This is a genomic window from Clostridium sardiniense, assembly GCF_019753795.1.
GTDB lineage: Bacteria > Bacillota > Clostridia > Clostridiales > Clostridiaceae > Clostridium > Clostridium sardiniense.
The window spans coordinates 1-57671 of the sequence record NZ_JAIKTU010000013.1; the positions used below are offsets into that span (position 1 = coordinate 1).

The 57671-nt window shown below is 28.9% G+C and carries 45 protein-coding genes and 2 riboswitches (1 of these 47 running past the window's edge); of the genes, 8 read left to right on the plus strand and 37 right to left on the minus strand.

Translation table 11 applies throughout. From position 1 onward, the window contains the following. Nucleotides 1–508: 508 nt before the first annotated feature. The 17 genes from K5V21_RS14810 to yqeC all read right to left on the minus strand — a co-directional run bounded on the left by K5V21_RS14810 (nt 509) and on the right by yqeC (nt 20526). Nucleotides 509–1225, minus strand: a complete 717-nt coding sequence (locus tag K5V21_RS14810) for an EAL domain-containing protein (RefSeq protein WP_221861945.1) — start codon at nt 1223–1225, stop codon at nt 509–511. Next, the gene (locus tag K5V21_RS14815) at nt 1222–1578 is read right to left on the minus strand and encodes a hypothetical protein (protein WP_221861946.1); all 357 of its coding nucleotides are present in this window, start codon (nt 1576–1578) and stop codon (nt 1222–1224) included. Before K5V21_RS14815 ends, K5V21_RS14810 begins: the two co-directional genes overlap by 4 nt. 67 nt (nt 1579–1645) lie before the next feature. Next, nucleotides 1646–2773, minus strand: a complete 1128-nt coding sequence (locus K5V21_RS14820) for a sigma-70 family RNA polymerase sigma factor (RefSeq protein WP_221861947.1) — start codon at nt 2771–2773, stop codon at nt 1646–1648. 439 nt (nt 2774–3212) lie between these two features. Beyond that, the gene (locus K5V21_RS14825) at nt 3213–3587 is read right to left on the minus strand and encodes a RidA family protein (protein ID WP_221861948.1); all 375 of its coding nucleotides are present in this window, start codon (nt 3585–3587) and stop codon (nt 3213–3215) included. Nucleotides 3588–3602: 15 nt separating this feature from the next. Further along, complete coding sequence (gene xdh, locus K5V21_RS14830; protein ID WP_221861949.1) at nt 3603–6164, minus strand: selenium-dependent xanthine dehydrogenase; 2562 nt, start codon at nt 6162–6164, stop codon at nt 3603–3605. Between the two features lie 3 nt (nt 6165–6167). Continuing rightward, nucleotides 6168–7565 (minus strand): dihydropyrimidinase, encoded by a 1398-nt coding sequence (hydA, locus tag K5V21_RS14835; RefSeq protein WP_221861950.1) that lies wholly within the window; start codon nt 7563–7565, stop codon nt 6168–6170. 19 nt (nt 7566–7584) lie between these two features. Next, on the minus strand, nt 7585–8673 hold the full coding sequence (locus K5V21_RS14840) for a 4Fe-4S binding protein (protein WP_221861951.1): 1089 nt from the start codon (nt 8671–8673) through the stop codon (nt 7585–7587). Nucleotides 8674–8718: 45 nt separating this feature from the next. Continuing rightward, entirely contained in the window at nt 8719–10131 is a 1413-nt protein-coding gene (locus K5V21_RS14845; RefSeq protein ID WP_204593968.1) for a nucleobase:cation symporter-2 family protein, read from the minus strand. A gap of 20 nt (nt 10132–10151) precedes the next feature. Beyond that, complete coding sequence (gene ssnA, locus K5V21_RS14850) at nt 10152–11480, minus strand: putative aminohydrolase SsnA (RefSeq protein ID WP_204593969.1); 1329 nt, start codon at nt 11478–11480, stop codon at nt 10152–10154. An 11-nt stretch (nt 11481–11491) separates the two neighbouring features. After that, nucleotides 11492–13081, minus strand: a complete 1590-nt coding sequence (locus tag K5V21_RS14855; protein ID WP_204593970.1) for an N-acyl-D-amino-acid deacylase family protein — start codon at nt 13079–13081, stop codon at nt 11492–11494. Nucleotides 13082–13096: 15 nt separating this feature from the next. Then, the gene (locus K5V21_RS14860) at nt 13097–14284 is read right to left on the minus strand and encodes a YgeY family selenium metabolism-linked hydrolase (RefSeq protein ID WP_204593971.1); all 1188 of its coding nucleotides are present in this window, start codon (nt 14282–14284) and stop codon (nt 13097–13099) included. A gap of 34 nt (nt 14285–14318) precedes the next feature. After that, on the minus strand, nt 14319–15521 hold the full coding sequence (dpaL, locus tag K5V21_RS14865; protein ID WP_204593972.1) for a diaminopropionate ammonia-lyase: 1203 nt from the start codon (nt 15519–15521) through the stop codon (nt 14319–14321). 295 nt (nt 15522–15816) lie between these two features. After that, nucleotides 15817–17574: a sigma-54-dependent Fis family transcriptional regulator gene (locus K5V21_RS14870; protein ID WP_243425009.1), complete on the minus strand. Its 1758-nt coding sequence runs from the start codon at nt 17572–17574 to the stop codon at nt 15817–15819. A gap of 27 nt (nt 17575–17601) precedes the next feature. Next, complete coding sequence (locus K5V21_RS14875; RefSeq protein ID WP_221861952.1) at nt 17602–18408, minus strand: XdhC family protein; 807 nt, start codon at nt 18406–18408, stop codon at nt 17602–17604. Then, on the minus strand, nt 18408–19211 hold the full coding sequence (gene yqeB / locus K5V21_RS14880) for a selenium-dependent molybdenum cofactor biosynthesis protein YqeB (protein WP_204593974.1): 804 nt from the start codon (nt 19209–19211) through the stop codon (nt 18408–18410). The genes K5V21_RS14875 and yqeB overlap by 1 nt, the downstream gene beginning before the upstream one ends. Continuing rightward, complete coding sequence (locus tag K5V21_RS14885) at nt 19199–19795, minus strand: nucleotidyltransferase family protein (RefSeq protein WP_307495322.1); 597 nt, start codon at nt 19793–19795, stop codon at nt 19199–19201. The genes yqeB and K5V21_RS14885 overlap by 13 nt, the downstream gene beginning before the upstream one ends. Continuing rightward, on the minus strand, nt 19792–20526 hold the full coding sequence (yqeC, locus tag K5V21_RS14890; protein WP_221861954.1) for a selenium cofactor biosynthesis protein YqeC: 735 nt from the start codon (nt 20524–20526) through the stop codon (nt 19792–19794). Before yqeC ends, K5V21_RS14885 begins: the two co-directional genes overlap by 4 nt. Nucleotides 20527–21354: 828 nt before the next feature. Here yqeC and K5V21_RS14895 point away from each other — a divergent pair. Beyond that, the gene (locus K5V21_RS14895) at nt 21355–22569 is read left to right on the plus strand and encodes an NAD(P)/FAD-dependent oxidoreductase (RefSeq protein WP_221861955.1); all 1215 of its coding nucleotides are present in this window, start codon (nt 21355–21357) and stop codon (nt 22567–22569) included. A gap of 102 nt (nt 22570–22671) precedes the next feature. Here K5V21_RS14895 and K5V21_RS14900 read toward each other — a convergent pair whose 3' ends face one another. The 3 genes from K5V21_RS14900 to asnB all read right to left on the minus strand — a co-directional run bounded on the left by K5V21_RS14900 (nt 22672) and on the right by asnB (nt 28526). Beyond that, nucleotides 22672–23235, minus strand: coding sequence for an undecaprenyl-diphosphatase (locus K5V21_RS14900; RefSeq protein ID WP_204593978.1), 564 nt, complete (start codon nt 23233–23235; stop codon nt 22672–22674). 97 nt (nt 23236–23332) lie between these two features. Next, on the minus strand, nt 23333–26044 hold the full coding sequence (gene mgtA, locus K5V21_RS14905) for a magnesium-translocating P-type ATPase (protein ID WP_221861956.1): 2712 nt from the start codon (nt 26042–26044) through the stop codon (nt 23333–23335). Nucleotides 26045–26377: 333 nt separating this feature from the next. Then, nucleotides 26378–26537, minus strand: a riboswitch (M-box (ykoK) riboswitch). Nucleotides 26538–26660: 123 nt separating this feature from the next. Further along, nucleotides 26661–28526 (minus strand): asparagine synthase (glutamine-hydrolyzing), encoded by a 1866-nt coding sequence (gene asnB, locus K5V21_RS14910; RefSeq protein WP_221861957.1) that lies wholly within the window; start codon nt 28524–28526, stop codon nt 26661–26663. Between the two features lie 307 nt (nt 28527–28833). Here asnB and K5V21_RS14915 point away from each other — a divergent pair, with 307 nt between their 5' ends. The 5 genes from K5V21_RS14915 to pgtP all read left to right on the plus strand — a co-directional run bounded on the left by K5V21_RS14915 (nt 28834) and on the right by pgtP (nt 34192). Then, nucleotides 28834–29520, plus strand: a complete 687-nt coding sequence (locus K5V21_RS14915) for a response regulator transcription factor (RefSeq protein WP_204593981.1) — start codon at nt 28834–28836, stop codon at nt 29518–29520. Next, a complete protein-coding gene (locus tag K5V21_RS14920) occupies nt 29495–30886 on the plus strand; it encodes a sensor histidine kinase (RefSeq protein ID WP_204593982.1) in 1392 nt (463 codons plus the stop codon). Before K5V21_RS14915 ends, K5V21_RS14920 begins: the two co-directional genes overlap by 26 nt. A 26-nt stretch (nt 30887–30912) precedes the next feature. Continuing rightward, nucleotides 30913–31701: a DUF3919 family protein gene (locus tag K5V21_RS14925; RefSeq protein ID WP_221861958.1), complete on the plus strand. Its 789-nt coding sequence runs from the start codon at nt 30913–30915 to the stop codon at nt 31699–31701. Then, nucleotides 31682–32713 (plus strand): ABC transporter substrate-binding protein, encoded by a 1032-nt coding sequence (locus K5V21_RS14930; RefSeq protein WP_221861959.1) that lies wholly within the window; start codon nt 31682–31684, stop codon nt 32711–32713. The genes K5V21_RS14925 and K5V21_RS14930 overlap by 20 nt, the downstream gene beginning before the upstream one ends. Before the next feature lie 153 nt (nt 32714–32866). Next, the gene (pgtP, locus tag K5V21_RS14935; protein ID WP_221861960.1) at nt 32867–34192 is read left to right on the plus strand and encodes an MFS transporter; all 1326 of its coding nucleotides are present in this window, start codon (nt 32867–32869) and stop codon (nt 34190–34192) included. A gap of 79 nt (nt 34193–34271) precedes the next feature. On the opposite strand, the gene K5V21_RS14940 is transcribed toward pgtP, so the two are convergent. The 12 genes from K5V21_RS14940 to K5V21_RS14995 form a co-directional block, all read right to left on the minus strand. Beyond that, a complete protein-coding gene (locus K5V21_RS14940) occupies nt 34272–34598 on the minus strand; it encodes a CGGC domain-containing protein (RefSeq protein WP_221861961.1) in 327 nt (108 codons plus the stop codon). 16 nt (nt 34599–34614) lie between these two features. Beyond that, complete coding sequence (locus K5V21_RS14945) at nt 34615–35373, minus strand: ABC transporter ATP-binding protein (protein WP_221861962.1); 759 nt, start codon at nt 35371–35373, stop codon at nt 34615–34617. Nucleotides 35374–35378: 5 nt separating this feature from the next. Then, complete coding sequence (locus K5V21_RS14950) at nt 35379–36434, minus strand: FecCD family ABC transporter permease (protein ID WP_307495309.1); 1056 nt, start codon at nt 36432–36434, stop codon at nt 35379–35381. 21 nt (nt 36435–36455) lie between these two features. Next, entirely contained in the window at nt 36456–37496 is a 1041-nt protein-coding gene (locus K5V21_RS14955; protein WP_221861964.1) for an ABC transporter substrate-binding protein, read from the minus strand. Between the two features lie 138 nt (nt 37497–37634). Next, a riboswitch (cobalamin riboswitch) is annotated at nt 37635–37837 on the minus strand. A gap of 155 nt (nt 37838–37992) precedes the next feature. Then, nucleotides 37993–38451 (minus strand): DUF1097 domain-containing protein, encoded by a 459-nt coding sequence (locus K5V21_RS14960; protein ID WP_221861965.1) that lies wholly within the window; start codon nt 38449–38451, stop codon nt 37993–37995. 170 nt (nt 38452–38621) lie between these two features. After that, nucleotides 38622–39317 (minus strand): pirin family protein, encoded by a 696-nt coding sequence (locus tag K5V21_RS14965; RefSeq protein ID WP_221861966.1) that lies wholly within the window; start codon nt 39315–39317, stop codon nt 38622–38624. Between the two features lie 60 nt (nt 39318–39377). Next, entirely contained in the window at nt 39378–39821 is a 444-nt protein-coding gene (locus tag K5V21_RS14970; RefSeq protein ID WP_221861967.1) for a MarR family winged helix-turn-helix transcriptional regulator, read from the minus strand. Between the two features lie 102 nt (nt 39822–39923). Further along, nucleotides 39924–40712, minus strand: a complete 789-nt coding sequence (hdhA, locus tag K5V21_RS14975) for a 7alpha-hydroxysteroid dehydrogenase (protein ID WP_221861968.1) — start codon at nt 40710–40712, stop codon at nt 39924–39926. A 222-nt stretch (nt 40713–40934) separates the two neighbouring features. After that, nucleotides 40935–41279: a cupin domain-containing protein gene (locus K5V21_RS14980; RefSeq protein ID WP_221861969.1), complete on the minus strand. Its 345-nt coding sequence runs from the start codon at nt 41277–41279 to the stop codon at nt 40935–40937. A 195-nt stretch (nt 41280–41474) separates the two neighbouring features. After that, complete coding sequence (locus tag K5V21_RS14985; RefSeq protein ID WP_221861971.1) at nt 41475–42341, minus strand: NAD(P)-dependent oxidoreductase; 867 nt, start codon at nt 42339–42341, stop codon at nt 41475–41477. A 144-nt stretch (nt 42342–42485) separates the two neighbouring features. Continuing rightward, nucleotides 42486–42605, minus strand: a complete 120-nt coding sequence (locus tag K5V21_RS14990; protein WP_204593997.1) for a MetS family NSS transporter small subunit — start codon at nt 42603–42605, stop codon at nt 42486–42488. 37 nt (nt 42606–42642) lie between these two features. Next, the gene (locus K5V21_RS14995; protein WP_221861972.1) at nt 42643–44142 is read right to left on the minus strand and encodes a sodium-dependent transporter; all 1500 of its coding nucleotides are present in this window, start codon (nt 44140–44142) and stop codon (nt 42643–42645) included. Between the two features lie 351 nt (nt 44143–44493). On the opposite strand from K5V21_RS14995, the gene K5V21_RS15000 reads away from it, so the two are divergent. Next, entirely contained in the window at nt 44494–45165 is a 672-nt protein-coding gene (locus tag K5V21_RS15000; protein ID WP_221861973.1) for a ferric reductase-like transmembrane domain-containing protein, read from the plus strand. Between the two features lie 71 nt (nt 45166–45236). On the opposite strand, the gene K5V21_RS15005 is transcribed toward K5V21_RS15000, so the two are convergent. From K5V21_RS15005 to htpG, 4 genes are all read right to left on the minus strand, one after another. Continuing rightward, nucleotides 45237–46661, minus strand: a complete 1425-nt coding sequence (locus K5V21_RS15005; RefSeq protein ID WP_221861974.1) for an MFS transporter — start codon at nt 46659–46661, stop codon at nt 45237–45239. A 182-nt stretch (nt 46662–46843) separates the two neighbouring features. Further along, nucleotides 46844–47392: a ferritin family protein gene (locus tag K5V21_RS15010; RefSeq protein ID WP_221861975.1), complete on the minus strand. Its 549-nt coding sequence runs from the start codon at nt 47390–47392 to the stop codon at nt 46844–46846. Between the two features lie 127 nt (nt 47393–47519). Next, nucleotides 47520–50822 carry a collagenase gene (locus K5V21_RS15015; protein ID WP_221861976.1) on the minus strand — a complete coding sequence of 1101 codons (3303 nt, stop codon included), beginning with the start codon at nt 50820–50822 and terminating at the stop codon, nt 47520–47522. 328 nt (nt 50823–51150) lie between these two features. Continuing rightward, on the minus strand, nt 51151–53031 hold the full coding sequence (gene htpG / locus K5V21_RS15020) for a molecular chaperone HtpG (protein ID WP_221861977.1): 1881 nt from the start codon (nt 53029–53031) through the stop codon (nt 51151–51153). Nucleotides 53032–53275: 244 nt separating this feature from the next. On the opposite strand from htpG, the gene K5V21_RS15025 reads away from it, so the two are divergent. Then, nucleotides 53276–54364: a hypothetical protein gene (locus tag K5V21_RS15025; protein WP_221861978.1), complete on the plus strand. Its 1089-nt coding sequence runs from the start codon at nt 53276–53278 to the stop codon at nt 54362–54364. A 70-nt stretch (nt 54365–54434) separates the two neighbouring features. On the opposite strand, the gene K5V21_RS15030 is transcribed toward K5V21_RS15025, so the two are convergent. Next, nucleotides 54435–57671: the 3' portion of a beta-N-acetylglucosaminidase domain-containing protein gene (locus K5V21_RS15030; RefSeq protein ID WP_221861979.1), read on the minus strand. 303 nt of this gene lie beyond the right edge of the window; the window shows 3237 of its 3540 coding nt (coding positions 304–3540); its start codon lies beyond the right edge, outside the window — the gene reads right to left on this strand; the stop codon is at nt 54435–54437.

The window sequence follows — 57671 nt, forward strand, 5'->3', positions numbered from 1 at the left end:
ATAGATAAGTCCTCAATTGATTAAGTTTCATAAAACATTTATTCTTTAAAACTTAATCAATTTAATTATTTGTAAATTAAATTTGAACAGTTTACTTTTTATTAACATGTTAACATATTCCAGATTGTTAGTTAAATGAAATTTATTGAATTTTGAAAAAACATAAGTATTTAAAAAAATCATGTATTTTTTTGACGATTCGCAAAAAATACATTCCAAATAATAAATTTTATTTAATCGATTAATTTAATCTTATAATATTTTATTAAAAATTTTTTTCTTTATCTAAATTTAATATAAAATTCAAATAATTAATTAAGTGTGTACTTTCTATAAAAGTAAATTTTTATACATTAAATGTACTTTTATTATAAATATTTTATCTATGTACATTAAATTAGACTCTTTTAAATAAAAAAAGGTTCAAAATTTTTTATTTTTTGAACCTTTTTCATTTAAATTATTTTATGTTTATGTACAATTACTATTCACTAACATTTTATTTTAATTATATTATGTTTAATTCACCAATTTTTTTTGGTTTATAAAAATAAAATCCTTGTCCTAAATCGCAATCTAAATTTTTCAAAATTCTATATGTGCTTTCATTCTCAATCCCTTCAGCAACAACCATTTTGTTTGATAAATGTGAACTCTCAATTATTCTTTTAATTGTATCTTTATATTTGTTTATTTCTCTAATCAAAGATTTATCTATTTTTACATAATCAACATCATATTCATATATTAATTCATATTTGTTAAATCCAGCTCCTATATCATCTAATGATACTAAAAAACCCCTATCTTGCAAAAATTTTATTCTTTTTTTTAATAATTGCTTATTTTTTATTTTATATTTTTCTGTTATCTCAAATTCTAATCTATTTAAGTAGTTACTTTTATATTTATAAAATAAATCTTCAATCCACTTTTCAAAAAACTCATCTTCAATCTCTATGCAAGATATATTAATTGAAAAGTTTAATTTTTTATCATTCTCTAAATTTTCTATTATAGAAATAGTTTTATTTATTACTCTATTTGTAATAATTCTCATATCATTTACTTCTCTTGCTAACATAATAATTTTCTCTGTATTTAAAATATTATTATCTTTATCAAAAAATCTTGATAAAGCTTCTAAACTTTCAACTTTATTAGTTTTTAAATGTACTTTTGGCTGATATACTATTTCCATATTTTTTATTCTACTTGGATTCATATAATTTCTCCTATTACTTGAAATACTCTTGCAATATCAAGCAAATTCAAAATATTAATCACAGAATTTATATTATCCTTATATAAGGTAAATTCATTTTTTTCAATTTCAGGCTTTTCATTCGTTAAATTTTCATAATTATCATAAATTAAAAGGTTGAAATCATTAATTAATGCTACCATTTCTATTAATCCAATTAAAAATTCTTCTTTCTTTTCTATAGAATCAATATAATTTCCCTCATAAAATACATTTAAAAATTCAGTATATGTCTTCGTCTTAAAAATCACATTATCATAGCGTACTAAATACACCACATTATCTTTAATAAATCTTTCTTTTTCTAAAACCATAGTCATCTCCTTCTAAATATAAATTTCTATTCATTATTTAGACTACTATATTTAGAAAAAAGTTCATTTATCTCTCAACATTTATAATTCTATATTTTATAGATGTATTTCCCTTGCTATCTTTAGCAATATACTTTATTGTATATTTACCTTGCTTATTTACATCAACCTTTCCAATAACTTTAGAACTTACACTAGCATCTATATCATCTCTAGCATAAACTCCATCAAATTCATTAAATTGCTCTCCAACTTTTATTGTTTTATCATCTGCCCCTAAAATTTCTGGAGGATAATCTTTTTTTATATTAACAATTCTCTCTTTAACAGTTGTATTTCCGTCACTATCTGTTACTGAATACCTAAGTTTTTCATTTATTGTTTTATTTGCTGAATTATCATACATTATATTAATCCTCTTTCCAATATTAATTAAATTTAAACTAATAATGCTTATAAAAAGTATATAAAATATATTAGTAATATTTAATGTTTTACTAAAAATATTTATATTATTTCTCCTAAAGTTAAATCCTCTATTATTTATATTACTTATATTTTTTAGTACTTCATTTATTGGTACTTTATTAAATTCTATTTCTTTTAAAGCAACGAAAATACCTGGGAATGAAATATTATAAGTTTTAACTGAGTCTTTTTCTAAATAATTCTTAATATCAATTCTAGCACTATTTAACCGGCTCTTTACAGTTCCCTCTGAACACTTTAATAAATCAGAAATTTCTTTTATTTTAAGAGAGTTATAATAAAATAATATAATTACTATTCTTTTTTTAGGAGATAATTTATTTATTATCTTTAAAATTTGTACTTTTTCATCCGAATTAACTACTAAATTTTCTGGATTATCCAAAGAGTCTTCCTCTAAATAAGTCTCATAAATTTCTAAGTCATCACCTACTAATAATAATTTTTTATTTTTTCTTATTATATTACTACATTTAGAAATCGCTATCTTATTAATCCAAAAATCGAATTTTGACTTATCTTTTAACTTTGCTATAGATTTATAGATTTGAATAAATACTTCTTGAGTGGCATCTAAAGAATCAGTTTCATTTCTCAATATACTTAAACACAAAAAATAAATTTTATTATAATATTTATTATATATATAATTAAATGAATCACTATCTCCTTTCATAAACTTGTCTATATAGATACTCTTATCCATAATATATCCCCTCTAATCCCCTTCTAATTAATCCAATTTTTTACTATTGAATTTCTTTAACTTTTTAAAGTTTTATCATTTTCTTAAATTGTCCTTATATTCATAAATTTATCAAATTATATTGTTATATACAATAAAAAAGCTAAAAAGTTTATCTTCATCTAAAAAAATGACAAGATTTTCATCTTATCATTTCCACTTTAATTGTATTAAATTTAATAATTACTATATTTTCTTACTCATATTATTTTGTAGATAAATAATATGAAATTAATTTTGAATCTGAAAATCCTAACTCTAAATAATGATTTATATTTTTCTTATATGTTAATTTATAATATTTATTCTTATCTTTTAAAGTATCTTGAGGATTCCCATACGCTCTTGAAAGTAGGAAGCTTATAAAACTCCCTACTTCATATAAATTTATTATTTAATCTTATAATTTAGCTATTACTTCAATTTCAATTGGTGCATCCATTGGAAGTTTAGCAACTTGTACACAGCTTCTTGCTGGTGGATTTTCATTAAAGTATGTTCCATATACTTCATTAACTGCTGCAAAATCATTTAAATCTTTTACAAAAACAGTTGTCTTAAATACTTTATCAAGTGATGCTCCAGCAGCTTCTAATATAGCTTTGCAATTCTCTAGGCTTTGCTTAGTTGCAGCTTTTATTTCAGTTTCTAAAACTTTAGTTTCTGGATTTAATGGTAATTGACCTGAAGTATATACTAAATCTCCTACTATTAATCCTTGTGAGTATGGTCCTATTGCAGCTGGTGCATGTTCTGTATTGATTATTTTTTTCATTTTAATTCCTTCTTTCTATTTCTTTGCTTTTTTATAAAATGTATTTTTAAGTGGCAGTTCAGTTCTAAACTCACCATCTAATTTGTAATACGCTCCTTGTGCAGCGGGTGCTGTTGGAATACAAGTTATTTCTCCAACACCTTTTGCTCCAAAGGATAGCTCCTGAGTATTTTTTTCTATTATTATAGGTTGTATTTCTGGAACTTGAGTTGCTCTTAGAAGTCCAAGTGTACCAAACTTAACCTTTGGTACTGAATTCTCTATAGGATAATCTTCTGTTAACCCATATCCAATACCCATAGCAACTCCACCTTCAATTTGACCTTCTACATTTTTAGGATTTATTGCTCTTCCTACATCATGTGCTGCAACTACTTTGGTAACTTTTCCTTGATCATCTAAAATTACTACTTGTGTAGCAAACCCATATGCAACGTGACTTATTGGATGTTCTTTAGGACTACCCATTTTATCTGTAACACCTAAGTATTCACCATAAAATTCTTGTCCCTCTAATTCCTCTAATGAATGCTCTCTTAAAGCATCTCTAAGTTTCATAGCTGCAACCTTTGTTGCTTCTCCAGTAAATACAGTTTGTCTTGAAGCTGTTGTAGTACCTGAATTTGGAGTTATTTTAGTATCTGGTGATTCGTATACTATTTGTGATGCTGGGATTCCTAGAACTTGTCCAACAATCTGAACAACAACCGTTCCAAGTCCTTGTCCAATACATGCCGCTGATGTTCTTATATGAACTTTTCCATCAATAACTTTAACTTTACATCTACCTGTATCTGGTATACCAACACCAACTCCAGCATTTTTGAATGCACAAGCTATTCCAGCTCTCTTTTCATTAGCATAATAAACACCTCTTACAGCTTCTAAAGTCTCAATTAATGCTGTTCCTTCATCTGCTATTTGTCCATTTGGAAGCACTTCACCTGGTTTTATTGCATTCCTTCTTCTTATTTCAAAAGAATCTATTCCAACCATTTCAGCAAGCTTATTTAGATTACACTCTGTTGCAAAGGCTGATTGTGTAACACCAAACCCTCTAAATGCACCACCTGGTGTGTTATTTGTGTAAAGTGCTTTACCATCTATATCCATATTCTGATAATTATAAGGACCTGCTGCATGAGTACATGCTCTTTGAAGAACCGGTCCTCCAAGAGATGCATAAGCTCCTGTGTCTGCAAGTATTACAGCTTTCATTGCAGTTAACATTCCATTTTCATCACAGGCTGTTGTAAATTCCATATCCATTGCATGTCTTTTAGTATCAACTATAATACTTTCTTGTCTTGGAAGTACCATCTTAACTGGCCTTTTAATAAGATAAGCCAGTAATGCTGTGTGGTGTTGACAGCTCATATCTTCCTTACCACCAAAGCCTCCCCCAACATACTTAGAAATTATTCTAACCTTATTATCATCAAGACCTAAAAGTGATTCTATCTCACGAAGATCATCATATACGCTTTGAGTTCCTGTATAAACTACTATTCCATCACCTTCTGGAACTGCAACTGCACATTCTGGCTCTAAAAATGCATGTTCTGTAAATGGAACCTTGTAGTTGTATGTAACAACATACTTTGAATTTTTTATAGCTTCATCTGCATTTCCTCTTACTAAATGTTCATGAGTTAACAAGTTTCCCTTCTCATGTATCTTTGGCGCATCTTCTGCTAGTGCTTCCTGTGGTGAAGTTACAGGTTTTAATTCCTCATATTCAACCTTTATATGCTTTAAAGCTTCTCTTGCTATTTCTTCTGTTTCTGCTGCAACTAAGGCTAATGCATCTCCAAGATATCTTGTTTCTTCACCAACCTTTATTAATGCAGGGGTATCCTTTTGTATGTGACCTAAATATCTCTCCCCTGGAATATCTTCCGCAGTAACAATCTTAACTACACCTTCAATTTTTTCTGCTTCACTAATATCCATGCTCTTTACTAAAGCTCTTGGATATTTACTTCTAAGTGCGACACCATGTAACATTCCATCTATTCTTATATCATCAGTATATTCAGCTACTCCTAATGTCTTATCTCTAGCATCTACTCTCCCCATTCTTTCTCCAACAAGTCCTTTACAAATAACTTTTGGAACTTCTTTATTTTCTCTAAGGATTTCAGCTGCCATCATAATAGCTTTTTCTATCTTTATATATCCAGTACATCTGCATATATTACCAATTAAAGCTTTCTTAACTTCCTCACTTGTTGGATTTAATGTTCTATTGAAAAGTGCTTTTGCACTAATAACCATACCTGGTATACAGAATCCACATTGAACTGCTCCAGCTTCAGTAAATGCATATGCAAATACATCTCGCTCTCTTTCTGTAAAACCTTCTATAGTTGTTATTTCTTTTCCATTGACCTTTTCAGTTGTAAGTATACATGCTTTTATAGCTTTACCATCAACAATAACCATACATGTTCCACATGCACCTTCAGAGCATCCATTTTTAACTGATGTTATATTGCAATCATCTCTTAAGTATTTAAGAAGCTTTTTATTTTCATCTACAACTTTATTTTCACCGTTAAGAATAAATTCAAACATACCTTATCTCCTCTCATAACTCCATTTATTTCTTGAGATATATTGGCCAGTTGGCTCTTTTCCTATGAATTCTCCATCCTTAACCAACTCTTTTCCTCTTAAAAACACCCTTTTTATTTTTCCATTACTTTCAAACCCTTCATAAGGAGTATAATCAACCTCTTGTATACTATTTTCAAAACTAATAGTATCTTTATATCCATCTTCTATTATTAATAAATCAGCATCACTGCCTACCTTAATCTCACCCTTTTTAGGATATAACCCAAATATTTTTGCTGGATTAGTAGATGTTAGCTTAACCATTTCATTTAAAGATATTATTTTATCTTTTACTCCATAGCTAAAAATCAATTCCATTCTATGCTGAACACTTGGTATTCCATTAGGTATCTTGGAGAAATCTATCTTTGCATTTTCTCTCTTATCTTTATAATTAAATGAGCAATGATCTGTTGCAATTGTATCTATTTCACCTAATTTAATTCCTTCCCATAAAGCATTATTATCTTCTCTACTTCTAAGAGGTGGTGACATAACGTATTTAGATCCCTCTAACCCGTCATCTCCTTTAAGCTCATAAAAATCTTTATTTAACAAAAGATAATGAGGGCATGTTTCAACAAAAATCTTAACTCCTTCTCGTCTAGCTTTTATTACAGCATCCAATGACATTTTAGAACTTAGATGTACTATAAACACCGGGTAATTAATTTTTCTAGCTATTTTTATTAAAGTATTCACTGCTTCATATTCAACCTCGGAGGATCTTGAGGCTTCATGATACTTTACAGCAGATTTACCTTTACTTATTAAATCATTTATATTTTTTATAATTTCATCTCCATTTTCGCAATGGAATGAAATAAGTGCTCCAAGTTCTTTTGACTTTTTTAGTGCTTGTTCAATCTCTTCTTCATTTACTTGAAGAGTATCTTTATATGCCATATACATCTTAAAGGATGTTATACCTTGCTTTACCATTTCCTCCATTTCAGATTCAACTTCTTTATTCCATTCACACAATGTCATATGGAATCCGTAATCTGAATAACATTTTCCTTTTGTCTTCTCTTTATAAGTTTCTAATGCATCACTTAATTTTTCACCTCTATGACAGTTTACAAAATCTATAATAGTTGTAGTACCGCCAGCAATCGCTGACTTGGTACCACTTTTAAAATCATCAGATGTTTTTATATTTGGTAGTTCTAGATCAAAATGAGTATGGGCATCAATCCCACCTGGAAGTATGTAGCTTCCTTTTAAATCTATTATTTCATCTCCATCTTTTTCTACAGATAATCCTATAGATTCAATTTTTTCTCCGTCAATTCTTAAATCACTTCTTACTGTCTTTTCGCTGGTTACTATATAACATCCCTTTAGTACTGTTCCCATAACTCATCCTCCTCTTTTACTATTTATATTGAATTGATAATGCATGTTTTGGGCATCTTGTTACACATAATCCACATCCAAAGCATTTATACTTATCTATTACAAGTTCTTCTCCAACTTCAATTGCATCATATACACAACTTACTTTGCATTGTCCACATTTTATACAAGCATCTTGATCAACTTGTGGAGCAATCGCTTCTGTTCTAAATGTTCTATCTTCCATTTTCTTATGAGCTAGTCCAATTATTTCATTAACATCCTTATATCCGTGGCTATCTAAGAATTCATCTAACTCTTTAGCAATCTTTCCATATACTTTAGGTCCTTTTAAAATAGCTTCAGTACAAACTTCAACTGCTGTAGCTCCTGCCATTAACATTTCAGCTGCATCTCTTCCGCAAGTTACTCCACCAACACCTATTATTGGAATATTAACAGCTTGTGCTGCATCATATATATTTCTTATAGCAACTGGTCTTACTGGTGATCCTGATAACCATCCGTATCCAGTTTTACTTCCCATTATTGGATATCCTGATTCAACATCTATTGCCATACATGGTCCAAGAGAATTAATCATTACAAGACCATCTGCTCCTGCTTCTTCTAAAGCTTTTGCTATCTTTTGAATATCTGTATGTGGGCTCATTTTCATAAATACTGGACAATCTAATGCAGCTTTTGCAGCTTTCATAGCTTCAACTATTGGTGTTACATCAGTTCCAACATAGTGAGTTGATAATTCAACGGCATCAGCATAAGGCTTAACAAGTGGAGCAACAATTTTTATTTGATCTGCTGTATATCCCATACTTACTATCATAGGAACTCCAGCTGACTTAGCTTTTTTATACTCTTCTTCTATCCATTGTTCTTTTGGTAGCTCTGACCAAAGCTCTGTATTTAAAAATCCTGAATTTGTTTTTCCCATACATGGTCTTGGTACTGGAGCTGGATCTACTGAAATAGTTTTTGTAACTAATCCACCTGCTCCTCCTTTTACTGCTTCAATACAAAGATCTCCATCTTTTGCTCCTGGGCCTGCTGCTGTAAATATTGGATTATTAAATTTCATTCCTAAAATGTTAACGTTTAATTTTGACATAACACACACTCTCCTCTAAGTTAAAATTATAATTCATCTTTAATTTTATTTATTTCCTTGCATAACTAATTTCTCTTGATCGACTTCTTCTTCAATTTCTTTTATATCTTCTTCTAAAGTTTCTGGCATTGGTTCTTTACTGCCTAAAACATTGAAGAATATATTAAGTATTACAGCTGATAAACTTCCTGTTGTAATACCACTATCAAATATTGTTTCTACCCATGATGGGAAGTTATGATAAAATCCTGGATTTGCAAGTGGTATCATTGCAAGTCCAACACTTACGGCCACTATTACACAGTTCTTGTTACCATCAAATTGAACTTTTCCTAAAGTTCTTATTCCTCCAACTAAAACCATTCCAAACATTGCAAATCCAACTCCACCAAGTACTTGCTTTGGAATTGCTCCTATAATTGCAGCAAACTTAGGTACAAAACTTAATGCTAAAAGTATTATTCCTGCATATACAGCAACAAATCTTGATTTAATACCTGTTAAGCCTACTAAACCTGTATTTTGAGCAAATGGAGTAATTGGGAATGTATTAAAGAATCCTGCAAATAATGTTGATATTCCATCGGCTGTTAAGCCTTTTCTTATGTTATCTTCAGTAACTTCTTTATCAGTCATTTCATGAATAGCAATCATATTTCCAACTGATTCAGTCATTAAAACTAGCATTATTAATACCATTGAAAGTACCGCTGATGGATCAAAAGTTGGCATTCCAAATTCTAAAGGAACATTTATACTAAACCACCCGGCACTACTTACTGCACTAAAATCAGCCATTCCAAATACCATTGCAATTATTGTTCCTATAACTATTGCAAATAAAATCGCAGCACTATTCCATATACCTTTTAAGTATTTAAACAATAGTAATGTTATTACTAATACAGCCATTGAAAGAGCTAAGTCTTTTGGTTCTACTGCTTGTACCTTGCTATTAGTTATCCATTTTATACCTACTGGCATTATGGATATACCAATTACTAATACAACAGTACCTGTAACAACTTTTGGGAAAAACTTTATTAGTTTACCAAATATCGGAGCAATTATTAAACAAAATAACCCTGCTGCAATAACAGCTCCAAATACATTTGTCATTGCTAAATCTTTGCCACCAGATGTACCTGCAATTATTGCAAGTATTCCTGAAACAGCAGCAAAGCTTGTACCTTCTATTATTGGTATCTTAGCTCCTGCAAGTTTTTTTATTCCCATTGTTTGAATTAGTGTTCCTATACCAGCCATAAAAAGACCAGCACTTATAAGAAATACTATTTCTGTATGATTAAGACCTGCCGCTTCCCCTACCATAAGTGGAACTGCAACAGCTCCTGCACACATTGCCATAACATGTTGAAGTGAAAATATCCAAGCTTTTGAAAATGGTATTTTTTCATCCACTGGAGCTACATTTTCGTTTTCATTCTCCTCTCTCATAACACACACAAATCCTTTCGCTAGATTCTATTCCATAACTTGCTACAAACCATCCTAGATTCAGCTAAAATCTCATCTTCATTTACATTAAGAGGCTTACCGTCTTTAACTAAAACATTTCCATTAACTATAGTCGTATCCACAGATTTACCCATCATTCCAAATAGAATGTGTGAATTATAATTGATTCCATTCATCGGTGTTAATGGATTATAATCTACTACTATCACATCTCCTACTGCACCTTTTTCAATTATTCCAAAAGTTCCATCAAAGTGTTTCTCTGCAATTTTTCTATTATTTTTAAATAGCATCATTGGAGTTTCACCCCAAGCTACTGATGGATCTTTTAAATGATGTTTATGAATTATATTTGCAACTTTCATTGATTCAAACATATCTGATGTATAACCATCTGTTCCAAGTCCAACAGTTATACCTTTTTCTATAAGTTTAATAGCTGGTGATACTCCAACTGCATTACCCATATTAGATTCTGGGTTATGAACAACTGTTGTACCAGTTTTTAGAATTATATCTTGTTCATTATCATCTGCATGAATACAATGAACTGCGATTGTCTTTTCCCCTAATATATTGAATTTATTTAATCTTTCTACTACTCTCATCTGATGTTCTTTTATGCATTTTTCTTCATCTGCTAATCCTTCTGCAACATGAATATGATATCCACAGTCTAATCCATCTGTTGCTTTTGCACACTTTTCTAATGATCTATCTGAAAGTGTAAAACTAGCATGCATTCCAAACATTCCAGATTTCATATTGCTATTGCTTTCCTTGCAATGCTTTATGTAATCTACATTTTCTTTTATACCCTCTATTAAAGCTCTTTCTCCATCTCTATCAGATACTTCATAACAAAGTGAAGTTCTTATTCCAAGCTCTTCTGCTACCTTTCCTATAGTAAACAGACTTCCTTCAATTGCATTAGGACTTGCGTGGTGATCAAAAAATGTTGTAACACCGTACTTTAAGCTGTCCATTAATGTGCTATATGCACTGTATTTTATATCCTCAAGAGATAAATTCTTATCAAGTCTCCACCATAAATTATTTAATATATCTAAGAAATCCTTTGATGTAGGTCCATCTAAATTCATTCCTCTTGCAAAAGCACTATAAATATGACCATGTGTATTTATAAGTCCTGGCATTATAACCTTATCCTTTGCATCTATATACTCACTCTTTTTATACTTTTCTAATATGTCTTTAGTATTACCATAGTCTACTATCTTTCCATCCTCTATAGCCACAGCTCCATTTTCTATAAATGGAATTTCTTTGTTTTGAGTTACTAACCTTCCATTACCTACTACTAACACACAAATTCCCCCTATTTTTTTCTTAATACCTTACCTGCTTTTATCTTTTTATACTCCCCATTATCTATTACTACTTGACCATTTATGATTACATAATTTATTCCCTCTGGGAATTTAATTGGATCTTCAAAAGTTCCAATATCCTTAACTTCATCCTTATTAAACAAAACTATATCTGCGAAGCATCCTTCCTTAAGAAGTCCTCTATCTTTTATGCCAAATGCGCTAGCTGCTTTACTTGTCATTTTCATAACTCCTTCTTCAAGAGTTAACACACCAAGATCTCTTACAAATCTTCCAAGTATTCTTGGGAATGATCCATAAGCTCTAGGATGGGGTCTTCCAGCTAAAAGTCCATCAGTACATACATTTTGTTCTGCAAGTTTCATAAATTTGATTATATGTTCTTCCATTCCATAATAATCAACCATTCCTACTGCATTTTCTTCTTCAAGTAAAAGATCAAATGTTGCATTGTAAGGATCTTTGCCTCTAAGCTTTCCAAGTTCTATTAAGTTTTTACCTATTGCATCTTCATTTTTCTTATTTCTAACTGAAGTTACATATATGGCATCAAGTCCAGCAAAGTCAACAAAGTTGTCCCAGCCTTCAATCCCATGTTCCATATCATAAATCATCTTCTCTCGCATCTCTTCTGATGCAAGTCTTTCCATAAGCTTATCTGTTCCTCCATCATGAGCCCATGGTGGTAATATAACACCAAGCATTGTGCTTCCTGCTGCATATGGATATTGGTCAAAAGTAACTCTTATACCTTTTTTCTTAGCTTCATTAAATAATTCAATTACTTCATCAATATACTTCCAGTTCTTCTTACCACATACTTTAAAGTGTGAGAAGTGAACTCTTACCCCTGACTTTTCTCCTATCTCAATTATTTCCTTCATTGAAGATATAATAGTATCTGCTTCACTTCTTTGATGTACTACAAATACTCCATCAAACTCTGCAACAACTTTACACATTTCTATAAGTTCTTCAGTGTGAGAATAAGCACAAGGCATATATATAAGACCTGTTGATAATCCATATGCTCCAGCTTCCATCTCTCTTCTTGTGATTTCACACATCTTCTTTATATCTTCTTTAGTTGCGGGAACATTTCCGAGTCCAAGAACTTCCATTCTTACATTTCCATGAGGTACTAAGTATGCTTCATTTAAACCTACCCCATTGTTTTCCATCATTTTTAAATAGTTATCAGTTATCTCATATTCCCAGTCAATCTCATCTGACTCACCATCTAATCCTGCTATATTTTTTCTCCAAGGTGAGATATATTTTTTTGGCAATGGTGCCATTGATATTCCATCTTGTCCTAATAATTCTGTAGTAATTCCTTGTCTAATCTTTATTTCATTAAATGGATTTTCTAATATCTTAAGGTCACTGTGTGAGTGAGTGTCAATAAAGCCTGGGGCTATAACTAAGCCCCTAGCATCTATTGTTCTATCTATATTATCTTCACAAATTTCATGTCCTATTTTTTTAATCCTCTCATCACAGATCAAGATATCTCCAATGTATCCTTTATTGCCACTTCCATCAGCTATAAAACCATTTTTTATTAATATCTTCATCCTAAAAACCACCTTTTATTTGTTATAAACAGATTCTAATATTCCATAATATCCTTCTGCTCCAGTGAATAATTGATCTAATTCTATATATTCATCAATTGTATGAGCTAAATTTTCTTTTGATGGTCCAAAACCAATTGTTCTTATTCCTGCTTCTCCGGCATAATGTGAACCATTTGTGCAGAATGAGTATTGAGTTATTTCTGGATTTATACCAGCACGTTTTAATCCATTAAATGCAGCTTGTACAAATTCATCATCTTCACTATATAGCCAAGCTGGGAAGAATCTTTCACCTTCAATTACCTCTCCTGTATAACAAGTTTCTCTACCTATTGCATATGAAACCTTAGCATTAAGCTCTTTATCTTCTTTCATAAGATCATCTACTATCTTTTTAATTGGAGCTAAAACGCCTTCTTTAGTTTCACCAACTAAAAGTCTTCTATCAAAAGTAGCTCTGCAGTAATCTGGGACTACAGATGCACCAGGATATGGTGATGATTTTATATCAGTTAATACAAGAATTCCTTTTCCAAGTACATCATGTACAGGAGTTTCTATATCTTGAATCTTTTCAATAATCTTTGACATCTTATATACTGCATTTATTCCCTTTTCTGGATTAGCTGAATGAGCTGGTTTTCCGAAAGTTTCAATAACTATTTCTGCTCTTCCTCTTTGTCCAATCTTTAAATTTAATTCTGAAGATTCACCAATAACCACATAATCTGGCTTAACAGCTTCACTTATCTTTCTAGCTGATACTCCTTCAAATATTTCTTCATGAACTACACCTGCAACAAATATATCTCCTGCAAAATCCTTTTTAAAATCTTCTGCAAAGTAAGCTGCTGCTGCTATCATAGCTGATGTTTGTCCCTTCATGTCTGAAGCTCCTCTACCATATATCTTTCCATCAACTATTTCTGCTCCAAATGGTGCATGAGTCCACTTTGAATCATCTGGTACTGGAACAGTATCAATATGTCCATCAAAAAGTATTGTTTTTCCTGGTTTACTACCTTTTATATGTCCAATTACATTTCCATAACTATCTACAAAACATTCATCGTATCCTAATGCTTTAAATTCCTTCTTTATTGCTTCTACTACTTTACCTTCTTCACCTGAAACTGATTGATTTCTGATTAATTCTTGGCATAATTTAGTTAAAGTTTCTTTTCTTTGATTATTAAGCATTTCTTTATTCCTCCTATAAACCATTTATTATCTATTAGCATTCACTATTCCAAACTATTTCTCTATACTTTTCTGGGTCAGTATCTCCTTCAGTACTAAATAAAAGTACCCTTGAGTTTTCATCAAGTTCTAGTGCTTCTTTTAAATCTTTATAATCTTTATTTGTCATAATTTCATATAGAAGACCTGTTGTAACAGCTCCTGATTCTCCTGATGTTACTTTAGTATCTCCTTTTAATGGGTTTCCAAGTATTCTCATACCTTTAGCTGATACCCAATCTGGACATGATACAAATGCAGTTGAATGATTCTTTAAAACTTCCCATCCAATTGTATTTGGTTCTCCACAAGCAAGCCCTGCCATTATTGTTTGCATATCTCCTCCAACAAATCTTGCTTCTCCATCATTTGCAATAGCTGATTTATAGAAACAATCTGCTAAATTTGATTCAACTATAACAGTCTTTGGACACTCATCACCAAATTCTGATGCAAAAAATCCTTGAACTGCACCTGCAAGTGATCCAACGCCAGCTTGTACAAATATATGTGTTGGTTTAAGCACTTTGATAGCATTTAATTGATCTAATGCTTCTAATGCCATAGTTCCGTATCCTTGCATTATCCATGCTGGAATCTTTTCATATCCTTCCCATGCAGTATCTTGTACCATTAATCCATTATGATCATCTGCATATTTTGCAGCTAATCTAACTGCATCATCATAGTTCATATCAGTAATACTAGCTTCTGCACCTTCTGCCTTTATGTTTTCTAATCTTTGAAGTGATGATCCCTTTGGCATATATACAACTGATTTTTGTTTTAATCTATTAGCAGTCCATGCTACTCCTCTTCCATGATTACCATCTGTTGCTGTAACAAATGTAATATCTCCAAGTTTTTCTCTAACATCATCTGAAGTTAATCTTTCATAAGGTAAATCTTTTATATCTTCTCCTAATTTATCTGCTAAGTATCTTCCCATAGCAAATGATCCACCAAGTACCTTAAATGCATTTAATCCAAATCTATAAGATTCATCTTTTAAATATATTCCTTTAAGTCCTATCTTTTTAGCTAAATTATCTAATTCAACTAATGGTGTTTTATCATATTCTGAAAAACTTTCATGAAAGTTTTTTGCTTTTGATACTTCATCTCTACTTAAAAATTCTATACACCCTTCTTTATCTGTCTTTGGTAATGTATTTAGTTTCCATAATATTTTTTCCATAACGTTTCCTCCCTATAAGCTTTTATTTATTAATACTTATTTAAAGCAATATCTATGCCAATTTCATGTAGTTATTTTTCCATTAATTCTTACTATTTTATTTAAATACTCAACCTTCTGTATATGTTTACAGATAGTTGTATAGCAACTTTAACTTAACATAATCATTATTTATCAAAATGATAAAAGGATTATCATTTTGATAATCCTTTTGATTTATAAAGCCTGATAGTTATTTTATTAACAAAATAAGCAAGTCTAATTATCATTTTGATAACTCTCCTTGCTTATATGTTTATTGCTCACCAATTTTTCTATATAATGTAGCAATACCTATTCCTAATTTTTTTGCAGCCTTCTTCTTTCCAGCCGTGTCTCTCCCATAAATATCTAATGCTTTATTTATATAATAACTTTCTATATCTTTAAGCTTTTCTATATCCTTAGAGTCAGAAATTATGTTATTCACATCACTTTCTTTTCTATAATCTAATATAGTCTGAGGAAGCATATCTAAAGTAACAATACCATCATCTCCACTTAAATTTACCATGAATTCAACAACATTCTCTAATTCTCTAACATTCCCTTTCCATTGATATAGCTTTAACCTTTCTATTACATCATCCTTTACAGTATGAACATACTTATTAAATATCTTATTATATTTTTTTATAAGCCCATACATAATAAGTTCAATATCTCCATCTCTTTTTCTAAGTGGAGGTACCTCTATTGGTATAACATTTAATCTATAATATAGATCTTCTCTAAACTTACCTTCTTCAACTAATTTCTTTAAATCCTTATTAGTAGCTGCAACTACTCTTATATCAAGATTTATTAGTTGATTTGAACCGATTTTAACTATTGTTCTTTCTTGAAGAACTCTAAGTAATTTTACTTGAAGATATAGCGGCATGTCTCCAATCTCATCTAAAAATATTACGCCTTTATTTGCAAGCTCAAATTTACCTACACGTCCACTTGAACTTGCTCCAGAAAATGCACCTCTAACATACCCAAACAACTCACTTTCAAGAAGACTTTCAGGTATAGCACCACAATTTATAGCTATAAATGGTTTATTCTTACGGCTTCCTTCTGCATGTATAGCCCTTGCTACTAACTCTTTTCCTGTACCACTCTCCCCTGTAATTAAAACAGTTGACTTTGAATATGATATCTTTTTTATTTTTTTCTTAAGTTGTCTCATGGATGTAGAATCTCCAACAATTTCATCACAGTTTATTTTATTGTTCCCATGAGTTAAATTCACAACTTCATCTTTTAGATGCTTCAGTTCATTAAAAATAACTATCTTCTCACAATGGTTTTTATTTATATAGTTGTGTATTATCTTACCAACCACCTTATATGGAATACCTCTTATGTATAGCTCAAATATATCTCCTCCTGGAAAATAATCATCTGTCTCTTCAACTCTTATATATTCTCCTACTATTCCCGGTCTTAAATTTAGCATTTTAAGAGCTTTATTATTTATTATTTTTATATTATTTAAGCTATCTATTGTTATAATTCCATCATCTACAGAGTTTATTATTTGTTTAAAGAAATCTAAATGCTTTTTATTCGTCAATATCTCATTTTGTTCTATCAATTTTATAGCTATAAATTCAGATATTTGTTCTAAAAAGCTCATAATTGTCTCAAAATTTAATGTTAAGTGCTTCTTTTGTTCCTCTGTAGAACATACAAGACCTATTATCCCAAATGTAGCACTATCATATTTTATTGGCACACAGATTTCCATATACTCTTTACATTTACCTCTATTCATACAATCTCTACAAAGAAAATTTTCTCCTGGATCTTCTATAATTTTTGCCTCTCCTGTATATAGAGCCTCCTTATATACATAACCTGCAGATTCAATATTTTCTCCTACTCCATCCTTATATATCCCTGTACCTGCTATTCTTTGCATATTATAATCAACAATTTCTACATCTAACTTTAATATATTTGATAATAAATTTGCGTATTTATTTACTACATCTGAAATATCTATTAGATTTATCTGCATCATTATGCTAATTCCCCTTTTCCATATCTTTTATAGAGCGTTCTTTTTCACATCTTGTAAATGCTCTAATCTACCATTATTCTTTACTAATAATATTTCTGATAAAATACTAACAGCAATCTCTGCCGGAGTACCATCTGATATATCAAGTCCAATTGGAGCATGTATACCTTCAATTAATTCATTAGAAACACCTTCATTTAATATTGCTTCTTTTAGCTCTAAAATTTTCTTCATACTTCCAACTACGCCAAGATAATTATAATTTTTATTAATTAGTTCTTTTGTCCAATAAGTATCACTCTTATGTCCTCTAGTTACAACTATTATATAGCTATTATCAAAACTTATATTACTTAAGCCTTCTATACTATTCGTTACTATAAACTTATCAATATTCTTAAAGGCATCATAATCCTTAAATTCTTCTCTATCCTCAATTACGATCCTCCTAAAATTCATACTATCAGTTAATCTACATATGCTCTGAGATATATGCCCACCACCAAAAATAATAAGATTTGGTTTTGGTTCAAATACTTTTATATATCCATCTACAGCTCCACCACACGCCATTTTAACCTTTCCGCTTTCATTTAGGTTATAAGCAAATTTCTCTCCTTGTCCACTTTCCAAGCATTTTACTGCACTTTCTATAACTACACATTCTATTTTTCCGCCCCCTATAGAACCAACTATTCTTCCATTCTCATCTACACTCATTAAAGATCCATTTTTTCTTGGTGTTGATCCATTAGAGGCTGTTATAGTGACCAATGCCATCTTTCTTCCACTTGATAACCCCTCAATAATACTCTTTAATACTCTTTCATCCATTACTTATTCCTCCTTTGCTTTAACATCATTACACTTTCTAAAACTGCCCCACCTATACACCTTGCTTTATCTGAAATTAAATCACAATTTTTCTTTTGATTAATTCTTGGATCTATATCAGCTATTTTAAGCCCCTCTTTTACATAAAATCCATCTCTTATCATACCTCTTATTACCCCAGTTAACGAAGCTTTTACATATGAATTACCAACCATGCATATATTTTCGCCCTTTTCTACAATACTTCCAATATCTTTAATTATTCTAATATTCCCTTTACAAGGAGAATATATAACTCTCTCAATTCCAAAACCCTCTATTATTCCTGGAACTCCCGTATTCTTTGCAGCTGATCCATCAGATATTAATCTACCTAGGTTGTGCCCCCTATTTGTCTCAACTACTATATCAACATCTACCCCTGCTTCATATCCTGGTCCTAGCGCAATAGTTATATCTGCCATATCCTTATTTGTTCCTATATTTCTTTTACAAAGGGTTGCATCAACAACTGCCATAGGACTAATTTTTTTTATTATTTCACCAGAAGTATCTTGCATGATACAAACTTTATCCGATTCTAATATACTAAATATTTCATCATATGAATCTGCTCTTTTTGCAATGACATCTTCAACTTTAAATTCTTTTTCATACATGGCCTCACTTAAGCAAACCTTTCTTCTTATGGACGTTGGCTTTTCTATCTCTAAGGCTATAACTTTAAATCCAGCTCTATATAATTTTTGAATTGCACCAGTAGCAATGTCTCCGGCACCTCTTACGATTATTATTTCATCCATTGTATTCTCCCTTCATATAATTTAATTAATTCTTCCAGCTCTTCTTTAGTGTCAACATCAAAAAATTCAGTACTTGAATGAAAGTTTAAGAAAGTTACCTTATCCCAATTATTTCTTATAACAGGTCTTCCACCAACATCTCCATGCAAAGACATTAATTCATCCCTAAATTCCCCTGAAAATATCACAGGACTTTTATTCCTTCCATGAACTTTCGGAACTACTATACCTCCATTCCTGTTAAACGTTTCCACAAGCCTTTTTATTGTTTTTCCCTTTAGTAAAGGCTGATCACCAGTAAAAAACATATATCCATCACTCAAAATTGATGATTTCTCTAAAGAAAGTCTTATGCCTTCACTCTGCCCATAGCTAGCATTCTTATTATATAAAGTAGATATACCATGCTTTATTGCAATTTCTTTTACTTTAAGATCTTTATAAACTAAAATAACTTCTTTAAATCCTACAGACTTTACTGTCTCTATTACCCATTCAACTAAAGGCTTACCACAAAAGTCTAATAGGAGCTTATTTCTTCCCATTCTTTTACCTTGTCCAGATGCTAAAATTACTGCTACTATTTTAGGTCACCTCCAGCAGAAAGCATAAAATACTCTTTTCTTTTTAAACTTCCACCAATAATCTTTAATGAATCTTTGTTTTTTCTATTTAATACTTCAAGCAATTTCCATGCCATCTCTTTACTTTTTTCATCTTCAAGTCTATTTAAAAATAATATTTTCTCGCCTACTGAATCTTTAAATAATCCATTTGAATTTATTATTATATCTGATATTACATCTAATGTTATTTCATCTCCAATTTTTGTTTTGCATATATTATTGAATTTTTCAATTCTATGAATATTCTTATCTATTATCTTCTCTCCAACAATATGTAATGGAATTATCCCCACAGTTTTAGTAGTTTTGTTAAGTATTACAGGTTCACCCTCTCTCCATCCTTTAAGAGATTTTTCTTTTGATCCATCACTTTCAAGTAAAACGTAATCAAAAGAATTAACATAATTATTTATATGTAAGTTTCCTCCACTAACTTTATTATCTTCTATTATCTTTTCAGCTATAAATGTTCTTCCATTTTTTATTTTTACATCCTTATCCTTCTCCAAACAAAAGAAATAATCAACCTCTCTTTTTCCCGGATATAGCATTTTTGTTGTAGTTGATATAAGTACCTTTTCCTCAATAAGCTCATTAGCTAAATTATATATAAAGGTTGTTTTGCCCCCTGAACCTACAACAGATATAACATCTCCTTTTTTCGTATCAATTAAATCAATTAAATACATGTTTACATCTTGCCCCCTTTTTTATTGCAAATTACAAATATAATCCTATTTTATATTCTAAATGAATATTTTTCAATTATTTCAAATTATGAAAAATAACAGAATATAATGAAGGTTTTACTTCATTTTTAATTTTAATAGTATTTTGAAATATTTTCATTTTAAAATTATTCTAGTAGATTTATTAACATATTACACTCTATTTAATAATTAAATTTAATGTTGATTTTAAAGGAATTGATTTAAGTCATAAGAGAGAAAAAATAGAGTTAGATGCAACTCTACATTATGTGAAAATCATAATTTTTTCGATTTATCTGAACCTATAAGAAAAACTACCAATGAACTATATAGTATATTAATAAAAACTTTAAAAGAAAAGTTAGATAAAGTGTATTCAGAAAATAATAGCCTTATTTATTAACTGCTGTTGTTACTGCATCTTCATAGGTATTAAAAGGAGCATCATCTAATGAATATGCTAAATATCTTGATTTCTTAAGCGTTATTTCTTATGACTTCCATGGAGACTGGAATGAATTTGTTGAAAACTTAACTAATATGATAATGACTATACTTGCTATGGATTAAGCTTTGTTTCTCAGGAGTTAGAAATATAACATTTAATGGTGATAAACCAGTAGGCAGTTATATCTAAAATCCAATAACTTAAAAATATTAACTCAAAGAGAGGAATCTATCTCTTTTATTTCTTTATTAAATATATTAAATAGGAATTTATTTCTTGATCTAATACTTATAATTTATGGTAATACTAGTATCATTATTTATTTTAATAAAACATTATTTAATATTAAAGGAGGTACTATGAAAAATTTTATAGTTAGAGGAACTCCGTATTTTCCTCAAGAATTAAAAAATATAAATAAATATAAAAAACTTGATAATGATATAAATGTTGATGTAGTAGTCGTTGGTGGTGGAATAACTGGAGCTCTTTGTTCTTATTATTTTAATAAAGAAGGTATATCTGTAGCTCTTGTCGAAAAAGAAAACGTCGCAACAGGTTCTACTTCTATATCTACTTCTCTACTTCAATATGAACTTGATGAACAAATAGCTGATTTAGAAAAAAATTCTGATTTACCAACTATATTAAAAGCTTATAAATTTAGCGAGAAAGGACTTAAAGAACTAACCGCCCTAATTAAAGAAGCAAATATTGACTGTAATTTTAAAAAACATGATTGTCTTTTATATACTGATGATAAAAATAAGTCAGATATTCTTCAATATGAGTATGAGCAAAGAAAACATGAAGGCTTTAATGTTAAATTTTTAGATAAGAATACTTTAAAAGACTTTAAATTTTCATTTCCTATTGAATCTGGTGTATATTCATATAATGGTGGTGCAGAATTTAATCCAGTTAAATTCACGCATAATCTAATAAAATATCTTAACGATAAAGATGTGCCTATATATGAAAATACAGAGATTATTGATTATAGTCATTTTGATGATTATGTAATTTTGAATACATCAAACAATCAAAGCATCACTTGTAAGAAGGTAATAGTTGCAACTGGATATGATATTAGTCTATTTACTAGCAAAAAATTTGCTACTATGTATACATCATATAATATTGTAACTACTCCAGTAGATAAAATTAATGGTTGGAATAATAATTGTCTTATAAAAACATGTGAAAATCCATATACATACCTTAGACGAACATTAGATAATAGAATTATAATAGGTGGAGAAGATACTAGATTTATTCCAGAATTTTTAGAAAGTAGTGTTGCAGAAATGCAATATAAAAAATTAAAGGATAAATTATACTCTATGTTTCCTGATATATCATTTGATATAGACTATAAATATAATGGAACATTTGCAAGTACATCTGATAATTTACCTTTCATAGGTCCAGATATTAAAAACAAAAATATTTGGTACTGTTTAGGCTATGGTGCTAATGGCACTTTATTTAGTGTAAATGGTGCTAAAATGTTAAGTAAATTATATAAAGGTGAGGTAAGTGAAGACTTATCACTTACCTCATTAGATAGATAATTCGAGTGGATTTTATATCCACTCTTCTTTATATCAAATAACTATTCTTTGAAACTAGTAAGCTTTCTTCCAATAATCATTTTAATATTATCAATATTTTATTTAATTTTTAAATATAGCTTTATCTATATTTACATAAATACTTTCAACAGTATTTTTAAATAATCTTTTATATACGTAATTCATTATTATTACAACAACAAAACCACCAATAACATCTAATGGATAATGATTTCCAACGTATATTCTTGAAATACCAACTAGAATTGATAATATAGTCAATATATTTCTAAGTACTTTACTATACTTTCCAAGTCCTAATGCTATACTAAATGTTCCTATAACATGATCACTTGGAAATGATGCATTTTTAGAATGTTGTACAAGTAGATTTACATTATGATCTGCAAAAGGTCTGTTTACATAATACACACTACCTATTATAAAACTTACAAATAAATTTATTATTGTAAATACTATAGTGCTAACTGCCACCTTTCTACATTCTATATCTCTTCTGCTAATACCAAATAAATATAGCAAAATAATAGCTAGTACAAAAAAATATGGTAAATATTTCGAACAAAATATCATTATGCTATCTAAATATAAATTTTTATCAGCTAAATTGTTTATTGATCTAAAAACTTCTAAATTTAATCCCATCTTTAGTTCCTCTCTTGAATATTATTACTCTTCTTTAGTTTTCCTTTTGAATACTATCAGTATCTTCTTTAGCTCTCCTTTTAAATATTATTAATATTTAAAGTAACTTTCCATACTTTCTTATATATAATTTCTTAACACAAGTAACTAATACCATATAAGCAAGTATTGTAATTGCTAAATATAAGAAATAAACAGGTGGCATCTCAGCCATTTGAACTAATTCACCTAATGGTGTATATGGAATAACTGTGCCAACAACTATTGCTATAATTGTAAATAAGCATACTGACTTAGAAGCTCTACTTTGTATGAAAGGAATTTTTGGTGATCTTATCATGTGTATTACTAATGTTTGAGTCATTAATGATTCTATAAACCATCCTGCATTAAATGCAGCTACAAACAATACATTATTAACACCTGGTGCTCCATATGAACCTCCAGCAATGCTTGGACATATTACAAAGAATAACAATGCATAAGTTGTAATGTCAAATATTGAACTTGTTGGTCCAAACCATACCATAAAGCTTCCAATTGATGATGCATCCCATTTACGAGGTTTCCTTAAATATTCTTTATCTACATTATCCCATGGAATTGATATGCATGAAATATCATAAATAAGGTTTAATATTAAGATTTGTATAGGAAGCATAGGTAAAAATGGTAAAAATGCACTTGCCACTAATACACTAAACATATTTCCAAAATTAGAACTCGCAGTCATCTTTATATATTTAATGATATTTGCAAATGTTCTACGACCTTCAACCACACCTTTGCCAAGTACCATTAAATTCTTTTCTAGTAGTATAATATCAGCTGATTCCTTTGCTATATCTACAGCTGTATCTACAGATATCCCAACATCTGACTTCCTCATAGCAGGGGCATCATTTATCCCATCTCCCATAAAACCAACAACATGTCCATTACTCTTTAGAACAGACACTATTCTAGCTTTTTGACTTGGTGATAATTTTGCAAAAACATTTGTGTAAGTAACAGCTTCCTTTAATTCATCATCTGTCATTTCTTCAACTTCTGATCCTAAAAGAATACTTCTAACATCAATTCCAACTTGCTTACATACATATTTAGTTACTTTTTCATTATCTCCAGTTAAAACTTTAACTTCAACACCGTAATCATGTAAGAATTCTATAGCTTCTTTTGATGATTCCTTTGGTGGGTCTAAGAAACTTATATATCCCATAAGAACCATATTACTTTCATCAGCCACAGAGAAGCTTCCTTCTGGTGATGGATTATTCTTTTGAGATACACCAATTACTCTCATTCCATTTGCATTAAGATCACTAACTGTTTCTAATATCTCTGATCTTAATTCTTCAGTTAAAGTAACTATTTCACCTTTATATTCTGCATAAGAAGATATTTCAAGCATTTCTTCTATTGCACCTTTTGTTATTAATTGAGTTTTACCCATCTCATCCTTTAAAACTACTGACATTCTACGACGTGCAAAATCAAATGGTATTTCATCTACCTTTTCATATTTATTACTTAAATCCTCAAATCCTTCTTTATCTCCATATTGAAGTATTGCAACATCAAGTAAATTTTTAAGTCCTGTTTGGAAATAACTATTTAAATATCCATGTTTTAATACTCTAATATCTTCATTACCATGAATATCAAGATGATTTTCAAGTATTATCTTATCTTCAGTAAGTGTTCCTGTTTTATCTGTACAAAGTATATCCATAGCACCAAAATTTTGTATTGAATTTAAATTCTTAACTATAGTTTTGTACTTAGCCATCTTAACAGCACCTTTGGCAAGGTTAGTTGTAACTATCATTGGTAGCATTTCTGGAGTTAATCCAACTGCAACTGATAATGCAAATAAAAATGCTTGAAGCCAGTCTCCCTTTGTAAATCCATTAACCACAAATACTACTGGAACCATAATTGCCATAAATCTTATTAGTACAAAACTTACTGAGTTAACACCTTTATCAAAGCTTGTCATCTCTCTCTTTTCAGTTATTGTATCTGCCATACTTCCTAAAACTGTATCATTTCCAGTAGATAAAACTACAGCTGTTGCTGTTCCACTTATAACATTAGTTCCCATGAATGCTAAGTTTTCTAGTTCAAAGTGACTTGTTATATTTTTATTTAAAGTTTCTTCTGATAATTCTCCATACTTTTCAACAGCTTCTGATTCCCCTGTCATTGATGATTCACTTACAAATAAGTCCTTAGCAAAAATAATTCTTACGTCAGCTGGAATCATATCTCCTGCATTAAGTTTTATAATGTCACCTTGTACCACTTCATTCATTGGCACTTCTAAATTTTCTCCATCACGAACTACAGTTGCGGTAGTTTTTATCATTTCTTTAAGCTTTTCACCAGCTTTATTGGATTTACCTTCTTGAACAATACGAAGAACTCCACTAATAGTAACCATTATTGTAATTATAATAACTGTAGTTAAACTTTTATCACCTGGCTTTGGTATAACGTAATCTGTAAAGAATGATACAATTGCAAGTAAAATTAATACAACTGAAAATGGATTTATAAAAGCATCAAATAATCTTTTATACCATGTTACTCCATTACCATAGCTTATTTCGTTATATCCGTAATCTTCTATTCTTCTTTCTGCCTCTTCGTTTGTTATTCCTTGAATCTTAGTATCTAGTTTTTCAAAAAAATCTTCTTTTTTTAATAACCCTAATTGTATTAGTTTTTTATTTATCTCTTCTCTTTTTAGGTTTTTTGCTGATTTTGTTGTATTTAAATTGTTTCTTGTGATTTTAAATTTCATTTTTAAACCCTCCTCATTTTTAAATAAATTATGAGAATTCGGGCATAAGAAAAGACCTGATAGCTACTTTTTATAATTTCACTATAATCAGGTCACACTCTTAATCTTTAGAATCTATATTTTATTGCAAAGCAAACAAACCAGAAACTGGCTGCAAATTTTCAAATAATAAAATTTTTAAGTTTCGCTTAATAAAATATAGACACCTCAGGTGACCGTCTATTCCCATACAACTACTTCCAGTTTCCAATTGTTTTCACCTCACTTATTTCTTAAAATAAAAAAATCCTCATTTAGTACAAAGCTAAACGAGGATATATAATCAAAATTATATATAATTGGCACCCGTTCAAGCTTCAACTCCGTAGGGCGATGAAATTGCATTAGAATACGCCTTAACTTCGACGTATACTGCTAACCCTCTAATAGTGTCTCCACTATTTCGCGGCAGCAACCCGTATCCCTATGGTAGCCTCACCTACCGAGAATATTAAATTAATTCAAAGTTTCCTTTTATAATTTCATTATATTCATCTTATAAAATAATGTCAACGAAATATAATTATTTATAACATTTCATAATACTTTCTTAATACTTTTATCATTTTAGAAATATTTAAGAAATTTCAAAAACATCATCTTTATCTAGACTTTTATCTATATATAACTTATACCAAATTATATAAACTATCATACTCCATACTTTTCTACTATAGTCCCCTTTTCCTTCCTTATGTTTCTTTAGCATATTTAACACTTCATCTTTATTAATGTCTTTTACTGGGTTTGACTCTATTAAATTAAAAGCCCAATCATAAAGCTCATCTTTAAGCCACACTCTCATAGGAACAGGATATCCTAGCTTTCTTCTAGTATAAAGATATTCTGGAAGCTCATCTTTAAAAGCTTCTCTCAATGCATATTTCGTTGTAAATCCTTGTATCTTATTCTCTTTTTTAAGAGTTGATGCTAAACTAAATACTTCTTTATCAACAAAAGGAACTCTTACTTCTAAAGAGTTTGCCATAGACATTCTATCTGCTTTAGTAAGTATATCTCCAACAAGCCATGTATTTATATCAATATACTGCCTTTTAACTACATTATCATATGATTTAACATCCTTAAATAGATCCTCTGTAATTTTCAAATCATTTTTTAATTTATTATAATTTCTAATTACTTTACTTTTTTCATTAACATTAAATATATTTGCATTTCCAACATATCTTTTTTCTAACGGTGTTGATCCTCTAATTATAAAGCTCTTTCCTTTAGTATTATCCGGCACTGCAGAAGCAACCATTTTCAATATGTTCTTCATTCCTTTTGGTATATAATTAAACATCTTTAATGATTCATCTTCTGTATATATATTATATCCACCAAAGAACTCATCTGCCCCTTCCCCTGAAAGTATTACTTTATAGTCTTTACTTACAGCCTTACAAATATGATATAGCGGAATTATTGATGGATCTCCTATTGGACTATCCATATGATAAACTATCTTCGGGAGCTCTCTTATATAATCCTTATAATTTAGTTTTATTCCTATATTTTTTATTCCTATTTCATCTGCAAATCTCTTTGCATGTTCTGTTTCATCATATCCATTAATATCAAATCCAATAGTATATGATACTATATTAGGATTTATCTCACTTGCAAGTTTAGTAACAATTGATGAATCTATTCCACTTGATAAAAATGTCGCAACAGGCACATCACTTTCTAAATGCTTAGCAACTGATTCTCTAATAACTGACTTTATATTCTTCTTTAGTTCTTCTTTATTATGATGCTTTTCATTAAATGTTACATCAAAATATCTCTCCACCCTTTCATCACCGCATAGATTTTTTTCTACCAAATGACCTGCTGGAAGTATTTTGACTTCTTTAAATATACTTTGATTTGAAGGTATGTATTGGAATGTTGCATACTCTCCTAAAACCTCACTTCTATATGTTAAGTTATCAAAAATATTTTTAAGTGCTTTAAGCTCTGAAGAAAAATATAATCCATTATCTTTTTTCATATAATATAATGGCTTTATTCCAAAATTATCTCTAATTCCAATAACCTTTTCCTTTTCTCTATCATATATAACAATAGCAAACATACCTCTAAGTTTATTTACTAATTTCTTACCTAACTTATCATATAATGTAGCAATAACTTCTATTTCAGAATTTGTCTTAAAGCTGTATCCTACCTGCATTAATTCATTCCTGAGCTCTTTATAATTATATATTTCTCCATTAAAAACTATAGTATATTTATCATTGTAATTAAAAGGTTGAACTCCATTTTCTAAATCTATTATACTGAGTCTGTTAAATACAAAGAACGCATTACCGTGTCTAATTTCCTTTGTATCATTTGGCCCCCTATGCCTTATGATCTCAGCACTTTCTCTACATATTTCAATATCCTCTATACTTAGTTCTTTTTTAAAAACTTGTAAAAATCCACACATTATTATATTATATCCCCTTTATCAATATGTTTTTTAATATACTATTTTTATTATAAGTATATTTTTTTAGATTAAATTTACATAAAAAACAATTTTTATTACATATAGGTTACATTATATCAAATTAGTTACATTTTATTAATAATTTTGTTTTATTTTACCCAAATTGCTCATTTTTATTGCATATTCCTTATATTTAGATATCCTTTTAAAATATGAAACCTCTATGTTAATTGTAAAAATAGCTCGATTTTTGTATAATTAATACTGTAAATTTATTATCTATTTAAATTAAAGGAGAAAAAAATTGAATATTTTAGTGGTTGATGATGAGATTAGCATATTACAACTTATAAAAATGAATTTAGAACTTCAAAAATATACTGTTACTACCGCAACTTGTGGTGTCGAGGCATTAGATCTTACTATAAAAGAAAGACCTGATATCATAATCTTAGATGCAATGCTCCCTGATATCAGCGGATTTAAACTTATAAATAAAATTAAATTAATAGCTGATATTCCTATTATTATGCTTACAGCTAAAAACGATATCAATGATAAATTACTAGGATTGCAGTTAGGTGCTGAGGATTATATAACAAAACCATTTAATAGTACTGAACTATTATTACGAGTTAAGGTTATTTCAAAAAGAATAACTAAAAATTCTAAAGAAATTAAAAACTCAATATCTGTTGGTAAAATACATATATTGCTTGACGAAAGAAAAGTCTTAATTGATTCTAAATATATAGATTTAACCTTTAAAGAGTTCGAGGTTTTAAGCTATCTTTGTGAAAATAAAGGGCGAGTTTTTAGTAGAGAAGAGCTTTTAAATAAAGTTTGGGGATATGATTTTGAAGGTACAACTCGTGCAGTAGATATATTAGTTCAAAGACTTAGAAAAAAATTGGGTAATTGCCAGCATTACATAAAAACATTATATAAAGCAGGGTATAAATTAGATGTTTCAGACGAATCTATCTCTTAAACAGAAAATTATACTAACCAATATTGCAATATTAGCACCTATTATTATTTTTATATACATAATTACATTTAATACTTTATCTAAAAACTTATTAGATAATTCTCTTGAATATCTATTAAAAGAAAATACTACTATGTGTGGATATGTTGAAAATTTATTAGAATCTAATAATAATCCTAACAAGGAGGAAGCTTTTAAATCTATTTCTCCATTTATAGCCACTAACTTAAGTAGTAAATTTAATATAAGAGTTCAAACAATAAGTAATTCTGGTCAAATAACCTATGACTCTGATAAAAACCAAATAAGTCTCTATAATAAGGATATTGATAAAGCACTTGATGGTTCTCAATCTTATATTATAAAAAAAATTGATGGCGTTCCATATATATTTTTATCTACTCCTATATTTTATAAAAATACTTATTGTGGGGTTTTAAGGTTAATACTTCAAAACTCATCTTCTGTAACTATATTAAATAATACACTTATAATAATGTTACTGGTAAGTATAGCTTCACTTGGTATCGGTATCATATTAATATACTCGTTTTCTAAAGAATTAGTTAATCCACTCATAACATTAAAAGAACAATCAAAAAAAATCGCTAAAGGAAACTTTGGAGAAAAGGTTCACATAACTAGTGGTGATGAAATTGAAGACTTAGCGAATACATTTAATGTTATGAGTGAAGAAATAGAAAAATATATAAAGGAACTTGAGGCCGCAAAAACCAAACAGAAAAAGTTCTTTGATAATATATCACATGAACTTAAGACACCTTTAACTGCAATTATCGGATTTTCTGAAATAATCCCTAAATTAGATGATAATAATAAGGTTTTAGAAAGCTCTGCACTAATAGAAAAAGAGGGTCGTAGACTTTTAACTTTAGTTGAAGAAATATTAATATTATCTAAAGCAAATAAAGAAAACTTTGCTATAGAAGCGACTTATATAAATCTTAAAGACTTGATTGATGAGTGCTTAAATATCCTTCATATTAAACTTAATAATTATCATATAAGCATAATTAAAAACTATGAAAACATATTTGTATATGGAGATTATGACAAAACAAAGCAAGTTTTTATAAACATAATCGATAATGCTATTAAATATAGTGGTTGTGAAAACATAGAAATCACATCAAAAGTATATGATGATAGGATAGAAATATTTATTTCAGATGATGGTATTGGATTTGATGTATCAAATATTAAAAGCACAAAAGGCAATGGCTTTGGACTTAATATTTGTAAGAATATATTATCCACTCAAAATGGATCATTTAATATTAAAAGCACATTAGATGAAGGCACTATTGCAACAATAACATTATATAAGCAAAAGAAATTTGATTGATTTATATCATTATGAAAGGACTTTATATGAAGAAAAATTTTAAAAATATAATTACTCTATATCTTTTATTTGTAGTCATAATTTTGATTTTCTATTTCTACTCTACTAAAATTGTATATAATAACTTAAAAGTCATTGATGATTTTAAATCAAGTAAAAAGTCTTTCTCTATTAAAGTGCCAACTAAGATCATTATTAAAAATGAATATTTAGGCAAGGTTACTCTTGATAATAATTTAATTATGAGTGATATTTTGCAATATTTTTCTGCTATAACTAATTCTGATTCTAAACAAAAAAATAAATTAATAAATGATAATGTTGATACATTATCTGGTACTATCTTTTATTCAAATGGATCTGCAGAAGACTTTACTGTAGATAACTCTTTAACATTTGAAAATAAGACTTATACATTTAGCTCATATTATATTAATACTTTAAGAAATACATTATTCAGCTGCTTTTATACCTACCCAAACATTATATCTATAATTGATCATAATGATTCAAAAATTGTTTATGAAAACTCAAATACATCACATGAACTAACTAAAAGTGAAAGTAAAAAGCTTATATCTAAACTAAAAAAATTTAAGATTATGGAGGATAATAAAGATTTTTTAAATATAAATCTAAAAGAATCTCCAAAAGAAGTATTTAAGATATTTATAAACGGTAGTAATAATTCTAGTGCTAATAATACAATCTATATTACTGTATATAATCATTATTTAGTTATTCAATATTTAGGTGATGAAAATGGTAAAAATATTTATGTAAAAGGGGATTTAGATGAAAAATATTTTAAATAAAAAGATCTTTTTAATTGTTATTTCGTTACTTATTTTTATATTATCATTTTTATACTTTTCCCCAAAAAAGAATACAAAATCATATCCTAACCTTAAAGGTAAACACTTAACTGTTTATATTGCACTCCGTGAAGAAGAAGCAAAATCGCTTCTAGAAAAGTTTAAAAAAGAGACAGGATGTACATATGAATATATAAAGCTTCCTACAGAAGAAGCTGTAAAAAGAATATTATCTGAGAAAAATAAACCTAATGGTGATATATTTATAGGTGGTACCTGTGATGCTTATGAACTATTAAAGTCAAAGGGTGCATTAGCTAAATATAAATCTCCAAACGCAAAAGGAATATTATCAAAATACAAAGATCCTGACGGTTATTGGACTGGGTTTCAAGTTGACACATTAGCTATAGGAATAAATAAAGCCGTTTGGGATAGAGATTTTGCATCTAAAGGTATACACCTTCCAACTAAGTTTGAAGATTTACTTCAAGATGAATATAAAGGTAAAATAATACTACCTAATCCGGAGACTTCTGGTACAGGATATACACTTCTTGCATCTTTATATCAACAACTAGGTATAGATAATTATAAAAATTTCTTAGAAAAACTTACAAATAATGTTTCATCATATACCGTTAGTGGGTTTAATTCTATTCAAAGAGTATCATCTGGTGAATATGCAGTTACTGTAGATTTTTTAGGTGACCAACTTATTGTTAAAAAATCAGATCCTAACCTTATAAGCATTACACCTAAAAATACTTGTTGGAATGTAGACGCAGTAGCTGAACTTAATAATTATAATAATAAAGAAGTAGCTGAAGATTTCATAGATTTTATACTTTCAGATGATGTTTCAAGTAACCTTTCTCTTTACTCTAATGCAGTATCTACTAAAAAGTATAACGATATTACTTCAAACATATATCAAAATTATGATTTTAAAAAGGCTGCTATGGAAAAGGATACCATAATAAATATTTTTAATAATAGTCTGGATAAATAAAAATACATATTATTTTCAAAAATCTCTTAAATGTTACATTTATGAAACATTTAAGAGATTTTATTGTTTATTTCTTATTTTATTATAGTAATGTAATCAAATACAGAAAACGTAATCAATTTATATTGATGTTTTTCTAAGGAGGACTTATAAATGTTTAATTTTTTTAAAACGGCACCTGCTATACCTAGGTTGCCAAAAGAAAGAATACCTTCAGCTTACAAAGCTTACCGTATTCGTATGTTCCTTATGATGTTTGTTGGATATGCGGGTTATTATCTAGTAAGAAAAAACTTTGCAATAGCATCACCATTTTTAATTAATAATTACGATTTTTCCAAAACAGATATAGGATTAATAAGTACTGGACTTGCCGTTGCTTATGGTCTTGGTAAATTTGTTTTAGGTAGCTTAGCAGATAGATCAAATGTTAAATATTTTCTTGGTTTTGGTCTTTTAGCATCATCAATAGTTAGTATATTCATGGGATTCACAAGCGCAGTTTGGTTATTCTTAATCCTTATGATTATTAATGGATTATTCCAAGCTATGGGTGCTCCCCCATGTTCAATAATAATAGGTAAATGGTTCTCTCAAAATGAAAGAGGACTTAAAATGGGAATATGGAATACATCACATAATGTAGGTGGTGGACTTATAGCTCCTTTAGCTACTTTATCATTATTTATATTTGGGGCTAATAATTTCCAAAGTATATTCTTTGTTCCTGCTGCAATTTGTATTATTATTGCTATATTCGTATTCTTTGTTGGAGCTGATACTCCTGAATCAGTAGGCTTACCTCCTATTGAAGAATATAGAAATGATTATCCTGAAATTGAAGTAAAAGAACCTATTAATTTAACTACAAAAGAAATAGTAATTAAATACGTATTAACAAATAAGTATGTTTGGTATTTATGCCTAGCTAATATATTTGTTTATTTAATTAGACAAGGTGTAGTTAACTGGATTCCAATATATCTTCAAGAAGCAAAAAACTTCTCTGTTGCTGATTCTAACTGGGCAATGTTCTTATTTGAATATGCCGCTATTCCAGCATCAATACTACTTGGATGGCTTTCAGACGTATTATTTAAAGGTAAGCGTGCTCCTTTAAGTATATTATGTATGATAGGTGTTATATTTGCTGTAGTAGCATATTGGACAACTTCAAGTTACATGGTAACAATGATATCTGTTGCTATAATAGGTTGCTTTATATATGGACCTCAATTACTAATTGGTATGAGCTTAATAGATATAGTACCAAGCTTTGCTGTCGGTGCTGCTGTTGGATTATCAGGTCTTTGTGCATACCTTTTAGGTGAACTTATGGCTGACTTAGTTATTGGATTTATAGCAGATACATTCGGATGGAATGGCGCATTTATATTTATAATAATTGGTGCTTTCATTGCATTAATATTATTATCTTTAACTTTAAAGATAAAGAAAACAGCTAATGAAGAAAACTAAATTTAGTTTTAAATATATATAACTTTCCACGTATTATATAAAATAAAAGTGCTAATGGTGTCCATTAGCACTTTTATTTTTATTTATGGCTTCCGTGAATAACATTAAAGCCTTCTTTTTTTAATATATTTTCATGTCTATCATAATCATTACACTCAACACTTATACATTTTGATATATGAATAGTTTTTACATTATTCTTTCTAAGCTGAGCTATTTTATGTTTCCAATTCTCATCTCTTGTCACCGTATCACAGCATCCTGAACAATAAAAAAAGCTACTTAACTCTTCTTTATTATCTCCATATACTTCAAATGCATCTCTAGAATTATTGTATGCCTTAAAACACCCAGTTCCAGAACATTTGCTCATAAGCTTTCTGCAGGCCATTATTGCTATAGCCATATTATCATCCCTTTACTTAATTTATTTTGAAAGTTATATACATTGGGTTACTATCTTTATGTATTACTGCATCTACTTCATATACTTCTTTTATCAGTTTCGGTGTTAAAACCTTACTAGGCTCTCCATTACTAACGACTTCCCCATCATGCATAACATATAATTTATCACAATAAGCTGTAGCTAAATTCAAATCATGAAGTGCTACAATAACTGTAATGCCTAATGATTTTACAACATTCAATATCTGAAGTTGATGCTTTATATCTAAATGGTTAGTAGGTTCATCTAATATAAGTAAGTCCACCTTTTGAGCAAGTACACGTGCTAAAAGAACCCTTTGCTTCTCTCCTCCTGATAGATTAGAAAAACTTCTTTCATAATATTCTAACATATTTACCTTTTCTAATGAATCTTTAACAATTTTATAGTCCTCAGATGAATCTCCCTCTAAAAAATTCTTATGAGGTGTCCTTCCCATAAGTACTATATCTTTAACCTTTATATCAAAGGATATATTATTAAATTGCCCTAACACTCCAAGTTCTTTTGCTACATTTTTAGGAGATATTTTTGATAAGTCTTCACCATTAAGATACATAGCTCCTGATTTCGGTTTATATATTCTATAAATAGTCTTTAATAAAGTTGACTTACCACTTCCATTAGGCCCTATAATCCCAACAAAATATCCTTTTTCTATATTAATGGATACATCTTTAACTATATCCCTTCCACCTAATTCTACATTTAAATTTTCTGTATTTAACTTCATAAAGACTACCTCTCTCCAAAAGTATAAGTACGTTTTATCATTATATACATAAAGAATGGTGCACCTATTATAGCTGTTATTATCCCTATAGGCATCTCCATATTCTTTAATATAATTCTAGCCAAAACATCAGCCCATACTAAAAATATTGCCCCAATTAGCATAGCTACAGGTAAATTTATCTTATGATTAGTTCCAACTAAGCTTCTTGTAATATGTGGTATCACAAGTCCAATAAATCCAATAATACCACAACTAGCAACTAAGACACCTGTAATAATAGACACTACAACAAGATAAATCTTTCTATACTTATGAAGGTCTATTCCAAGTGTTATAGAAGCTTCATCTCCTAAAAGCATTGTATTCATTACTCTAAATTGAGTTATAAAAAATAATGTACCAAGAGCTACTACTAAGAATGGTATTAAAAGATTTTCCCACTTAGCACCTGTTAAACTTCCCATAGTCCATTCTGTAGCTATACGTACCGCTCCATTATCATTAGTCATATATATCATTAGACTAGAAAATGCTGTACATATAAGATTAACTACTATTCCAGATAAAATCAGCTTAACTGGGGTAATCCTTCCACCTATACTTGAAAGCCTAAATACCATAATTGATGCAATCAAAGCTCCCAAAAATGCAGAAAATGCTACTGAAAAATAGTTACTTGATATAGTTGTCACGCTTGAAGCCATAAGCATAGCAAATGTAGCACCAAGTGTTCCCCCTGATGATATTCCAAGTATATATGGATCTGCCAATGGATTTTGAACAGTTCCTTGCATAACAACTCCACATAATGCAAGTCCCATACCAACAATTACACCAAGTAATACTCTTGGTAATCTTATCTGCCATACAATATCAATCAAAGATGAATCTACACCACTTTCTAAACCATGAATGCCTAAAACTTTATGCGTGATTATTGTATAAACATCTCCAGCAGGTATTTTAACAGATCCAATAGAGACTGATAATATTATAGTTACTAAAAGCAAAAAAACTAAGCCTATTAATATTACAAAATTCTTTTTAAACAAATTCACTTTAAACCATCTCTCACTCATCTATTTGTAAAGTTCAGGATATAATTCTTTAGAGTATTGTTCTATAGCATCAACTACTCTTACTCCACCTGCCCATGTTTCTGCAAGACCTGTTACAACTATGTTATTATCTTTAACTGCAGTTACATTTTTAAGTGCTTTATTATCAGTAAATACTTTTGCAAGCTCTTTACTGTTACTCTCTTTTCCATCTCCAGAATGGATGTATATAATAGCATCTGGATTTGCTGCTACTATTCCTTCTGTACTAATAGTTCCTGACTTATCTTCAATATTAACTGCTCCAGCTTTTTCTACCATATCGCTAACTAAATCATTTTTTCCATATACTCTAAATTGTCCTTCTTTACTCTCTTCTAGTATTAAAACTTTCTTTTTATCCTTTAATTTAGATGTTTTATCCTCTATAGTTTTTAATCTATCTTTTAAATTCTTTACATACTCATTTGTCTTATCTTGAATATTGAATATTAATCCTATATCATTTATATCTTTATATAGATTATCTACAGTAAAGTTTCCAACAGTTTTTACTGTATTTCTTTGAACAAGAGTATTAACTCCTCTATCCTGCCATTCCTTAACATCTCCTAGTTCTTTAGGTGCAAATACACTCTTCCATCCAAATATTAAATCTGGTTTAAGTGATAAAACTTGCTCTTTTGTAGGGTATTTGTCTGATAAAACCTTTACTTTACTATACTGATCTTTTAATCTACCTAATATTGGATTATCAAGATAACAAGTTCCAACTAATTTATCACCTAATCCTAAATCAAGCATAAGTTCAGTAGCTGTTTGATTTGTAGTTACAACTCTCTCTGGTGCTTTATCAAAAGTTTCTTTTATTTCATTTCCTGCAAAGTCATATGTTGTTATCGTTACTGGATAATGTGAATCTCCATTACTTTTATCTTCTGAGGTACTACTATTCCCCTTTGCCTCCTCCTTCTTATTGCTTCCTCCACAAGCCACTAATGACATTGTTAAAGTTAAAGCCATAAGTATTACTATTAGCTTTTTTAATCCCTTATTCTTCATTTGATCTCTTCCTTCCATACCTTAAGCTTTTATATTTATTTTAATTAAAAAAACTCTTTAACTACTCATAGTTAAAGAGTCATAGTATACAAATAAAAAATACTTAGTATAAAAAATGACCTCTCTCTATACTCCGTAGAGATACTTCAAAGATAGGCAGGTCTTCTGACTTAAGTATCATCATTTTCTAAAAAGCCTTCCCATAATTACATAGTGGCATAAAATTTAGAAAACTACTCTATTACAGCGGCGGGACCGTGTGGGATTCTCACCCATTACTTCCCTTTTAATCGATGTATATATCTTAACTATATACTCGAACCTATCTTTTATTATTTTAGAGTATTTCTATGTCAAAACTACTCTAATTTTATATTATTTTGTCAATCTTTGATTTATGTTAACATAGTTTTAATATTAATGTCAATGTACATACTTGCTATATTTACTGTATCTATATTTGCTATATTTTATATACATAAAAATATTCCTATAATCACTTGTCCTTCTTACCGAATTTTCCATAAAAAAGTAATCCCAAAATATCTGATATACGTCCAAAAACACTTCCAAGAATTAATGATATTATAACCGCACTCCAATTACCTCCAGTTCCAAAAGTACTACAAGCACCTAAAAACGCCCCTGGTATAAATTCTAAAGGTCTTGTCTTTGCTTGAATACACATTACAAATGAAAAAAATCCTGTAAGTATATATGACCAAATTGAACCTTCAAGATAACTTGATCCAAGTATTATGCACATTGCCCAAACTACACCTGAAATATTTGCAAAAATAGATTTTTTAAGTCCTACAAATTTGCCACCTGATGCAAAATAACTTGTAAATCCTATAAATCCAACCCATGTTATAAGCCCCAAAGCATCACTAACAAAAGCCCAAACACCAGACAATACACCTACACTTATGGCTACTGCCGTCATTACATCCATGATATTCCTCCTAAGTTTATAAAATTATAAGTTCAAATAAATAATATTTATTATAATCAAATATACATTCAAAATTATATCATATTTTTTATAATTCAATTAAATTTTTAGAGAAATAATCTTTTAAAACAGGACCTAGACTTAAGTCTAGGTCCTAACAAGTTCATATATTACTTTCTCATTTCAATTAATATAAAATGTGAATCTGTCTTTGATTTTATAGATATATCTTCTTCAATGATTTCCATAGCATCTTTTTCATTCACTTTAATATTATTTATTATAGAATTTCCTTCTATTTGTACAAGATATACTTGTCTTCCAGCTTCAACTTTAAATTCTATCTCTTTTCCTTCTTCTAAAAATAAAGTATACATATTAACATCTTGATTTATTTTTATAGCAGCCTTACCTTCCATAGATGATACCATGTGTAAAAACTTATTTTTTCTATCATCAAAATTAAATTCAAAATCTCCATACTGTGGTTTTAATCCTTGCTTATCTGGAATTATCCATATTTGAAGCAGTCTTAACATCTCATCTGATAAATTATGTTCACTGTGATAAACTCCTGTTCCAGCACTCATATATTGCATATTACCTCTTGATAGAGTTCTCTTATTCCCCATACTATCTCCATGAGTTAATTCTCCTGATACTATATAAGTTACAATCTCCATATTTTCATGTGGATGTGTATCAAAACCTTTTCCAGCTTCTATTAGGTCATCATTTAATACTCTAAGTGGTCCAAAATGCATATTATCTATATTAAAATATTCTGCAAAAGAAAAGTGAAATGAACTTTTAAGCCATCCTAAATTACTTTTCCCCATATTTTTATTCTCTAAATGCCTAATCATAATAATCTCTCCTTCTATAATTATATTTATCACTAATTAGTGATAAATGTATAAAAAAATTTATAGTTTTCTAATCTTACTTAATGTCTTTATTAATTGTTCCTTCTCTTCTTCATCTAATACACTAAATATATTCTTTATGTTTTCAAAGTGCTTTGGAAGAATACTCTCTATTATCTCTCTACCTTTCTCTGTTAGACTTATTAAAACTGCTCTACTATCTTCAGGATCTTTTAGTTTTTTAACAAAACCTTCCTTTTCTAGATTTTTAATTATAACAGTTATATTACCTGATGTAGTAAGTATACTGTCTATTATTTGGCATATCTTAAGGTCTCCTTTGCTATATAGAACTTCTAAAACTGCAAATTGTGATGCAGTTAATCCAGAAGGTCTTATAGTTTCATATGATAATTTATCTACCTTTTGATCAGCCCTACTTAGTGCAATTAAACTTGCTAAACTTAACCTTGTTTCTTTATCTCTTACAAATTTATTATCCATGATTAAAATTTATCACTAATTAGTGATATTGTCAAATATAATTTTAAAATAAGGTATTAATAGACTCTCTATTAATACCTTATTTCACATTATAATATTTTTTTATTTTCCCATAAATTCAGCGTATTGAGGTGTTGGCATTCCAAAACCTCCTGCGATCCCCATAAGATCTCCTGTTATAAATGATGAATCATCACTAGCAAAGAATACAACTGCCTTAGCTATATCATCTGGTTTACCCACTCTATTAAGCGGTACATGTCTTACAAATGAAGCTCTAAACTCCTCAGTCATATTTTCTAAAGCAGCTTTAGTTCCAATAAGGCCTGGCAATATAGCATTACACCTTACATTTTGCTTAGCATATTGTGTTGCTATATTTTGTGTTAATGAATTTATAGCAGCTTTTGATACACAATAAGCCATTCTAGATAGATCTGGAACTACAGAACCTATTGATGATATATTGATTATACTTCCTCCACCATTTTTAATCATATGTGGAACAGCTGCCTTACATGGTAAATATACGCTTTGTACATTATCTTGCAATATTTTAAAGAATTCCTCTGTATCCCCATCTACAAGATTCTTATCAAACTTAACGTTAGTACCACCATAATTATTTACTAATATATCTAATCTTCCTTCATTATTTATAACTGTATCTATCATAGTAGTATACGTATCTACTTCTCTTGCATTAAAATGTACAAACTTTGCTTTATAACCTCTCTTAGTTATATTTGCAATAACTTCATTTGCAAGCTTCTCTGATCTAGCTGCAATATACACTAAAGCTCCTTCTTCTGCTAAAGCAGCAGCAGATGCTAATCCTATACCCTTTGTAGATGATGTAACTAATGCAACTTTATTTTCTAATTTTCCCATAACTCAATACCTCCATTTACTGTATATACTATACTTAATAAAAATAATATTTAAAGCATAGTATTCATTTCTAATTATATCCTCAATTTAGCACTCTCTATCTATACAATCAATACTATTATTATTAAATATCTATTACATATTAAAAAACTTTCTCAATATTTAAGGAGGGTATTTTTACCCTCCTTAAATTTATATTCCAAACTATTGTATTAATTACTTTTATCTATATTCTGCGCCTGCATCGACCTTTGTTACTTGAACTGCAACCATTTCCTCAGTAGTTCCATTTATTATTTCATGCCATTCACCTGTTTTTACAAAAACAACAGCACCTGGATCTACATTATGTGATTTATCACCAACTAACATTTTTCCTTCACCCTTTAAGAATACAAAAATCTGCTCACCCTTAGGATGTCTATGAGATCTTAATATTTGATTAGGCTTAAAGTAGTATACTTCTGATGTTATATCATTACCTGCAAAAACTGGTATCTTAGGTACAACATCTCCACCAAATTGCTCTAAAGTCCCATCTAATAAGTGTTTTTTAATAACTTCCATAGTATAAAATCTCCTTCTAAATATAATATTTTACTAATTTATATATACCTAGTTTTTCTCTTAAGTCACTTATATTATTCATATATTTATAGTTAAAATTTATATTCTACAAGATACAATTAATTTATACTTGGACTTATATTTTGAAACAATTAATTTTTGCTTTGTCATTTTTTAATCTGAAATATATAATTTTTATTTATTTTCATAATATTTTATTAATGCTTGTGTTCCTAAATCCCCCATGCCTTCATCTTGAAGCTTTTCATACATTTTTAACACATCTTCCAGTATATCTAACTCTAAGTTAACATCCTTTGCTTCATCATCTGCAATTTTCATATCCTTTATATAATGTTTTATAAAGAATCCTGGATCAAAATCTCCTTTAAGCATTCTTGGTGCCATATTACTCATTTGCCAGCTTCCAGCAGCACCTTTACTAATACTATCTAACATTTTATCTACATCTAGTCCAACCTTTTTGGAATATGTTATAGCTTCGCATACTCCAGCTATAGCACCACCTAATGCTATTTGATTTGCCATTTTGGTATGTTGTCCACTTCCAGCTTCACCTTCGTATATTATGTTAGTTCCAAGACTTTTAAAAACATCTAAACATTCTTCAAAAGCATCTCTGTCTCCACCAACCATAACTGATAACGTAGCATTTTTAGCTCCAACATCTCCTCCTGAAACTGGTGCATCTAAGGCGAAAATATTTCTTTTCTTTGCTTCATCATAAATCCTAATAGATAACTTTGGACTTGTTGTTGTCATATCTATTAAATATGTTCCTTCTTTTGTATTTTCTATTATTCCATCTTCTCTAAAGTAAACTTCCTCTACATCCTTTGGATATCCCACAATAGTTATTACTACATCCTTATCTTTAGCACAACTTTTAACATCATTACACCAAGTTATACCTTCTTCTATTAAATCTAATACCTTACTTTTTGTGCGTGTATAAATTGATACATCAAATCCATTCTTAACTAGATTTCTTACCATAGATTTTCCCATTACACCTACACCAATGAATCCTATCTTTTTCATTTATATACCTCCCAAAAATCAAATAGAATATATTACTAATTACTTTTTATTATATCATTATAAAATATATAATTTAGAATATAAAAAATAGATTCAAGATTACCCTAAAATTATCTTGAATCTATTTATATAAACTGGTGTAGTTTATACTAGTTCTTCTCTATCTTTCTTCTCATTATGAAAAAATATTCCTATAGTTAAAATTAATCCTCCCCATAATACAGTTGAGCCTAATGCAAATAATACTAAAGCCGCTGTTGTCATAAATACATTCCCTCCTTTTACTAAGTTAAAGCCTATATTATTCTGATATATAATCTTCAATTTGCTTATCCTTCCAAGGTTTCTTTGAAAGTATTAATGCAGTAATTATTCCAAAAGCTATTACACTCCATCCATACAATAAAAGTTCTGATAAATTATATCCTCCATAAGGTGTTTTAATTTCTGTAAGAAGGCTTTGAACTAACATAAATATTAATATAGATGGTGTAACATACTTAACTACTACATCCCACCACTTTCCTATGCTAAAATAAGAAACTCCATTAGTATGAACACGAATCTTCTCTGGAGTTATTATCCAGCCAATTAGAATTACCTCTAATAATCCAACTACAACTATTCCATAGTTATTTATAAAGTTGTCTATTATATCTAATAGATATAAACCTGCTCCTGTTGCAAAAAGCGTACTAATTAAAAATCCTATTAAGCATATTGTTGTAACAACTTTATTTCTACTCCATCCAAACTTATCTTGAAAAGGTGCAGCTACTGCCTGTGTTAAAGATACTGATGATGTTATTCCAGCAAAGATCAAGCATAAGAAAAATAAAGTTCCAAGCAATGTACCTATTGATCCCATAGTTGTAAATACTTGCGGAAATACTACAAATGCAAGTCCTACTCCACTTGATACAACTTCTGATACTGAGACTCCTTGAGCTGTTGCCATATATCCTAAAATAGCAAATACTGCTATCGCAGATAAAAATTCAAATCCGCAATTTGCAAATGCAGTCATAAAAGCACTATTATTTATATCTGTCTTCTTTGGTAGATAACTTGAATAAGTTATCATTATTCCCATAGCCAAACTTAAAGAGAAGAATACTTGTCCGTAGGCAGCAATCCATACCTTTGGTTCCATAACCATTGACCAATCTGGAGTAAATAATGTGTTAAGCCCTTTAATTGCACCTTCTAAATTTACAGATCTAACTGCAATTATTATCATAATTACAACTAGCATAGGTAAAAGTATCTTATTAGCTTTCTCTATTCCCCCTTTAATTCCCTTATAACAAATAAACCAATTTACTATCCATACAAAAGCTATTCCAAGTAATATATACCATACAATTCCCCCAAGTTCTAAAGGTGAATTACTTAGGTTTAGAAAATTATTATGGAAAAATGTATTTGTGTCACTTCCCCATCCTTTACTAAAACTAAGACCTAAGTAATTAGTTGACCAGCTAAGTATCATTGAATAATAAATCAATATTATAAATGCACTTATAGTTGGCCACCATCCAAGCCATTCCCAACTTTTCTTTCCTCTTGCAATAGCTAGAGGAGTTGACCCCTTATATTTATGCCCCATTCCATATTCTAAAATCAAAAGTGGAATTCCTGCTGTAAATATAGCAACGAAGTATGGAATTAAAAAAGCCCCTCCTCCATTTGCATATGCAACATAGGGAAACCTCCATATGTTACCAAGGCCTACTGCTGAACCTACTGCCGCAAGTATAAATCCAAGTTTTGATCCCCATTCTTCTCTTTTATCCTCCATTTTAATTCCCCCTTTTTATATTTTGGCTAATACACATGAATCCATTATATGTATATTATTATAAATTATTAATTAAATCAATATTTTATTATTAATTTATATATTTTAAAGATATTTTATTGATATTGTATGATGAATTATATGATTTTGTTATCACTTTATTATCAGTCCATAAGATATTTTTTGAATATATAATAATTACTTTAATATAATATTGTAATTATTTTGCATTTTTTATGTTTTTCATTAAATCAAATTCATTTTAATTCTCTAAAACATTGACTTTAAGATAATATTATATTAGAATTTATATGATATTGATTATCAATCTAAAAAGAAAAGAGGTCTCATATGTATTTAATTTATTCATTAATAGTAGTAATACTCATGTCACTACTATTTACAAAAACAATCAGAAATCATTCTAAGATTTTTTATTCAATCTCCTCTATAGCAGCTATTACCACAACTATTTATGAAATTTTAAGATTAACTTCTAATTTAAAATTACAGGGAATTATAGCTAATTTAGAAAAGGCTTCTATGAAGGGAAATATAGCAATTGCATTTTTTGTATTAGTAATGTTTGCAGGTGCATTAAACTCAAGATGGGCCATAACTAAGAAATTATTAAGCATAAGAGCTGAACTAGCTATACTTGGATCTATACTTATACTTCCACATTGTGTAATGTATTTTGTTAGATTTATAGTTAAATTATTTAATAATCAACCTATAAAACCTTTATACTTAATTTATTTAATTGTAGGACTTATAGCTTTCATTATAATGATTCCGCTATTCATAACTTCACTTAAGAAGTTTAGAAGTAAAATGAAATATAAGGATTGGAAAAAGCTACAAAGATACGCTTATCCATTTTACCTTTTAGCTTATGTACATATATTACTTGCATTATTAAATAGCAAGCAAGTAGATTTATTAAAATTAATAACATATACAGTTTTATTTGGTGTTTATTTTATTCTAAAGTTAGTAAAAACATTTAGTAAAAAGAATTAATTCTAATAAAAATAACCTAGTTAAACAGACAAATCGTCTATTTAACTAGGTTATTTTTAATGAATATATTCTTAACTAATTTTACTAAACTTTCTATACCTTATCATTGCTACAATTGTCGCAACACTACATATTACCCCTGCAACTACGAATACCCAATCCATTCCATATATAAATACATCATTTCTTCCTAGTATATAGTTATCCACTTGATATCCTATCTTATAGCTCATTCTATCATATAAAAGTGTCGTAGCTAATGTGTAGCCAAATACCATCCCTAAATTTCTAAGTAATGAATTTACACTTCCAGCTATTCCAAGCTCATTTTTCTTAATTTCTGCCATTACTAAAGAATTGCTTGGAGATTTAAATATTCCATTTCCTACTCCCATAATTACACTATATATTCCTAAAATCCATATACTTGTTCCTTCTTTAACTGTCCCCATTAAGAATAACCCTAAAGTTAAAAGTATAATACCAATTAATGAGATAAGTTCTGCATTTAACTTATCTGAAAGTGAGCCACTAAATGGTGATACAATAGCTAATGCTATAGGATATATCATAAGAAACATACCAGTTTCAAATGGTGACATCTTAAGTACATCTTGCAAGTAGAATGGTAATAATATTGATACACAACTTATTCCTATAAATGATATACATCCACAAAGCACACTTAAAGAAAATAATTTTGTCTTAAATAATTTTAGATTTAAAACTGGTGATTTAACTGTCATTTGTAGATATATAAATATTGAAAATGAAATTATAGAAATTAAAAATCCAAGTAATATGGGTGCACTCGTATATCCTTTAAATTCACCTTCTGTTACTGATAATACTATTGATACTATAAATACAGCAAATACTAAAGTTCCTCTAATATCAATTTTTTGTTTTGTATCATTTTGCACTTCATTTAATACAAATTTTGATGCTATAAAGTTTATTATGCCTATTGGTATATTTATATAAAATATACAGTCCCATCTAAATGAAACTATTATTCCTCCAAGAGCTGGTCCTATCATTGTACCTAAAGCTACTGCACTTGCCGCTATTCCCATGGCTTTTCCTCTTCCTTCTTTTACAAAGGTGCTTGTTATTATTCCCATACTATTTGCCATAGTGCAAGCTGCACCTGTACCTTGAATTACTCTTGCAACTATAAGTAATGGTAAAGTTTTTGATATACCTCCCATTAGTGAACCAATAGTAAATATTAAAATACCTATTTTAAAAACACTGCATTTACCCTTTATATCTCCAAGTCTACCGCATAATAATATCAGTACTGATATTGTCATAAGATAGCTTGTAACAATCCATTGAACCCCTGCCATACTTACATTTAAATGATGGGATATCATCGGTAACGCAACATTTACAATGCTTCCATCTATACACGTCATAAAAGTCATAGTTACTACGCAAATTAATATCTTCCATTTTTTAGACGAGCTGATTTCTTCATTAACTTTATTCATTTTACTACCCTCCTATAATATAAATATAAGTTTATTATAGGAGAACTTTATTAACTTTTTACTCCGCTAGTATGTATATTATTTAAATATATATATATGTGACTATTTAATTTACAATTAGTCCATTAATTATACTACTACTAAAAATAAATAAGATAAGCTACATTTATGTGTAGCTTATCTTATTTATTTTTTCTATATATCATACCTCTATGACTGACCTCACTTATTGGCCCATAACTATCTTCATCAATAGTAGTTAAAGCTTTAGTTAATTCTTCAACGTGCTCTTTCTCTTCTCTAATAATTTGATTTATTATACAAACTATAGATTGATCTTTTATATTGTTTATAAATTCTTCGTAAAGTATTATAGCTTCTAACTCACCTTTTATTAAAATCCTTATAGCATCAAGTAAGTCCCCCTTTTCAACTTTAGTGCTTTCTTTATATTTTTGCTTTGAATATATATTAATCTCTGAATAAATCTTCCTCTTTAATTCTCCCTCTTCTCTATCTACCTTTCTAAGTGCATCTAAAAACATACCATAATGCACTTTCTCTCTTTTCATTATTTGATAAAAAATATCCTTTACTTCTTTATTATCAGTTAATGATATAAAATGGCTATAATCATCTATTGCTACTATTTCTGCTATCATTCCCTCTCTTAAAAAAGTTTCTATATTTCTTTCCATACCTTGCGGTTGTCTCTCTGTAGTATAACTCATAAATATCTCCTTTAATAAATTCGTACAGTTTTAGTTTATTAAAATTAAAATACTATTGTTACATAAATATATAACAAAATTAAAGCATCACTTATATAGTTAAGCGATGCTTTAATTTTAAATAACTCTATTTATTTTTTATTTGTAATTTATAGTTTCCACTATCTGAATTTTCATATTTATAAACACATAAATAGTACTTTCCTGGCTTCGCTTTATAAGTATTAGATAACTTATTACCATCTTCTTTAGCATAAGTTACATAGTTATTTAAATCATCAGCTGAATACAGTATCCAATTCATACCTATATTATTGCTATTTTCAACTAATATATTTAAATCACTTGAGTCTTTTACATCAAAGCTATAAATATCCTTAATATCCTCACCATTTAAGTTTCCTAATATTTTGCTGTTATTACTTACTTTCATTGCACTTTTAAATTCATCATTTTTTTCAACTTCTTTTATAAATTCTTGTTGTTCTTGACCTTTATCTGTTAATGGTCCATTAACGTTTAATGTATAATCTCCAGCTTTTCCATCATAACTATATACACTAATATAGTATCTACCTGGCTTTAATGTTGCTTCACCTGCTTTTAATACATTATCATTACTAGTTGGATACATTATATACTTACTTAAATCATTTTCATTATAAACAAGCCATGTCATTCCTACTGAATTTATATTTTCCATACTAATGTTTACTTTTCCTTCTTTATCAACATCAAAATAATATTTATCAGTAGAATCATCTTTAGATAAACTTGCTTTTACAAGAATATCTGATTTTGATATTTTGTTTGCTTTTTCATATGAATTATTTGGTTCTGACTCTGTAATTGTACCACTTGGAACTCGTTTAGTAATTTTAACTTTTTTACTAGCTATATTTGTTGCACCTAGATTATCAGTAACCTTTAATTTAATAGTATACTCACCTATTTTATTAAATTCATGATTAACTACTGCTTTATCAGATGTAGTACCATCTCCAAAATCCCATTCATAACTTTTAATTTGTCCATCTTCATCTTTTGAAGTACTTCCATCAAACTTTACTTCTTTTCCTATTGATGATGTATCATCTGATTTGATAACTGCTTTAGGTATTTTATTATTTTGTTTTTCATTAACATTTAAACCATGGAATACAACATCATATTGATAGTTACCATCTTTATCTACTCTGTGATTAACAAAGTATGCAGTAACAGTTTTATATCCACTCCACTCTTTATTAGATAAATCTTTTAATATCTTATCTAATTTTGAGTTCATATCTTTCCAATCTGAAGCTTCACCATTACTCTTAGTTCCTGTATATGTTCCTCTTATATCATAAGTATTAAAGAATTGAGATTTTTCTTCTGTAGTAGTTACATCTTTTATGCTTGAAACTTCTTTTATATCATTACATACCTCATTTATATTTTTATAAGGATGACTTTCTGTATAATCATCTGATACTAAAGGTACATTTAAGTTTTGAAGATTTTTTAATAAACCATCCATATAATCTTGATACTTATTATTTAAATTAGAGTCACTACTCATTGATTCTATATAATCTTTATATCCTCTAGCATCATTATGTTTTATATAATCTGTCATTTTCTTAAACATATCTATATTGTTGTTGTACATATAATTTGAGAATGCAAACCCATAGTGATAGAATTCCCATGAACCATATTTTGCATGAAGTAAATCATTTAAAGACATTCTGCTATTTCTATCATATGCTATATTTTGAGCTACTGACTTTCTTGGTTTTATTCCATCTGTTCTAGTTGATCCTGCAAAGAATTCTGCTGTTCCCTCTTCATACCAAGTTAATGATCCATCTTTATAGAATTCTCCTTGTCCAAACATCCCTGGAATAACATATCTTGCTTGAAGATAATGAGTAAATTCATGACGGAATAATTCTTCTAAAGTATATATACTCTCCTCTGGAGTTCTTTCATACGTAAAGAATGTTCCAACACCTTCAATATAAATTCCACCATTATCAGTGCTATATCCATATAATTTTTGATTTAACTTATACTCTTCTGGTGAGTTATATATTACTACAGTTAGTACATCATCTGGATTTCCTTGCTCTAATGCCTTATCATTTTGAACTACCCTCATAAATTGAGCTTTAACTTCTTTTGAAGCCCAATATAATCTCTTTATTTTTTCTTCTGATACCTTATCTCCAGCTTTAACTATAAACTTTCCATCATCAAACTTGTAAGTTTTTGATAAATATTTATCTTTTGCATCTTCTTTTATTTTATTAAAGTTTATATCTTTTCCATATTCGTCTTTTCCATTAAAATTACTATCTAAAGAACTAGCTGCTTCTATATATTGATAAGATAAATATGGATATGTATGCATTGCATCCTCTAAAGCTCTTTGTGAATATCTAGGATCTACCCTAAATTTTCCCATTCTCCCTGTAAAATAAAGTGCATTATTAACAAGCCAAGCATTATCCTTATTCATTCTGTTTCCTAATAAACATAAACTCTCTAATTGATCCATATAAGGATTAATCTTACCATAAAAAATTGTATCTTTTGCGTCATAAGAGCTTGTATTATATAAAACTGAGTTAGTATAGTAATCTATTCCCTTAAGTAAATTATATACTGCATTCCCCTTTGCATTATCCTTTGCATATTCTTTAGAATTATCATTAAATTGACTAAGTATGTTTCTTGAATTATTTATAACCTCAGGATCCGCTGACGCATTCCCTATAAGTCTTCCAAGTGCTTCTACTACTCCATCTTGAGTTTTTGTACCTAGTCTAAAATTACTATTAGATTCAATAGCTTTCATAGCAGGTAAACATCTATTCTTAAACTCTACAGTATTTAAGTATGATAACTGATTATTATAATATCCAAGATAATATCCGGCTCTTAAGAATTCTACTAAAGTTGGTATACCTTTATTATCAGTACTTGTATAACTTCTACCACTATCCTCTAGTGCATATATAATAGCTTGTACACGGTCTTTATTATTAAAGAACTTATACGAACTATCACTAAATTCAAATAAACCTGGGACATTCTCATAACTTATTTTTTTTATTACTGAAACTAAGTCACTATAGTTCATTCTATTTAATTCATCCAATGTATAATTTCTACTTTTATTATTACTTTGAACTTTAGTTGCATAGCCTTGTGGAATATTATTAGTTGGTACTACATTTTTATATACATCTTTTTTAATTAAGTCATTACTACTAACTTCTCTAGTTAATTCTGTATTATTGACTTGATTTTTCTGTGCTGCAAATACAGGAATTGAACTATTGAATAAAAGAAATGCTGTTAATGTTAATGCTACTCCCCCTTCTCTAATTAGTTTTAACTTGTTTGATTTTTCTTTAAATCCTTTCTCTTTTGTAATCATAAAATCCTCCTATGTAAAGTAATTATTTATATAAATATACTTTTAATTTATAAAAGCATATTACATACACCAATCAGTTTAGATAATTGATTTTATTATTAAATTTATTTTTTAATTACACTATATTTATAATTAAAAATATGTTAAATACTTCACAAGTATATCACTATATTTTAAATAATTCATAAGAAAGAAGTGAAATCGTACTATTATTTAACATTTTATATAAAATTTGTACAAAAAAAAGAGCCTATATACATAGACACTCTTTTTTATATTGTCTACTATATAGGCTTCAGTTTAATTTATTAAAACTCATTTTTATTATTTATTTCATCAATTTACATATAGCATTTGTAAAATCAACTGGGTCTTTTATATCAATTCCTTCTATAAGTAATGCTTGATTATATAATAAATCTGTATATAGTTTAAACTTATCTTTATCATGCTCATATGCATCTTTTAATGCTTTAAATACATCATGATTTATATTTATTTCTAAAACTTTATCTGCCTTTACACCTGGACTGTTAGGCATAGCATTTAGAATCTTTTCCATTTCAAGAGTTATCTCACCCATAGTTGATAAACATACTGGATGATTCTTTAATATCTTTGATTCTTTTACGCTTGTAACTTTATCCTTTAATAGATCCTTCATAGCTTCAAAGATTTCTTTATTTTCTTTTTCATCTGCTTCTGATACTTCTTTATTGTCTTCTGATTCTATTCCTAAGTCTCCGCCAGATACTGATCTAAATTCTTTATCTGCATACTTAATAAGCATCTTTATAGCAAATTCATCTACATCTTCAGTAAAGTATAGAACTTCATATCCTTTATCTAATAATGCTTCTGTTTGTGGAAGTTTTTCAATTCTCTCATTTGATTCTCCAGTTGCATAATAGATATATTTTTGATCTTCTTTCATTCTTTCTACGTATTCATCTAGTGTAACTAGTTTCTTTTCTTTTGATGAGTAGAACATTAATAAATCTTGTAACACTTCTTTATTTGCTCCAAAGTCATCATATACACCATATTTTAATTGTCTTCCAAATGATTTATAGAATTTTTCATACTTTTCTCTTTCATTCTTTAGCATGTTCTTTAATTCATTTTTTATCTTATTTTTAATATTTTTAGCTATAAGTCTTAGTTGTCTATCATGCTGTAACATTTCTCTTGATATATTAAGAGATAAATCTGGTGAGTCTACTACCCCTTTAACAAAACCAAAGTAATCAGGTAATAAGTCTCCGCACTTATTCATTATTAGAACACCATTTGAATATAATTCTAATCCTTTTTCATATTCTTTTGTGTAGAAATCATATGGAGTATTTTCTGGTATAAATAATATTGCATTATAACTTATCATACCATCAACACTTATATGAATATGTTTTAAAGGCTTATCAAATCCATAATGTTTTTCTAAATAGAAATTATCATAATCTTCATCAGTAAGTTCTTTCTTATTCTTTTTCCATATAGGAACCATGCTATTTACTACTTTAAGCTCTTTAACTTCTTCGTATTCATCTTCACTACCTTCTTTAAGCTTTTTAGTAGTTATATCCATCTTTATTGGATATCTTATAAAATCTGAATACTTCTTGATCATTGCTTGTAATTTATATTCATTTAAGTATTGATCATAATCTTCATCTTCTAAATTTTCTTTTATCTTAAGAATAACTTCTGTACCTACACTATCTTTAGTGCAAGGTTCAATTGTATATCCATCTTCCCCTTCTGATTCCCACTTGTAAGCTTCATTGCTTCCAAAGGGCTTACTTATAACAGTAACTTTATCAGCTACTAGGAATGCTGAATAAAATCCAACACCAAATTGACCTATTATATTGTGTTCATCATTAACTTCATTTTCTTTCTTAAACTTTAGTGACCCACTTTGAGCTATAACACCAAGGTTATCTTCAAGATCTTCTTTTGTCATTCCAATACCAGTATCACTAATTGTTAGTGTTCTGTTTTCTTTATCAGGAGTTATCTTAATGTAGTAGTCATCTTTATTAAATTTTATGGAATCATCTACTAATGCTTTATAGTAAATTTTATCAATGGCATCACTTGCATTAGATATAAGCTCCCTTAAAAATATCTCTCTATTTGTATAGATTGAGTTAATCATAAGGTCTAATAATCTTTTAGACTCTGCTTTAAATTGTTTCTTTTCCATATCTAATTCTCCCTTCATAATAAAAACATTTACTAAATTACATATTGTAATAATTTATTTAAACCTTATAATTAGCACTCTAATCTAGAGAGTGCTAACCATACTTTTTATATAACATATTTTTAATTTTATGTCAATAAAAGTTACATTATATACATTATATATTAAAATTTCTAAATAGTAGTTGCTTAACAATTGTTATATAATGTTATTAGCTAAATATAGAAGTTAGAGGGGATACATAATGCAAAAGAAAAAACTAATAGTAATAATTTTAGGAATATGTGCAATAGCCGTAATTGGAGGATTTTCATTTAACTATTATAGGAAGGAAACTAAATTTTCTAATTATATAAGCACTGCAAATAAACTTATATCTGACGGAAACTATTCTGAAGCTACCTCAATGATAAATGAGGCTAAGGAAATAAAAAACTCTACAGAAGTAAAAGACGCCAAAAATTTACTTAAGTTAACTGAAGAACAATCAAAAATATATGACGAAGGACTAAATCTAGCTAAACAAGAAAAATACACAGAAGCAATAAATGTTCTAGAAAAAATTGATAGTAATGCTACTCAAATAAAAGATAAGGCTAATAAAGAAATAGCCTCACTAAAAAATAAACTGATATCAACATATGTTGATAATGCAACTAAGTTTATAGATAAATCTGATTTTACAAATGCTAATAAGGAGATAGATAAGATTGCATCTATCAATAGTAATGATAGTAATATACAAAAACTAAAAGATTCAATAGATTCAAAAAAGAAAGAGCTTGTAGCTACTTATAAATCAAAAGCGACTGAAGCAATTAAGAATGATAATTTTAATGCTGCTAATAAATCAATTAACAAACTTCAATCTATAGGCGCTAATGATGAAGCTATTAAAAGTTTAAAATCTAAATTAACAGATAAAGAAAAAACTCAAAAGTATTATAACTGTAGATATAGAGGTATATCAGACACTCAAAAACAAAGTACTATGTATTTTGCAGCAGCTCCTAGTAAACCATGTATAACTAGATATTATAACCCTGATTTAATGACAGAAAAAATCTTTATAGACTTCTATCATGCCAATATTGAGCCTAAATTATATGAGGGTTATTCTTATGTTTTACGTAGTACAAAGGATAATAATTATGGACTCTTATTTGTATGTGAACCTAATGAAAATTATGAGTTCAATATGGGCAAAATAGGTCAAGATGGATTATTAGATATATATAGTGACTCAGCTGCATACTGTGGAATACACGGTGATAAAGTTGTATACTATAGCTTACAAACTCAACAACCTATAGGACCTTTATTATTAAGATAATTATATTAATATATAGAATTATCTTTAAAGCGAGTCAAAAATGACTCGCTTTTTATTAAAAATATTATAATTAACCTCTCTTTTTTAATACACTTATGCCAGCTAAAATAAATCCTATTGCACCTGCCATAAATCCTAAATTATTTCTACCTGTATCAGGTATTGGTTTATTGTTATTCGCTCCTCCAGATTCTGTATTGCTATCATCTTTATCAGTTGTATCACCTGGTTTTGTATTTGGACCTTCCTCTTTATCTGTATCTCCATTATTTTCTTTATCATTCTTAACCACTAATTTATCAATTGATTCTTGCAGACTTTTAACTGCCTTATCTACTTGTTCCTGATTCACATCTTTATCATTTAATATCTCTTCTGCTTCTTTTAATGCACCTTTAACTACTTTAGCTGTCTCATCTGTATATTTTGATAAGTCTAATTTTTTTGTAGTACTAACCAAATCTTTTAATTTACTCTTATCAACTTCCTTTGGAGCTTCAACAGTACCCTCTTTAGTTATAATTTCATATATCTTAGGTAATGGTTTTGATGAATCAAATTCAAGTTTTACTTCTAATATTGTTTTTTTAACATCAAATGTTTTAAACTCTTCATCAAGCTTTCCAACTTGAATCCATTTACCATCGATACCTTTAATGCTAACTTTAGCATCGCTTATATTTTTATCATCTTGTAAAAACATTAATTCCTGAACATCTGTAACTCTACTCATCTTATAAACAATATTATCCCCAGTCTTAACTGATTCTGGAGAATATGCTGTTGAGAAATCTCCATCATAAAGGTTTTTAAATTCTCCTTTTGGATTCCCTGTAACTAACTCAACATAATCATTTCCTTCGTTCTGTACTGTTTTGTTAACTTCAATCTCATATAATTGAACCCAATAGCTTGAATTACCTTCTGTATTTGAACCGTTTGCTTTTATTCTAATGTATCTTGCCATTTTACCTTCAGCATTGATAGCTGCAACCATCTTTCCATTTTCTTCAACATACTTTAACTCACCTAATGAAGTCCAATTGTCTCCATCTACTGAGATCTCATATTCTGAATTTCTCATACGATCTGAAACAGCAAAATAAGATTTTATATCATAAAGAGGTATAACTGATCCTAAATCAACCTTAATATGATGTCCTTCAGCTGATGGTTTATTACTCCAATATTTTGTTTCCATATCTCCATCAATAGCATTTTCAATATTATTACCATCATGAGTTCCTATATTTTCCGAAATTGATAACTTAGCTTTGTATATTGGTGTGACCTCTAACTTTTTAATATCCTGAGATATACTATTATCTGAAGTATTAATAACTCTTATAAACGTAGCGGCAACATTCTCCTTTGATGTTACTACTCCATCTATCACTTCTGTTTCTGCCTTAATCCACTCAATTCCATTTAATGAATATTGAAGTTCTATATTGTCATAGTTATCAGATTTTAATTCTATTTTATCTAGCATCATAGCTTTTGGTATTGCAAATCCAATATAATCATTTTTATTCATCTTTATATTTGATACATCATTTATACTATATTTACCTGCTTGAGTTTTTACCTCTACTTTTTGTATATCCTTAACATTACTAATTACTTTAGATGATTTATCTCCATTTAGTGTCTTTGACATCATATCCTCAGCTTTTTTTATAGTATCAGAAACTAATGGCTTAAGAAGTTTAGTTCCAACATCAACTATATATTCTTTAGCTCCCTCTGACTCTATCCTATCTACAGTAAAATTATTCATTGAATCTAGTTTTTGCTTTGCTACTTTAGTATTAGTAATCCATTCTTTAATATTACCTTCTTCAGCTGCAATTATTGACTTCATAGCTGATATCCCTGATTCACTTAAAGCTTCATATGCTCCTAAAAACGGTGTGATTTCCTTAAGCAAATTCTTATTTTTTAGTTTTGACTTTAAAGTTTTTGCATCAGATTTTAAAGTGTTAAATTCATTTAATAATACAGTAGCTGCCTTCTTTATTGATTCACCCTTTTGTATTGCATTTTTAAATGAATCAATTTTCTCTTTTAAATAAACTGACTCATCAAATATAAATGGACCACTTGCTCCCCCATCATCGCTTAAGTATGAAATATTTGATGCAAATCTTTTAAATTCTTCTGATGCTTCTGGAACAAGTTCCTCAATAGACCTTTCCCAACTTTTCTGATATTTAAATTCATTTGTATTCCATGTATAATCTGCAATACTATATAATGCTACCTTTGAAGCTTCTGCTTGATTCATAGGATTTGAGAAAAATCCAGTAACATTATCTAAATCTGGATTTAAATTAGGCATTGGTGCCATTAAAAGCTTAGAATCACAATAATCATTTACTGGATAGTTCCACCAAACAGCAACATCTTTATCTACACCTGTTGCAGTTTTCGGCCATTCAAAGACTTCTTTAGATACATTTGACATAGTAGCATGTCCAGTCCACATCACTTCAATATCCTTATCTAAAGTCTGCATAAATGGTTTAAAATATCTATCTATATTAGGTCCCCAAGCTGAATTATATCTTGCTGAAATAACTATCATAGGTGCAACATCACCTTTAGCTTTAACAAACTCTTTATTTATTCTGTTAATCCACTCAGCCTGAAGTTTCCCTCTACTCCAATCATCAGTATCATCAAATAATACTCCAAATTGACGAACTCCTAAGCTATAAAGCTGCTCAAATTTATTAATTATAGCTTTATAATCTTCATCTGTAAATTGAAGCGTTGCACCTGGATGGATTGTCCAGCAAAAATTCAAATTATTATCTGTCCCTGCCTTTGCAAGTTCTGCAATTTCTTTTGCCTTATCTTCTGGATATAACTTTTTCCACTCTGCTCTATGATATATATCATCTTTCGGAGCATATATATAGGTATTCATTTTATATTCACTGGTATCTTTCATAAGGCTTTTTCTATCTTCATGACTCCAAGGAGTTCCATAAAATCCTTCAATAAATCCTCTATGCTTAATCTCTGGATTATCTGATATAACAACCTCAGCTATTTTATTTGAACCAGTTGATTGATCTAATATTTGATCTAATGTTAATACACCATAATAAACACCATCTTTATCAGTTCCCGTAATTTTTATAATTCCATTTTTATTTACATCATCACTTGTACTAAGTATATATCCCTCTTCCTTTTTAAGAGTCCCTAATTTATCAGCTATTCCTTCAGTACAATCATCACAATGTTCTTTATCAGATGATAAAATTATATTTGCTTTTTTATCATCTACTTTTTCAGT

Coding starts and splice junctions, on each gene's coding strand:
- K5V21_RS14810 (WP_221861945.1), bottom strand. CDS start 1,225: ATGAATCCAAGTAGAATAAAAAATATGGAAATAGTATATCAGCCAAAA.
- K5V21_RS14815 (WP_221861946.1), bottom strand. CDS start 1,578: ATGGTTTTAGAAAAAGAAAGATTTATTAAAGATAATGTGGTGTATTTA.
- K5V21_RS14820 (WP_221861947.1), bottom strand. CDS start 2,773: ATGGATAAGAGTATCTATATAGACAAGTTTATGAAAGGAGATAGTGAT.
- K5V21_RS14825 (WP_221861948.1), bottom strand. CDS start 3,587: ATGAAAAAAATAATCAATACAGAACATGCACCAGCTGCAATAGGACCA.
- xdh (WP_221861949.1), bottom strand. CDS start 6,164: ATGTTTGAATTTATTCTTAACGGTGAAAATAAAGTTGTAGATGAAAAT.
- hydA (WP_221861950.1), bottom strand. CDS start 7,565: ATGGGAACAGTACTAAAGGGATGTTATATAGTAACCAGCGAAAAGACA.
- K5V21_RS14840 (WP_221861951.1), bottom strand. CDS start 8,673: ATGTCAAAATTAAACGTTAACATTTTAGGAATGAAATTTAATAATCCA.
- K5V21_RS14845 (WP_204593968.1), bottom strand. CDS start 10,131: ATGAGAGAGGAGAATGAAAACGAAAATGTAGCTCCAGTGGATGAAAAA.
- K5V21_RS14855 (WP_204593970.1), bottom strand. CDS start 13,081: ATGAAGATATTAATAAAAAATGGTTTTATAGCTGATGGAAGTGGCAAT.
- K5V21_RS14860 (WP_204593971.1), bottom strand. CDS start 14,284: ATGCTTAATAATCAAAGAAAAGAAACTTTAACTAAATTATGCCAAGAA.
- dpaL (WP_204593972.1), bottom strand. CDS start 15,521: ATGGAAAAAATATTATGGAAACTAAATACATTACCAAAGACAGATAAA.
- K5V21_RS14870 (WP_243425009.1), bottom strand. CDS start 17,574: ATGATGCAGATAAATCTAATAGATATTTCAGATGTAGTAAATAAATAC.
- K5V21_RS14875 (WP_221861952.1), bottom strand. CDS start 18,408: ATGGATGAAAGAGTATTAAAGAGTATTATTGAGGGGTTATCAAGTGGA.
- yqeB (WP_204593974.1), bottom strand. CDS start 19,211: ATGGATGAAATAATAATCGTAAGAGGTGCCGGAGACATTGCTACTGGT.
- yqeC (WP_221861954.1), bottom strand. CDS start 20,526: ATGTATTTAATTGATTTAATTGATACGAAAAAAGGAGATGTTATATCT.
- K5V21_RS14895 (WP_221861955.1), top strand. CDS start 21,355: ATGAAAAATTTTATAGTTAGAGGAACTCCGTATTTTCCTCAAGAATTA.
- K5V21_RS14900 (WP_204593978.1), bottom strand. CDS start 23,235: ATGGGATTAAATTTAGAAGTTTTTAGATCAATAAACAATTTAGCTGAT.
- mgtA (WP_221861956.1), bottom strand. CDS start 26,044: ATGAAATTTAAAATCACAAGAAACAATTTAAATACAACAAAATCAGCA.
- asnB (WP_221861957.1), bottom strand. CDS start 28,526: ATGTGTGGATTTTTACAAGTTTTTAAAAAAGAACTAAGTATAGAGGAT.
- K5V21_RS14920 (WP_204593982.1), top strand. CDS start 29,495: ATGTTTCAGACGAATCTATCTCTTAAACAGAAAATTATACTAACCAAT.
- K5V21_RS14925 (WP_221861958.1), top strand. CDS start 30,913: ATGAAGAAAAATTTTAAAAATATAATTACTCTATATCTTTTATTTGTA.
- K5V21_RS14930 (WP_221861959.1), top strand. CDS start 31,682: ATGAAAAATATTTTAAATAAAAAGATCTTTTTAATTGTTATTTCGTTA.
- pgtP (WP_221861960.1), top strand. CDS start 32,867: ATGTTTAATTTTTTTAAAACGGCACCTGCTATACCTAGGTTGCCAAAA.
- K5V21_RS14940 (WP_221861961.1), bottom strand. CDS start 34,598: ATGGCTATAGCAATAATGGCCTGCAGAAAGCTTATGAGCAAATGTTCT.
- K5V21_RS14945 (WP_221861962.1), bottom strand. CDS start 35,373: ATGAAGTTAAATACAGAAAATTTAAATGTAGAATTAGGTGGAAGGGAT.
- K5V21_RS14955 (WP_221861964.1), bottom strand. CDS start 37,496: ATGAAGAATAAGGGATTAAAAAAGCTAATAGTAATACTTATGGCTTTA.
- K5V21_RS14960 (WP_221861965.1), bottom strand. CDS start 38,451: ATGGATGTAATGACGGCAGTAGCCATAAGTGTAGGTGTATTGTCTGGT.
- K5V21_RS14965 (WP_221861966.1), bottom strand. CDS start 39,317: ATGATTAGGCATTTAGAGAATAAAAATATGGGGAAAAGTAATTTAGGA.
- K5V21_RS14970 (WP_221861967.1), bottom strand. CDS start 39,821: ATGGATAATAAATTTGTAAGAGATAAAGAAACAAGGTTAAGTTTAGCA.
- hdhA (WP_221861968.1), bottom strand. CDS start 40,712: ATGGGAAAATTAGAAAATAAAGTTGCATTAGTTACATCATCTACAAAG.
- K5V21_RS14980 (WP_221861969.1), bottom strand. CDS start 41,279: ATGGAAGTTATTAAAAAACACTTATTAGATGGGACTTTAGAGCAATTT.
- K5V21_RS14985 (WP_221861971.1), bottom strand. CDS start 42,341: ATGAAAAAGATAGGATTCATTGGTGTAGGTGTAATGGGAAAATCTATG.
- K5V21_RS14990 (WP_204593997.1), bottom strand. CDS start 42,605: ATGACAACAGCGGCTTTAGTATTATTTGCATTAGGCTCAACTGTATTA.
- K5V21_RS14995 (WP_221861972.1), bottom strand. CDS start 44,142: ATGGAGGATAAAAGAGAAGAATGGGGATCAAAACTTGGATTTATACTT.
- K5V21_RS15000 (WP_221861973.1), top strand. CDS start 44,494: ATGTATTTAATTTATTCATTAATAGTAGTAATACTCATGTCACTACTA.
- K5V21_RS15005 (WP_221861974.1), bottom strand. CDS start 46,661: ATGAATAAAGTTAATGAAGAAATCAGCTCGTCTAAAAAATGGAAGATA.
- K5V21_RS15010 (WP_221861975.1), bottom strand. CDS start 47,392: ATGAGTTATACTACAGAGAGACAACCGCAAGGTATGGAAAGAAATATA.
- K5V21_RS15015 (WP_221861976.1), bottom strand. CDS start 50,822: ATGATTACAAAAGAGAAAGGATTTAAAGAAAAATCAAACAAGTTAAAA.
- htpG (WP_221861977.1), bottom strand. CDS start 53,031: ATGGAAAAGAAACAATTTAAAGCAGAGTCTAAAAGATTATTAGACCTT.
- K5V21_RS15025 (WP_221861978.1), top strand. CDS start 53,276: ATGCAAAAGAAAAAACTAATAGTAATAATTTTAGGAATATGTGCAATA.